Below are 56,444 nucleotides of genomic sequence, written 5' to 3' on the forward strand. Positions count from 1 at the left end.
CGGGTGTCGGCTTCTTAAGCATGACCTCTATTAAAGAACAAAGCCCTGGGCAGAGCCAGGGCTTTGTCAGCAGTCTGTGCCGCCCGCATGCCGGGCGGCATTTTTTTTGTTTGATCACTGCCTCGACTACTGCGCGCCGTTACCCGTAAGGAACAATCCGAGGATTCCGCCCGATATCCGTGAATTGACCGCTGATCGACCATTTTTGACAGTTCGCAAAAGAGCTCGCGCTTAAACTGCGCTCCGCAAGCGCATCACGCGTTCTTGTTTCAAATCAACGGCTTTTCATTCTTTTCACGAAGGCAGAATCATGCATTTGTCGAAGCGACTCGGTGCTGAAATTTTCGGTACTTTCTGGCTCGTGCTGGGCGGCTGCGGAAGCGCCGTGCTCGCCGCGGCCTTTCCTGAACTCGGCATCGGTTTCGCCGGCGTCTCGCTGGCATTCGGTCTCACCGTTCTCACGATGGCCTACGCCATCGGCCACGTATCCGGCTGCCACCTCAACCCGGCCGTGAGCATCGGCCTCGCGACCGCCGGGCGCTTCCCGGTGCGCGATCTCTTGCCGTACATCGTCGCGCAGGTCATCGGCGCGACGCTCGGCGCGTGGGTCATCTACCTGATCGCTACGGGCAACCCGAGCTTCGATTTCGCCTCCAGCGCCTTCGCTGCGAACGGCTTCGGCGAGCACTCGCCGGGTCACTTCTCGATGATCGCCGGATTCATCTGCGAAGTCGCGATGACGTTCTTCTTCCTGTTCGTGATCCTCGGCGCGACCGACGACCGCGCGCAGAAAGGCTTCGCGCCCCTCGCCATCGGCCTGTGCCTGACGCTCGTCCACCTGATCTCGATTCCGGTCACCAACACGTCCGTCAATCCGGCACGCTCGACGAGCCAGGCTTTCTTCGTCGGCGGCTGGGCGCTCGATCAGCTCTGGCTGTTCTGGATTGCACCGATCATCGGCGCGATCATCGCGGGCCTGCTTTATCCGTGCCTCACGCGCCAGAAGTAAGCCGCGCCCCGCAAACATCGCAGTGAACCAACGGGCGCGACTTGCGCCCGTTTTTGTTTTTTCCCAACGGCGCGCGATTCGAATGATTAAACCGGCGCGACAAATGTAATCCCGGTTTACGAAGCATGCTTATGAATCGCTGCGACACTACTTCCATCGCCGAACCGCATCGCGCGTGAGGCCCGTGGGACAAGGCATTCGCCGATCACGCCAGCCCGGCTATCCTTCCAGCCCTCCTTACGCCGCCCTTGCACACGGTAACAAGTCGTCGAAGCGTGTAAGACGACGGGCCCTTACATTGGACTCATGCGACACACGTCGCCTTTAAGGAGAAACACAATGAAGCGCATCGTCACCCATATGCTCGTCGCGACCGGCCTTGCAATCGGTGCGGTCGGAGCGGCTCAGGCACACAGCGATCTGCACATCGGCGTCTCGCTCGGCGCGCCCGCATATGTGGCGCCGGCGCCCGTGTACGTGCGTCCCGCGGTTCCGGCGTATCGCGAACCGTACTATCGCCACGATGCGCCGCGCTGGCACGGCGGCTACGACCGCGACTACGGACACTGGAACCGCGCGGGCTGGGACCACCGCGGCTATGGCAACAACTGGGGCCATCGCGGATGAGGGCGCGGCGCGCGGTGATCGGCGTCGATGCCGGCGCCGATCGAAGCGGGCCGCGGCGCGAATGCCCGCGGCTCGCCGCGCGCGGCGTTCAGTCCGGCGTCTGGCCCGGCGACGCCAGTTCGTCGCGAATGTCGAACAGCTTGCGCAACTGATGCGCCACACCCGCCTCGAAGTTATTCCCGACGCGCGGCACGTTCGGCAGGCGCTTGATGAGATCGGGATTGGCGTTGTTCATCATGAACGGATGCCCGGCGGTTTCGAGCAGGTCGATATCGTTCATGTTGTCGCCGAATGCAACGCACTGCGCAGGATCGACATCGAGCCGCTCCAGCACGAAGCGCAGCGCCCGGCCCTTCGACACGTCCGAGGTCATCACCTCGAGACAGTCCGGCAGCGAATACGTGACGTAAAGCGAGTCGCCGAACTCGCGCTCGAGGTTCGCCGCGGTCTCCTTCAGATCGGCCGGATCGCCGATATACAGCACCTTCGCGATGTCCTGCCCATCATGCTCCCGCAGATCCATCACCTCGTACTTGAAGCCCGAATCCTGGTGAAAGACCAGCAGTTCGGGGGCGTGACGGTCGATGAGCCAGGCGTCGTCGGCGAACAGATTGACGATGACGCGGCCGTTGCCGCCCGCGAGATCCGGTTGCACGAGGCGGCGCACGGCGGCGGGAGCCAGATCGCGCGAATAGACGCGCTCGTCGCCGGGCGCATGAACGCGCGCGCCGTTGGATGTGATCAGATAGGCGTCGACGCCGAGCACGTCGCGGATACCGGCGACATCGCGGTAATGCCGCCCCGTCGCGATGACGATGGGCACGCCGCGCGCAGCCAGCGTGCGCACGGTTTCGGCGGTGAAGGGATCGAGCTGGTGGTCGCTGTTCAGAAGCGTACCGTCGAGATCAGTGGCGATGACCGAGTACATGACTGCCTTTGTGGTGCGCTGGGTGAGCGATTCGAGTGTGCCGCAAGGCCCGCTATTTTATCGCGCCCGGCCGGCGGCGCCCGAGAGCGCGGACGCCGCGCGCCGCGCCAGTTCGAGCGCGCCCGCGGCGGAATCCGCGCGCGGCGCACGCATGCGCTCGCGCAACGCCGCGGGGACGAATGGCTCATAAGGCACGGCGAGACCGCCGCACAGCGCGATGGGAAGCGCGCCGGCGGGATCGAGCGGCGCGACGAGCTTCCCGATTTCCTGCCCCGCCTGCTCCAGCAAGCGCGCCGCATCGGGATGATCGCGGAACGCGAAGACCGCGGGCGCGAGCGTCGCGTAAGCGGTCTGGTTCGCGTTGCACAACCACACGACGAGACTGTCGCGATCGGTCGCGCCCGTTCGGGCAAGCAGCTCGCGCGACCAGCCGTCTTCCGGTGCGCGGCCGTCGAGCACGCGCTGAAGATGCACCACGGCACGCAGCCCGAGCCACGCGCCGCTCGCTTCGTCGCCGCTCGGAAAGCCGTAGCCGCCGGAAATGCGGCATACGCCCTTTTCGTCCAGCGAGGCCGCGATGCTGCCCGTGCCCAGCGCGACGACCACGCCGGGTTCGCCGCCGTGCGCGCCGAGGACGGTCGTATAGGCGTCGCTCTCGATGCTGAGCGCGCGCACATCGGGCGCCGCGGCCAGGAAAGCCGCGAGCCAGTCCGCGTTGTTCACGCCCGCAAGCCCGCAGCCGAGCGAGCACGCGCGCCATTCGAACGGCAGCGCGGCGGCGTCGAACGCGCGACGGCACGCCTCGCCGATCGATTGCCACGCCCGCTTCACGCCGAGCCCGAGTCCCGAAGGCCCGCCGCTCGCGCGCGCGAGTTCGAGGCCGTGCGCGTCGGTGAGGATCACGCGCGTGCCGCTTCCGCCGCCGTCGATGCCGAGCAGAAAGCCATCAGATGCCGAAGTCGAAGAAGTATTCATGGCCGCAAGCTTACCGGCCGCGGCGGCGCGCGCCAATTGGCCGAATGGCATGGATGGCGCGGCGCGAACGTTCCGCTATCCTGTCGCGATCCCCAAATGACGAAGGCTCGCAATGGCAGACACCCAACAAACCCGCTGCGCGTGGGCCACGACCGACGCGATGGTTCAGTACCACGATCACGAATGGGGCGTTCCCTCGCGCGACGATCAGCATCTGTTCGAGATGCTCGTTCTCGAAGGCGCGCAGGCGGGGCTTTCCTGGTCGACGATCCTGAACAAGCGCGAAGGCTATCGCGCGCTGTTCGCCGGGTTCGAGATCGACAAGGTCGCGCGCTTCACGGAGAAGGACATCGAGCGGATCGTGCAGGACGCGCGCATCGTGCGCAACCGGGCGAAGATCGAATCGGCCGTGCTCAATGCGCGCGCCGTGAAGCAGATCCAGCAGGAACACGGCTCGTTCGCGGCCTTCGTGTGGTCGTTCGTCGGTGGCACGCCCATCGACACGCCGCGCGACGCGAAAAATCCGACGCCCGCGTCGACACTGGAATCCGACGCATTGAGCAAGGCGCTCAAGCAATACGGCTGCAAGTTCGTCGGCACGACCATTTGCTACGCGTTCATGCAGGCAACAGGCATGGTTAACGATCATGCTGTTGGCTGCCTCTCACGAGTAAAACCTAAGACAAAACGGAAAACGGCGGCTAAATCCGCAACCTGAAGCCGTTTCTGTACGAAAGATTTTTGCTTTTTGACAACGTCTGTGCGCGCAAACCACGCAATTTAGGGTAAATACCTATGGAAACGGTTTTTTTTGCAGTGAAGCACGCGCAAACGCCCGATGTGCAAGGGTTTTCGGAGGGTTTTCCGCACTGCACGAACGTGCGGTCCGTGTAAAAATGGCGTCCTCGCGTGCGCTGGCGCACCTTTTTACCGGACCGAACCGTTATAACTGACGGTGTACGGATCGTTCATCGAGTGTAGAAATCCGACGCGAGCACATAGGGCGAAGCGAGACCGAGCGCCCAGGCCGGGAAACCGCCGTGTTCGATGCAGTGTCCGGGCGGCGAAGCGTTTATTCAGGTTGCGCCAGATTCGCAACGACGCCGCCGCTCCGGTGCAGCCGGTGCAGGTTCTCGAATATCTAAACGCATGGCCGCTGCGCAGGGGCGCAGGGGAGAAGATCATGAAAAGCTTGAACTTCCTGACCCATCAGGAGATTTTCAACAGCGCGGTACAGCATCTTTTCGTGCAAGGGCAAGCGGCATTGCTGCCGCACGGAGGCGGCGCCTACCGCGGATACTGCGGCGGCTGCCCTGTTGGCCGCTTCATCAAGCCGCGCGACTACGTCACCGCGATGGAAGGCGTGCCCATCCGCTACATCGCGAGGCCGCCCGAGCAGATCCCCGCATATATGGATGTCGGCGTCGCGGCGCTCAAGCGCGCGCTTCTCCGTGCGCACATCAACGTGTTCGATCCCAACACCGTCGAATTGCTTTCTTGCCTGCAGAACGTGCATGACGTCTTCGGCAAATGGGAATGGCGCGAGCGCCTCACATCGATCGCGCGTCAGTTCGGCCTTTCCGCCGAGCTCCTGAAAACGGCTGCTTGAGGTTGCGGGTGCTGTGATGTTGAGCCCTATTACGATGTTGAGCCCTAAGGACATTTACGAGCGCGTCAGCTCGCATCTGCTGCGGCAGCGCGCAGTCTCCGAAGACGACAACGGTTCGTGCCGGCTGCGCAGCCCGGAAGGCCGCAAGTGCGCGATCGGCTCGCTCGTGCGCGACGACCTGTATGAGCCCGCGCTGGAAGGCGTCGGCATTTCGTACTATCGGCATGCGCAGGACGGCAAGCTGCTGCAGGCACTCTATGCGTCGAACGTAAATGCCTACGATCCCAACATCATTGATCTGCTGATCGAGCTGGAGCAGGTTCACGACGATGCCGACATCGAAGAGTGGCCGCATCTGCTCGCGGCGCTCGGCAAGCGACACGCGTTCGTCTGATTTCGTCGGCTCGAGCAGTTCAGGTAACGAGCAAACAAAACGGCGGTGCGACCCGTAAGGGCGCACCGCCGTTTTGTTTGCGGGCGAGGATGCGATCCTCGCCGGCTGAAGAGGCTCAGTGCATCTTCTTCGGCAGCATCTGGCTGCGCAGGCGCTTGCGCAGGCGCGCGACGGCGGCTGCTTTCTTGCGCTTGCGCGCGGTAGTCGGCTTCTCGTACGACTGACGCTCGCGCAGTTCGGCGATCAGGCCATTGCGCTCGATGGTGCGGCGGAAACGCCGAATCGCGACATCGAACGGCTCATTTTCTTTGAGGACGATAGTGGTCATGAAAATCCTGTTTTGCTAAACGTATTTCTAAGCGCGCGACGATATGAATTGCCGCGCCCCGGCACTCCGATCGTCCGCCGGACACGATATAAACGACGCGGCGGACACGAGCAAAGCGGCCACGGAGGCCGGAAAAGAGAGAGCTGGATTCAGCCGCCTGAGCGGCATGCGCTTTCGATGGAACGACATGAAAGCGCATTTCGGAGCCGTTCGCTGCTGGTTTTTGACGTTGTCATTTTCAGCGGCGAAGGCGAAAAATCGGACACATTTCTCGATTCGGGCGCGATGTTACCAGAACACCGCGCCGCTGCCAACACCCTCGAACCATCCAACTCATTGATGCAACAGATTTATTTCTGCCACGCGCTGGCTTCGTCGAGAAGATCGACGTCTTCGCCGGCGAGCGTGAGGCGCGTCGAGGCGGCGAGACTCTCGAGTTGCGCTACCGACGTCGCGCTGGCGATCGGCGCCGTCACGCTCGGGCGCGCGATCAGCCACGCGAGCGCGACGGTCGCGGGCGTCGTGTCGTTGCGCTTCGCGACTTCGTCGAGCGCGTCGAGAATGCGGAGACCGCGCGCGTCGAGGTATTTTTCCACGCGCGAGCCGCGCGCCTTGTTTTGCGTATCGGCCTTCGACCGGTACTTGCCCGACAGAAAGCCGCTTGCCAGCGCGTAATACGGCACGACTGCAATGTTGCGCGGTTCCGCCACCGGCTCCAGATCCGTTTCGTAGCCTTCGCGGTCGTAAAGGTTGTACTCGGGCTGAAGGATCTGATAGGCCGGCAAGCCCGAATCCTTCGAGACTTTCAGCGCCTCGTCCAGGCGCTCGCCCGTGTAGTTCGACGCGCCGATCACCCTCACCTTCCCTGCCTTGATGAGCTTCTGATACGCATTGAGCGTCTCGTCGAGCGGCGTTTGCTCGTCGTCGTAATGAGAGAAATAGACGTCGATGTAGTCGGTCTTGAGGCGTCGCAGCGAATCGTCGACGGCGGCCGCGATGTTCGCCGCCGTCAGACCGGCGCGCGTGCTCAGTTTGCCGACCTTGGTGGCGAGCACGACCCGATGGCGCTTGCCGCTGTCCTTGAACCACTTGCCGATGATCGTCTCCGATTCGCCGCCCTGATGCCCGTCGACCCAGGCGGAATAGACATCGGCCGTATCGATGAAATTGAGGTCGTGATCGACGAACGCGTCGAGGATCGAGAACGACGTGCGCTCGTCGGCGGTCCAGCCGAACACGTTGCCGCCGAAGACGAGCGGCGCGACTTTCAGTTCCGAATTGCCGATGCTGCGTGTCTGCATGAGTGCTCCGGTGCGCGAGAGGACGGACCGAAAAGCATACGCGCGAAACGGGAGGCTTGCCAGGCGAGGCTTCGGAGGCTTACGAAGCTATTCATTACACAAATCGTTTGCGCGGGACTTAAGTTTTTCGAGGGGCCCGATAACCACAAGTAGGCGGCCGGCTATCACCGAAGGGCAGGACCGCCAAGAAACAAATTCGGTGCCTTAGCCAAAGCCAGACAAAAGTCTCCCAGGAGAAACTGAGATGCTCGGAATTAATACCAATATCAACTCGCTGGTCGCACAGCAAAACCTGAACGGCTCGCAAAGCGCGCTGTCGCAAGCGATCACGCGCCTTTCGTCGGGTAAGCGCATCAATAGCGCGGCTGACGACGCAGCGGGCCTCGCGATCTCGTCCGGCATGCAAACGCAGATCAACGGTCTGAACCAAGGCGTCTCGAACGCGAACGATGGCGTGTCGATGATTCAGACTGCCACCAGCGGCCTTGCGCAGATCACGTCGAGCCTGCAGCGCATCCGTACGCTCGCAGTGCAATCGGCTAGCGGCGGCTTGACCGCCGACAATCAGGCGGCACTGCAACAGGAAGTGAACCAGCAGATCGCCGAAGTCAACCGTATCGCATCGCAGACGACGTACAACGGCAAGAGCGTTCTGGACGGCTCGGCGGGCACGCTCAGCTTCCAGGTCGGCGCGAACGTCGGTCAGACGATCAGCCTGAACCTGTCGCAGGGCGTTTCGGCTTCGCTGCTCGGCAAGGGCGTGGTCGCATCGGGCAACACTCTCGGCACGCTGCAGAACCTGAACCTCAACTCGGACGGCACGGCGCACACCGGTTCGGACGCGGCCGCCATCACGTCGATCAACGTTCTTTCGGACGGCAACGGCGGCTTCAGCTACACCGACCAGAACAATCAGGCGCTTTCGTCGAAGGCCGTCGGCGCTCTGTTCGGCAACTCGACCGGCACGGGCGGTCCGCTGAACCTGACGCTTTCGAGCAGCAGCGCACTCTCCGTTTCCAACCAGTTGAGCACGATCTCGACCGCCAACGCGACGCCGCCTTCGGTAGCGGGCAAGACGCTCGGCACGATCACGGGCATCAGCATCGACGCGTCCTCGGGTAAGGACGTGGCGCAAGGCACGGCGAACGCAATCACGTCGATCACCGTGAAGAGCGATGGTTCGGGCGGCTACCAGTTCTTCGACCAGTCGGGCAATGCGCTGGCATCGAGCCTGGTGGGTGACAACACCGGTAACAACCCCGGCACGCTGTTCACTTCGATCAAGGGCACGACCGGCCAGGGCGACAAGCTGGAGTTCACGTCGGAAACGTCGCAACTGGACAGCATCAACGCCGCGAACAACAGCGGTGGCGGCGCGATCAGCGCCGGCACGGTGCTCGGCAAGGTCTCGGGTCTCAGCCTCGACGCGAATGGCAACACGGTGGCGGCCTCCAGCGCGACGATCACCTCGGTCGTCGTGAAGGCCGACGGCGCCGGCGGCTTCAAGTTGTACCAGCAAGACGGCACCACGGCGATCAGCGACGCGGCGGCCACGACACTGTCCGGCATCGCTGCCAACGCAACCGGTTCGGGCGATACGACGTCGCACGGCAACCTGTTCACCATCACAAAGGACGGCAATGGCACGGGTAACGCCAGCATCAGCCTGACCTCGCCGTCGACGGAACTGGCGGACATCAACGCCTCAGCCATCACGGACACGGCAACGGGCACCAAGAGCTACACGATTAACAACATCAGCATTGATCCGTCTACCGGCCAGACTGTCGCGGCCGGGACCAAAGGCGCGATTACCTCGGTCACGATCAACGAAGATGGCGCCGGCGGCTTCAGCTTCACGGACCAGAACGGCAACAAGCTCGCGAAGTCTTTGACCGGCGTGGATCCGAATGCTACGGGCAGCGGTAACACCAACACCTCCGGTTCGTTGTTCACGGTCGCGAAGGACGGTAACGCTGCGAACATCGCCAAAGTGAGCTTCACGGGCGGTAACAGCGCCGTCACGCTGACCTCGGCCACGCCCGATGCAACGCCGAAGCTCAGCGCCATCGCGTCGATCAACTCGAACAACAACCCGGGTACGGTTGCTTCGATCGACATCAGCACGACGGCGGGCGCGAATCAGGCGATGGAGTCGATCGACAATGCGCTGAAGACGGTCAACAACATTCAGGCAAGCCTGGGCGCGGCAGAAAACCGCTTCACGGCGATCGCCGCGGGTCAGCAAGCGCAGGCGACCGACCTGTCGTCCGCTCAGTCGCAGATCACCGACGCGAACTTCGCGCAGGAAACGGCGAACCTGAGCAAGGCGCAAGTGCTGCAACAGGCCGGTATCTCGGTTCTGGCGCAAGCCAACTCGCTGCCGCAGCAAGTTCTGAAGCTGTTGGGCTAAGCATCACGCTGTAACGGCATGCGCACCGCTCGCTTCATGTGGCGCGCATGCCGCAGTTGTATGGGGAGGCCTGGCCTCCCGCACTGCTTTCTAAGACACTATCGGCTTCACTGACTTACCGAGGCACGGAGCTTTCCTAATGTCCACCGTTTCGACGTCCACCACGAGCACGAGCACGACCGCAAGCGCCAATTCCGCGCTACAGGAAGCCGCACAGTCGATCATCAGCGGCTCGACCGGCAATTCGTCGCTCGACGTATCGTCTCTGGTGAGCGCCCTCGTCAACGCCAAGACGGCCAGCCAGACGGCAGCCCTGGCTGCGCAGAAGACGAGCGACACCACGAAGCTTTCCGCCATCGGCACCTTGAAGTCGGCGCTCGGCGCCCTGCAGGCCAGCCTCACGAATCTGACGAACGGCAAGACGCTGGCGTCATACACGGCTACCGCAAGCGGCTCGGGCATCACCGCAACGGCCGGAGTCGGCGCCGTTGCCGGCAGCTATTCCATTTCGGTCTCGCAAATTGCGCAGGCCCAGACGCTTTCCTCCGGCGCCTTCGATGCGACCAAGTCGCTCGGCACCGGCACGATGAAGATCTCGGTCGGCGGCCAGTCGATGAGCATCGACATCGGTTCGACCAACAACACGCTTTCAGGAATCGCCACGGCGATCAACTCGGCCAGCAACAATCCCGGCGTCACCGCAACCATCGTCACCGGCACGGACGGCGCGCACCTCGTGCTGCGCTCGTCGAGCACGGGCGCCTCGAACACGATCAGCGTCAGCACGAGCAACGTCCAGAATGACGCCGGCCTGTCGAGCCTCGGCGTGAGTTCCACGCCCACGCTGAGCTCGGGCACGTTCGACCCGGCGCAGGCGCTCGGCAGCGGCGCGATGACGCTTTCCATCGGCGGCAAGTCGATGAGCGTCAATATTGATTCGACCAACAACACGCTTTCGGGCATTGCATCGGCGATCAATTCGGCGAGCGACAATCCCGGCGTCACCGCCAAGGTCGTCACCACTTCGGGCGGCGCGCAACTCGTGCTCAGTGCATCCGATGGCAGCACCAACGCCGTCACAGTCGGCGTGAGCGGCGTGACGAACGATCAGGGGCTCTCGAGCCTCGGCAACATGACCGCCTCGCCGATCACCTCGGCGGGCAGCCCGGCGTGGACCCAGACCAAGGCGGCGCAGGACGCGCTCTTCACCGTGGATGGCACGTCGATCAAGAGTTCCAGCAACACCTCGACCACCGCGATCTCCGGCGTCACCTTGAACCTTACCGCGGCCGCGCTCGCCAGCACGTCCTCGTCCGGAACGTCGACGGGCAACGAGCAGACGCTGACCATTTCCACCGATACCACGACGCAAGCGACCGCGATCACGAACTTCGTAAGCCTGTACAACACGATGGTCACGACGATGGGAACGCTCACCTCGTTCGATTCGTCGCAGGCAGCGGGCTCGCAGGGCGGTCCGTTGCTCGGTGACTCGATGCTGAACACGGTACGCAATACGCTCGCAAGCGTCATCAGCAACGGGGTGCAGAGCGGCAACTCGAAGATCAATCTGAGTTCGATCGGCATCACCCTGAACGCGGACGGCTCGCTGGCGACGGACACCGACGCACTCAACAGTGCGCTCTCGAATTCGCCTTCGACGGTGGCGGCTCTGTTCAACTCGACGACGGGCATTGCGGCGCAGTTGAACAACAGCATCACGAATTTCACGAAGACGGGCGGGATGATCGATACCGAGACGACCGCGCTGAACAACGATCTCACCAACATCGCCACGCAGCAAACCGCGCTGTCCACCTACACGACGCAACTGACCAACCAGTATCAGGCACAGTTCACCGCGCTGAACACGCTCATGGCGACGATGAACAACAACTCGCAATATCTCACGCAGCTCTTCGGCGGCACGAATAGCGCCGGCGCTATGGCGACCAACAAGGGCTGATCCCGCGAAGGAATCCACGAATCATGAACCAGCAACGATTGATCGAAGACGCCTGGGCGCTGACCGAGGCGATCGAACTGGCGGTGGGCAAGGAAGACTGGGAGCACGCGGCCGGGCTCGCCGAGGCGCGCTCTCCGATGTTGATGTCGCTGCAGGCGGGCCAGCCGGCGGATGCGCTGATCCTCATCCGCAAGATTCAGGCAAGCATGGACGCCGTCGCCGCCCGCGCACGCGACGCGCAGACGACCCTTTCCGCGACCTATCGCCGCTCGATGGACGGCGCGAAAGCCGCCAGCCAATATCATCAGGCCGCACGGCTCTAAAGTTTTTCCTTATCAGGCCGATAACAAACTTAGAACAACAAGAACAACGCGCCGCTCGTTCGGCGCGCTGCTTCGCTCTCGATGCCCGCTTCGGCGGGCATTTTTATTTTCAGCGCCGCTTCAACGCCCCAGCGTCAGCACGAGATACGTGACATACAGCACGCCGTTGCCCAGCAGTGCCCAGAGCGCCACTCCGTTGACCTTCGCATTGAACCGCAGCCACGCGGCCGCCGCGAGCGTGATCAGCACGCCGGTCAGCACCTCGATGCGCGGCTCCCAGGGCGTCAGCATGATCCCGATCGCCGGCAGCAGCGTGCCCTGAAACACCATCGCGCCGGTGATATTGCCGAACGCGAGCGTGTCCTTTCCTCTGCGCGCCCACAGAATGCTGTTCACTTTCTCCGGCAACTCCGTCGCGATCGGAATGATGATGAGCGAGAGCAGCAACGGCGAAATACCAAGCGCCTGCGACGCGCCCTCGACGCCATGAATGAACCCTTTCGCGCCGCCCACCAGCAAAATGATGCCGATAAGGAATTGCAGCATGATGGATCCAAGCGTCGTCTTCAGACCGGCGCGCGAGATGAAAAGCGCCTCGGGCGCTTCCGTCCCGTGCCCGCTCTCGACCAGTCCCGCCGAGGCCCGGAACGTCGAGATCACATACAGCACATAAACTGCAACGAGCCCCACGGCGAAGCAAGCCCGCACCAGCCACGCATGATGCGGCACGAACATCGCCGCGCAGGCGATCAGGAACGCGCACAAGAAGAAGTTGAGATCGCGCGTGAAGCCGCTGCGCTCCGGCATGATCCTGCCGCCCAAACCGCGCGACTTGAGAATCGCGACGGTCATGAGGCAAGTGGAGAGCGTCGCGAGCATCAGCGGCGCGCCGAGAATCGCGCCGACGCCAATCTCCTCGTTGACCGCGCGGCTAGACGTGCCGCCGAGCAACGCGATGATCGGCACGGTCGTCTCGGGCAGCGCGGTGCCGACCGCCGCGAACAGCGACCCGGTCACGCCTTCGGAAATCCCGAGCCGTTCGCCGAGATGTTCGAGCGCATTCGTGAAAAGCTCCGAAGCGATCAGGATGACCGCGAGCATCAGCGCGAGTTCGAGGAAGAGCATCGTCATGCGGCACCTCGCATGGATCGATGCGAAAGAAGCGCAAGTGTGCGCGGGAGACGGGGGTGTTGTAGTTGTAGGGACACGATGTTTCCACGGCCGGACGTCGAGCGAACCACGATGCGCCACGCGCCGTCCGACCAGGAACGACGAAGCGCATCGATGGTCTCGCCAAACCGTTCCGGTCGAACGCGCCACGGCAGCAGAGCCGAGGATGTTGACGCGTTCTCCTTCGCACGCGAAGGAAGGCTACTCCCCAAAGACTGCGCAAGTTTATCCCGACGCGCCCAGTTTCGGCAAGCCGCGCGAGCACGGCACGAAAGCGCCGCGCATAAGCGTATGCCGATCGAATCGTTGTCGGCGGCGGAGGCATTCGCTAATCTAGCCGCGCCGGGCGCGCCGCTTGCGATGCATGCGCTCGCCAAACGAACAAGCCTGCAACAAGAACGAAACGTTGTGTGACCGCCAGGTCACGGGAGATCTCATGCGCCTGAAACTCTTCGCCGCAGCCGCGATGCTCGCCGCGCCGATGCTCGCGATGTCCAAGCCACTCACCGTCTGCACCGAATCGAGCCCGGACGGCTTCGATGTCGTCCAGTTCAATTCGCTCGTGACGACCAATGCGTCCGCGGACGTCATCTTCAACACGCTCGTCGCCTACGACGAAGCCGCGAAGAAGGTCGTGCCCTCGCTCGCGGAAAAGTGGGACGTGAGCGGCGACGGCCTGACTTACACCTTCCATCTGCGTTCGAACGTTCAGTTCCAGACGACCGACTACTTCAAGCCGACGCGCCCGCTCGACGCCGACGACGTCGTCTTCACCTTCGAGCGCATGCTCTCGGACAGCAATCCGTGGCACAAGATCGCGGGTGCGAGCGGCTTTCCGCACGCGCAATCGATGGGCCTCGTGAAGCTCATCAAGGCCGTGACGAAAGTCGATGACCATACCGTGAAATTCGATCTGAACGAGCCCAACGCAACCTTCGTGCCGATCCTCACGATGGGCTTCGCATCGATCTACTCCGCCGAATACGCGGACAAGCTGCTCAAGGCCAATCAGCAAGTCGACCTGAACAGCAAGCCGATCGGCACCGGCCCGTTCGTCCTGAAGAGCTACACGAAGGACTCGGTGATCCGCTACGACGTCAATCCGACGTACTGGGGCCCGAAGCCGAAGATCGACCGCCTGATCTACGCGATCACGCCGGACGCCGCCGTGCGCGCGCAGAAGATCAAGGCGGGCGAATGCCAGATCGCGCTCTCGCCGAAGCCGCAGGACGTGCTCGACGCAAAGAAGGACAAGGCGCTGAAGGTGAGCGAGGCGCCCGCGTTCATGACGGCGTTCGTCGCGCTCAACACGCAGAAGAAGCCGCTCGACAATCCGAAAGTGCGTCAGGCGCTGAACATCGCGTTCGATCGCACGACCTACATGAAGACCGTCTTCGACAATACCGGCACGCCCGCCGTGAATCCGTATCCGCCGAATACGTGGAGCTACGACAGGAACATCGCCGCGTACAAGTACTCACCGGATGACGCGAAGAAGCTGCTCGCCGACGCGGGCTTCCCGAACGGCTTCGACACGACGATCTGGGTGCGTCCGAACGGCAGCGTGCTGAATCCGAATCCGAAGGCCGGCGCGGAACTGCTGCAGGCCGATCTCGCGAGGATCGGCGTGAAGGCGCAGGTGAAGGTGATCGAATGGGGCGAGCTGATCAAGGAAGCCAAGCAAGGCCAGCACGACATGCTGTTCATGGGCTGGGCCGGCGACAACGGTGACCCGGACAACTATCTTTCGCCGCTCTTCAGCTGCAACGCGGTGAAATCGGGCATCAACTTCGCGCGCTTCTGCGACAGCCAGCTCGACACGCTCATCGCCGATGGCAAAGCGACGCCCGACGTCGCGAAACGCACGAAGGCGTATGTCGACGCGCAGAAGATCATCCACGATCAGGCGCTCTGGATTCCGCTCGTCTACCCGACCGCCGCCGCGCTCACGCGTGCGAACGTCAGCGGCTACAACGTGAGCCCGTTCGGGCGGCTGAATCTGGGCAGCGTGTCGGTGCAGTAATCGCGCGCGATATCAGGCCGGCGAGAAGCGGATCACGCCGTCATCGCCGGCCTCGCGCTTCAGGGTTCCATCGAGCCACAGAAGGTTCAGATGCGCGAGCGCTTCGCCGAGCGCGAATGTCATCTGATGAATGTCGAGCTTGCGCTTGAACATGATCGGCACGATATCAGCGGCGCTGCATGCCTTCTGCGCACATGCCTCGCGCACTTCCGCCAGCCGTGCGCGATGATGCTCTCGCAATTGCCCGATGCGCGTCTGCACGCCGCGAAACGGCTTGCCGTGCGAAGGCAGCGCAAGCGTATCGACGGGCATCGATTCATAACGGCCGAGTGATTCCAGATAAAGCGCGAGCGGATTGCCCTCCGGCTCGACCGCGAATACGGAGACGTTCGTGGAAATGCGCGGCAGCACCATGTCGCCGGAGATGAGCAACTTCTCCGCCGCGCAATAGAGCGCGGTATGTTCGGGCGAATGGCCGTAGCCCGACACCACTTCCCACTCGCGCGCGCCGATCCTGATGACATCGCCGTTGCGGATGCGCCGGTATTCGCCGGGAATCGAAGGCACGAGCGTCGGATAGTAGCTGTCGCGCTTTCTGAGCTGATCGAGCGAGGCTTCGTCGGTCAGCCCGTGCGCGGCGAAATGCGCCGCCGCGCGCTCGCCGCCCGCGTTGGAGCCGTCGCCCGCGGCCATCACGCGGCCCATGGCGTATTCGCCAAGCGAAATCCACAGGCGCACGTTCCAGCGCTTTTTATCGCCGCCCTTGCAGATCCAGTCGGCGAGACCCAGATGATCCGGATGGCAATGCGTGACGATCACGCGCAGCACCGGCAGGCCGTCGAGCACGGTGTCGAACACGCGCTCCCAGTTCGTGCGGATCGTATCGCTCGAAATCCCGCAATCGACGACGGTCCAGCCGCGCACGCCGTCGATCTCGTCGCGCAGCACCCAGAGGTTGATGTGATCGAGCGCGAACGGCAAGGGCATGCGCAGCCAGAACACACCCGGCGCAACTTCCTTGACGCCGCCCGACTCGGGCAATGCGTCGGCGAAAACATAGTCGAGCTGGTGTTCGAGTGCGTTCATTCGTTTCTTGCCTCCGGGTTTGCGCCGCGTTGCAATTTGGCGAAGTTGACGATAACGTAAACGTCCATTCTAACGTTGCGCGCGCATTTGCGCTGCCGGCCCGTGATGACTCAACCGACGCATTTCACGATCACCGAACTGGCGCGCGAGTTCGACGTCACGCCGCGCGCCATTCGCTTCTACGAGGATCAGGGCCTGCTCGCGCCAAGGCGCGAAGGCTCGAACGGCCTGCGGCGCGTGTATTCATCGCGCGATCGCACGCGTCTGAAGCTTACGCTGCGCGGCAAGCGGCTGGGCTTCACGCTGTCGGAAATCCGCACGCTGCTCGATCTCTACGATTCGCCCACCGGCACCATCACGCAGTTGCAGGCATTCGTCGATACCATCGCCGCGCATCGCGAGGTGCTCGAACGCCAGCTGGAAGACCTGAACACCACGCTCGCCGAGCTTGCGGCGTATGAGGAACAAGGACGCTCGCTGCTCACGGCGGGCATGGAGAAGCGCGCACGCAAACCCAAGGCAGCATGATCTGAGGTCAACACGAAGCGCAGGGCCGACATGAATCACTTCCCCAAGCTGCTCTCGTCGCAAATCGGCTTCGACGTCGCGCAGACGATGCTCGAGGGATTCGATCGCCATTACCGTGTGTTTCGCGAGGCCGCGATCAAGGCCAAGCATCTGTTCGAACGAGGCGACTGGCTCGCGTTGCAGCAGCTCGCGCGCGAGCGCATCACGTCGTATGACGACCGCGTCGCGGAATGCGTGGCGCTGCTCGAGGACGAATTCGACGCCGAGAACATCGACGACGACGTCTGGCAGCAGATCAAGCTGCATTACATCGGCTTGCTGACGACGCATCGGCAGCCGGAATGCGCCGAGACGTTCTTCAACTCGGTGTGCTGCAAGATCCTGCATCGCTCGTACTTCAATAACGACTTCATCTTCGTGCGGCCGGCCATTTCGACCGAGTACATCGAGAACGACGAACCCGCCGCGAAGCCCACGTATCGCGCGTATTATCCGGAGAAGGACGGGCTTGCCGCGACGCTCGAGCGCATCGTGACGAACTTTCAGCTCGAGCCGCCGTTCGAGGACCTGCCGCGCGACGTGCAATGCGTGATGCAGGCGCTCCGCGACGCCTTCGGCGATCTCACGCCCGCGCCGAACTTTCAGATTCACGTGCTTTCGTCGCTGTTCTTTCGGAACAAGGCGGCGTATATCGTCGGGCGCATCATCAACGGCGATGCGTTGCTGCCCTTTGCGATCGCCGTGCGGCATACGAAGCCCGGCTTGCTCGCACTCGATACCGTGCTGCTCTCGCGCGAGGAGGTGCTCATCATTTTCAGCTTCTCGCACTCGTATTTTCTCGTCGACATGGAAGTGCCGTCGGCGTACGTGGAATTCCTGCGCACCATCATGCCGCGCAAGCCGAAGGCGGAAATCTATACGTCGGTCGGGTTGCAGAAGCAGGGCAAGAACGATTTCTATCGCGACTTGCTGCATCATCTGTCGCATTCGAGCGATAAGTTCATCGTCGCGCCGGGCATCAAGGGGCTCGTGATGATCGTCTTCACGCTGCCTTCCTTCCCCTACGTGTTCAAGCTCATCAAGGACGCGTTTCCGCCGCCGAAGGAAACCACGCGCGAGAAGATTCAGGACAAGTATCAGCTCGTCAAGCGTCACGATCGCCTGGGACGCATGGCCGACACGCTCGAATATTCGAGTGTCGCGCTGCCGCTCGCGCGGCTCGACGACGCGCTCATCCGCGAGCTCGAGAGGGAAGCGCCCTCGATGATCGAATACGAAGACGAGAAGCTCGTCATCAGGCATGTGTATATCGAGCGCCGCATGGTGCCGCTCAATCTCTTCTTGCAGAATGGAAGCGACGAGGACATCGAGCACGGCATCAAGGAATATGGCGACGCGATCAAGCAGCTGATCCAGGCCAACATCTTTCCGGGCGACCTGCTGTACAAGAACTTCGGCGTGACGCGGCACGGCCGGGTAGTGTTCTACGATTACGACGAAATCGAGTATCTGACCGATTGCAACGTGCGCCGCGTGCCGCTGCCGCGCCACGAAGAAGACGAGTTGTCGGGCGAGCCGTGGTATACCGTCGGGCCGCACGACATCTTTCCCGAGACGTACGGGACGTTCCTGCTCGGCGATCCGCGCGTGCGCGAAGCGTTCATGCGCCATCACGCGGATTTCTTCGACCCCGCGCTCTGGCAGCGTCACAAGGAACAACTGCTGCGCGGCGAACTGGCCGATTTCTTTCCCTACGACCGGGATGTCCGATTCTGCGTCCGCTATCCGGAGCGTTTCGACAACCCCGGCCAACCGGACGCCCAGGCGTCCGCACGGGCCGCGTGATCTCGCGCGCCCCCAGGCATTGAAGACAATGATGAACCACACTGACGACACCAACGACGCATCCAATCCTCTTGCCCATTTGTTCGCGAACAATCAGGAATGGGTCAATTGCAAGCTCGCCGAAGACGCCGAGTTCTTCCAGCGGCTCGCGCATCAGCAAGCGCCGGAATATCTGTGGATCGGCTGCGCGGACTCGCGCGTGCCGGCCAACGAGATCATCGGCTTGCCGCCTGGCGAGGTGTTCGTGCACAGAAATATCGCGAACGTGGTGGTGCACTCCGATCTCAATTGTCTTTCGGTCATCCAGTTCGCCGTCGATCTTCTGAAGGTGAAGCACATCATGGTGGTCGGCCATTACGGCTGCTCGGGCGTGGGCGCGGCGCTCGTCGGGCAGCGCGTCGGTCTCGCCGACAACTGGCTGCGGCACGTCGAGGACGTGCGCGAGAAGCACGCCGCGCTGCTCGACGAATGGCCGATGGGCGAAGCGCGGCACCGGCGTCTGGTGGAGCTGAACACCATCGAGCAGACCATCAACGTGTGCCGCACGACCATCGTCAACGATGCATGGGCGCGCGGCCAGGAGCTCACCGTGCATGGCTGGACCTACGGCGTGCACGATGGCCGCCTGCGCAACATGGGCATGATGATCAGCGCACCGGCCGAGATCGACCCGGTGTACCGGTCGTGCATTGCCGCGATGACTCGCAGCGGCGCGCATTCGGCGGAGAACGATGTCCTCGCGTCCGATGCGGCGCGCCTCGGAGAGATTCCCGCCATCATTCAGGGCGTCATCAAGGAGTTGAAACATGAGTGAGACACAGCAAGACCCGGTAGTCATCGTCTCGGCGGCGCGCACACCGATGGCCGCATTTCAGGGCGAGTTCGCCTCGCTGACCGCGGCGCAGCTCGGCGCCGCCGCGATCGCCGCGGCGCGCGAGCGCGCGGGCCTCGCGCCCGAGCAGATCGACGAGGCGATCATGGGCTGCGTGCTGCCCGCGGGACAAGGGCAGGCGCCCGCGCGTCAGGCCGCCCTCGGCGCAGGCTTGCCGCTCTCGACCGGCAGCACGACCGTCAACAAGATGTGCGGCTCCGGCATGCGCGCCGCGATGTTCGCGCATGACATGCTGCTCGCGGGCTCGGTCGACGTGATCGTGGCGGGCGGCATGGAGAGCATGACGAACGCGCCGTATCTCCTGCCGAAGGCGCGCGCCGGCATGCGCATGGGCCACGGGCAGGTGCTCGATCATATGTTCCTCGACGGCCTCGAGGATGCCTACGAGAAAGGCCGTCTGATGGGCACGTTCGCGGAGCAATGCGCGTCGTCGTATGCGTTCTCGCGCGAAGCACAGGACGCGTTCGCGATCGAATCGCTGCGGCGTGCGCAGCGCGCCAACGAGGACGGTTCGTTCAAGTGGGAAATCGCGCCTGTGACGGTGCCGGGCAGGAAGGGTGATGTCGTCGTCGGGCGCGATGAGCAGCCGTTCAAGGCGAACATCGAGAAAATTCCTTCGCTCAAGCCGGCGTTCGCGAAAGACGGAACGGTGACGGCGGCAAATTCCTCGTCGATCTCGGATGGCGCGGCGGCGCTCGTGATGATGCGCGAATCGACCGCGAAGCGTCTGGGCGCGGCGCCGGTCGCGCGTGTCGTCGGGCACAGCACGTTCGCGCAGGAGCCTGCGTTGTTCACCACGGCGCCCGTCGGCGCGATCCGCAAGCTCTTCGAGAAGAACGGCTGGCGCGCGAGCGATGTCGATCTGTATGAGATCAACGAGGCGTTCGCCGTCGTGACCATGGCCGCGATGCGCGAGCACGATCTGCCGCACGACAGGGTCAATGTGAACGGCGGCGCTTGTGCGCTCGGACATCCGATCGGGGCGTCGGGGGCGCGGATTCTCGTGACGTTGCTCGGAGCGTTGAAAGCGCGTGGGTTGAAGCGTGGGGTGGCGAGCTTGTGTATCGGCGGCGGGGAGGCGACGGCGATGGGTGTGGAACTGGTTTGAGGGTTCTTGTGAGCCGGCCGGCGTTCGGCACGCGCCGGGCCGGCTTTGGAGCTACTCGAAGGGATTCAAAACCTCAACGCCCGTAGCTGCAAAGTCCCTTACGTTGCGCGTAACCACCGTCAGGCGGTGGCTCAAAGCAGTCGCGGCAATGAGCTTGTCGAGAGCCGGCTCTGCCTGCGGCACGCGAAGACTGCCCCACAATTTGCCGATCTCTTCGTCCACGGGCAGTATCTTTCCCTCATATTGACGAAGAACGTTCTCCAGCCACGTTTCGAGCCCCGCAGCCTGTTTATCGTCACCCTTATGACGAAGCCGATCGATGCCACGCCGGAGTTCGCCGACCGTGACCACGGAAAGATGAACGTCACACTCGTCGCGCCTTGCTCGACGGAAAAACGCGCGAACGCCCTCGTTGGCATGCTCCTCCCTTCTGGCCTCACTGATGACGTTCGTATCAGCCAGATACATTTGGCGCCCTGCTTTCAGCATTTCGATCAAAGAATGAATCGTCGACGTCGATGTTGGGAAAGCTCATGAGAAGATCAATGAAGCTCGCGTTCGAGCGATTCGAATCATCCGACGTCTCCCCCATCTGCCTGGCAACCTCGACGTAGATCTTGCGTCGGCGGGCGGCCCGCTCTTGAAGTTCACGGAGTTCGTTCTCGTCGATGTTCCACGGCAAAGGTTGTTTAATTATCTTGGACATTGTCCAACTCCTCGCATCCAGATTACGAATGCCGTAACTGTATCTGATTTCCTTAGCATGACTACTCATCCGAATGGCATAGTATCCGCCCGCTCGCCCGCCATCAAATGCTTGCCCATGCGCAACCTCTCCCCGCGCGTTATATTTCAGAAGTCGCCAATCCAAGGACCCCATCCCCCATGAAAACGGTACTGATCGTCGGCGCGTCCCGCGGCCTCGGCCATGAATTCGCGCGCGAATATTGCCGCGACGGCTGGCGCGTGCTCGCCACCGCCCGCGACAACGCCTCGCTCTCCACGCTCGACGCGATGGGCGCGCAAACCTTCCCGCTCGACGTCACGCAGCCCGAGCAGATCGCCGCGCTCGCCTGGCAACTGGACGAAGAGCGGCTGGACGTGGCGATCATCGTATCGGGCGTGTACGGCCCGCGCACCGAAGGCGTCGAAACGATCAGCGCCGGAGACTTCGACCAGGTGATGCACACCAACGTGCGCGGCCCGATGCAGTTGATCCCCGTACTCCTGCCGCTCACCGATGCCGCGCGCGGCGTGCTCGCGGTCGTGTCGAGCAAGATGGGCAGCATCGGCGAGGCGAGCGGCACGACCGGCTGGCTCTATCGCGCGAGCAAGGCGGCGCTCAATTCGGCGCTGAAGGTGGCGTCGCTGGAATCGCGGCATTCGGTGTGCATCGCGCTGCATCCGGGCTGGGTGCGCACGGAGATGGGCGGTCCGTCGGCGGCGATCGATGTGGCGCACAGCGTCTCGGGCATGCGCGCGGTCATCGCCGAAGCGGGCGCGATGCGCGAGGAATTCAATGGCAGCTTCGTCCAGTACGACGGCACGAAGCTCGAATGGTGATCACGCAAAAACCAGAGGAAACGATCTCGTGACCTATCACGTACATGGCGTCTCGGCGTCGGGCAACTGCTACAAGGTGCGCCTCGCGCTCGAACAACTGAACCTGCCGCATGTCTGGCACGAAGTGGACATGATGAACGGCGCGACCCGCACCGACGAGTTCAGGAAGCTCAATCCGAATGGCAAGGTGCCGGTGCTCGTGATCGACGAGAAAACGACGCTCGCCGAATCCGACGCCATCCTCTGCTATCTCGCCGAAGGCACTCCGCTTCTGCCCGACGACCGCCTCGAACGCGCGCAAGCGCTGCAATGGATGTTCTTCGAGCAGTACAGCCACGAGCCGAACGTCGCGGTGGCGCGTTTCATCCTGCAATTCCTGAAGCAGCCCGGCGACCCCCGTCTGCCCGACAGGATCGCCGGCTCCTATCGCGCGCTCGACGTGATGGAGCAGCATCTCGCGACACGCACGTATTTCGTCGGCGAGCGCTACACCGTCGCCGATATCGCGCTGTACGCCTATACGCACGTCGCCCATGAAGCCAACGTCGACCTGTCGCGCTATCCGGCGATCCGCGCGTGGATCGAGCGCGTGCGCAGCCAGCCGCGCCACGTCGAGATGCCGGGCGTCGACCAATGAAGCCGGTGGACTGTCCTTGCGGCGGCGCATCGCCGGACCGGCGCCCGAACGCGCCCGCGCCGCGCTACGAAGCGTGCTGCGGGCGCTTCATCGAGGGCGGCGAAGCGCCCGCGAACGCGATGGAACTGATGCGCTCGCGCTACACCGCCTACGTGCTCGGCGACACCGCGTATCTGCGCGCGACGTGGGCCGAATCGACCTGTCCGCCGGATCTCGACGCCTCCGACACCACGGGCACGCGCTGGCTCGGCTTGCAAATCAGACGCCATACGCCGATCGACGCGGATCACGAGGAAGTCGAGTTCGTCGCGCGCTACAAGGTGGGCGGGCGCGCGCATCGCCTGCACGAAGCCAGCCGCTTCACGCGCAACGGCGCCGGGAAATGGGTGTACGTCGATGGTTACATCGCGGAAAAGTAAATATATTTTTAATAAACATTGAAACGCGGGCGGTATTAATTTCCTAAGAATTTCCTTTCAGATTAAACAGTTACGGGGTACCACTTATTGTGCAGTGCAATTTTGAACGGTTACTCTGTGTTCACGTCAGGGCGCAGTCATTTTCGTGCCCGGCACTCGCAGCGAAGCCCCGTTTTGAAGTCAAATGTCATGCCTTTTCGGGGCATGACTCCCGGAACCGTCATCCGATACTGCTCATCATGAGCAGCGCGATAGGTTTGTGACTTCAATCAGACGTTTGGGGTCACGCCGTATCAACGCCTTAATTGGAAGCGCGGTCGGAGTTCACGGATGGCGATCAGAACCTGGTTGGTCGGATGCAGCATGGTGTGCTCGCTCGCGATGTCGTTCGTCACGTCCGCCGTGCGCGCCGAACCGATCGGCGGCGTGCGCCAGTCCGAAGGTCTCCAGGCTCCCGCGTTCGGCCAGCCCCTTTCCCGGATTCCCGATTCGTTCGACGCCGGCCTGCCCGCCGTCGCGAATGGTCTGAACGAAACCGTCATCCAGATTCCCGAAGCCGACATCTCGCTCGAAACGACCGTGTTCAAGCCGGACGGCGCCGGCCCGTTTCCGATGATCGTCTTCAATCACGGCAAGCTCCCCGGCGACTCGCATGCGCAGCCGCGCAATCGCCCGGTCGCGCTCGCGCGTGAATTCGTGCGCCACGGCTATGTCGTGGTCGTGCCGAACCGCCGCGGTTTCGCGGGCTCGGGCGGCGAGTATGCCGGCCACGGCTGCAACGTCGAGGCGAACGGCTTCGCGCAGGCGCAGGACGTCGCCGCGACGGTTGCGTACATGAGCGAGCAGCCGTTTGTGGACAAGACGCATATCGTCGTCGCCGGCACGTCGCACGGCGGCATGACGACCATCGCCTACGGCGCGCGCGATGCCGTGGCGGCGCCGGGCGTGCGCGGCCTCATCAACTTCTCGGGCGGCCTGCGTCAGGACGAATGCGCGGGCTGGCAAAAGAATCTCGTCGATGCGTTCGACTCATACGGCGAGCACGTGCGCCTGCCGTCGCTGTGGCTCTACGGCGACAATGACTCGGTCTGGCAAGGCGATCTCTCCTCGCAGATGTACGCCGCCTACACGTCGCACGGTGCGCGCGCGAGCATGGTCGACTTCGGAAATTACAAGAACGACGCACATCGTCTCGTCGGCGACCGCGACGGCGTGCAGATCTGGTGGCCGCGCGTGAAGACCTTCCTCGCGCAGATCGGCATGCCGACCGCCGTGCAGTATCAGGTCTCCGAGCCGCGCATGCCGCAGGCGACCGACTTCGCGAGCCTCGACTCGGTCCAGGCCGTTCCGTACGTCGACGAAAACGGCCGCGCCGGGTATCGCAACTTCCTCTCGCAGTACTCGAGCCGCGCGTTCGCCGTGTCCGATTCGGGCGCGTGGTCGTGGGCCGAAGGCGGCGACGATCCAATGTCCGTCGCGATCGCGAGCTGCCAGAGGCAGAGCACCGATCCGTGCAGGCTCTACGCGGTAAACAATCGCGTCGTCTGGAACGATCGGGCGGCCGAGACGCAGACCGCATCGCGCTGAACACGCTCTCTTCGTCTTTCGAACGCCGGCCCTCGCGCCGGCGTTCGCTTTTGCCGAACCCGCATCTTCCGCCGCCGATCGCACGACAACGCGTCGAAATGAACGAAGTTACGCGGGATAGCGCGTTTTCGCATTTCCGTTGGGCGCGCGCGCACGGAGCAAAAGCCTTCTGAAAAGCGAAGCTCCCGCACGTTTTAGGGATAATTGACTGGCGCAGTTTCTCCAGCAACGCAAGCGTCCGACGCTTGCCCGAAGTATCCGGCCCGCGCCGCGCGCGAGCCTGGGAGCCGTTTTTGAACACAGAAGCCAATCAAGACTGGGTTGCCCGCTCGCTCGCCGCGGTGTGGCATCCGTGCACCCAGATGAAACATCACGAGCGCGTGCCGCTCGTGCCGATCGCGCGCGGCAAGGGCGCGTGGCTCTACGACCCGCAAGGCAATCGCTATCTCGATGCGATCAGCTCGTGGTGGGTCAACCTGTTCGGCCACGCGAACGACGACATCAACCAGGCGCTCAAGGATCAGCTCGACACGCTCGAACACGCGATGCTCGCGGGCTGCACGCACGCGCCCGCGGTCGAGCTGGCCGAGCGTCTTTCCGCCCTCACGCAACACACGCTCGGTCATGCGTTCTTCGCGTCCGACGGCGCATCGGCGGTCGAAATCGCGCTGAAGATGAGCTTTCACTTCTGGCGCAATCGCGGACACGGCGAGAAGCGCGAGTTCGCGTGTCTCGCGAACAGCTACCACGGCGAAACGATCGGCGCGCTCGGCGTGACCGATGTCGCCATCTTCAAGGACGCTTACGATCCGCTGATTCGTCACGCGCACGTGGTCGCGTCGCCGGGCGTGGTCGGCGTCGATGAAGCCATCGCCGCGATGCGCGCGCTCTTCGAGCAACGGGCGAAGCATCTCGCGGCGGTGATCGTCGAGCCGCTCGTGCAGTGCGCGGCGGGCATGGTGATGTACGACGCGTCGTATCTCACGCGCCTGCGCGCGCTGTGCGACGAGTTCGGCGTGCACCTGATCGCGGATGAAATCGCGGTCGGCTGCGGGCGCACCGGTACTTTTTTCGCCTGCGAGCAGGCCGGAATCTGGCCGGATTTCATTTGCTTGTCGAAAGGCATCAGCGGCGGTTACTTGCCGCTTTCGATCGTGCTCACGCGCGACGACATCTACGCCGCCTTCTACGACGACGACGTCACGCGCGGCTTCCTCCATTCGCATTCGTACACGGGCAATCCGCTCGCGTGCCGCGCGGCGCTGGCGACGCTCGACCTGTTCGAAAGCGCGAACGTGCTGGCGGAAAATCGACGCAAGTCGGCGCTGCTGCGCGAGGCGCTGCAGCCGCTCGCGTCGCATGATCGCGTGCGTCATCTGCGCGAGCGCGGCACGATCTTCGCGTTCGACGTCGAGATCGAAGACCGGACTTTCTCGCGCCGCTTCTTCACCAATGCACTGAAGCGCGAATTGCTGATGCGCCCGATCGGCACGACGGTGTACATGATGCCGCCGTACATCCTTTCCGACGACGAACTCCTGCTCCTCGCGCAACGCACGCGCGACACGCTCGATGCCACGCTTGCGGAGGCGGCTTGAAAAACACCGGCATGAAGAACACGTCGCAAGCGCTCTACGCAACCCTGAAGCAAGGCCTGGCCGATATCGACGCGCGCGGCCTGCGACGCCGCCGCAAGACGATCGACAGCGCGTGCTCCGCCCACATGACGGTCGATGGCCGCGAGATCATCGGCTTCGCGAGCAACGATTATCTCGGCCTCGCCGCGCACGAAGCGATCCGCGCGGCGCTCGCGGAAGGCGCGTCGCTATATGGCGCGGGCAGCGGCGGCTCGCATCTGCTCGGCGGCCACTCGCGCGCGCACGCGCAACTCGAAGACGATCTCGCCGCGTTCTCGGGCGGTTTCGTCGACAATCCGCGCGCGCTCTACTTCAGCACCGGCTACATGGCGAACCTCGCGGTGGTGACCGCGCTCGCCGGCCGCGGCACGCTCGTGTTCTCCGATGCGCTCAACCATGCGTCACTGATCGACGGCGTGCGGCTTTCGCGCGCGGAAACGCAGATCTATCCGCACGCGGACACGGAAGCGCTCGACGCGATGCTCGACGCCTCAGGCGACTGCGCCGCGACGAAGCTCATCGTGACCGACACCGTATTCAGCATGGACGGCGACATCGCGCCGCTCGCGCGTCTCGTCGAGCTCGCGGAGAAATACGGCGCGTGGCTCATCGTCGACGATGCACATGGCTTCGGCGTGCTCGGCCCGCAAGGACGCGGCGCACTCGCGCACTATGCGCTGCGCTCGCCGCATCTCGTCTATGTCGGCACGCTCGGCAAGGCGGCGGGCGTGTCGGGCGCGTTCGTCGCGGGCGATGAAACCGTCATCGAATGGCTGATTCAGCGCGCGCGTCCGTATATCTTCACGACGGCGTCCGCGCCCGCGGTCGCGCATGCGGTGTCGAAAAGCATCGAAATCATTGCGGGCGATGAAGGCGATCAAAGACGCGCGCATCTCGCGTCACTCATCGAAACCACGCGCGCGATGCTCAAGCGCACGCGCTGGATGCCCGTCGATTCGCATACCGCCGTGCAGCCGCTCATCATCGGCGGCAACGACGAAACACTGGAAATCGCCGCCGCGCTCGACCAGCACGGCCTCTGGGTTCCGGCGATCCGTCCGCCGACGGTTCCGGCCGGAACCTCGCGCCTGCGCATCTCGCTTTCCGCCGCGCACAGCGAGGACGATCTCGCGCGCCTCGATCACGCCTTGGGCAGCCTATGACCGCTTTATCCCTGTTCGTCGCCGGAACCGATACGGAAATCGGCAAGACGCTCGTCTCTTCCGCGCTGCTGCACGGCTTCGTGCGCGCCGGCATGCGCACCGCCGCGATGAAGCCGATCGCCTCGGGCGCGATCGAGCGCGACGGCGTGCTGCACAACGAAGACGCCGATCAGCTCGACGCCGCCGCTAACGTCGCCCTGCCGCCGGAAATCCGCACGCCGTTCATGATGCGCGAGCCGATCGCGCCGCATATCGCGGCGGCGCGCGAGGGCATCACGCTGGACATCGCGACGATCGTCGAGGCGCATCGCATCGCGCTGACGAAAGCGGATATCGTCGTCGTGGAAGGCGTCGGCGGCTTTCGCGTGCCGCTCGACGACACGCGCGACACCGCCGATCTCGCAGTCGCGCTGAATCTGCCCGTGGTGCTCGTCGTCGGCATGCGGCTCGGCTGCATCAGCCATGCGCTGCTCACCGCCGAAGCCATCGCCGCGCGCGGTTTGAAGCTCGCGGGCTGGGTCGCCAATCGCGTCGATCCGGACATGCTTTATCCCGACGAAAATCTCGCAACGCTCGAGCAACGCCTCGACGCGCCGCTCATCGGCGTGATTCCGCATCTCGCGCCGCCGGATGCCGCGCGCGCCGCCGATCATCTCGACCTCGGCATTCTGACTGACCAGCTTCATCAAAAGGATTGAACCCATGACGCAGCAAACCGCCACCCACACCGCCGCTCAAACCGCGCCGCAAGCCGACGCGCCCGCACGCTGGCGCGTCGCCGATGTCGTCGCGCTGTACGAGTTGCCGTTCAACGATCTGCTGTATCGCGCGCAGACCGTGCATCGCGAGCATTTCGATCCGAACGCCGTGCAGTTGTCCACGCTGCTGTCGATCAAGACGGGCGGCTGCGAGGAAGACTGCGCGTACTGTCCGCAGTCGGTGCATCACGACACCGGCCTGAAAGCGGAAAAGCTGATGGACGTCGACGAAGTGCTGAAGGCCGCCGAAGTCGCGAAGACCAACGGCGCGACGCGCTTCTGCATGGGCGCGGCGTGGCGCAATCCGAAGGATCGCCACCTCGAGCCGATCAAGGACATGATCCGCGGCGTGAAGGCGATGGGGCTGGAGACCTGCGTGACGCTCGGCATGCTGGAAGCGCACCAGGCGCAGGGCCTGCGCGAAGCGGGCCTGGATTACTACAACCACAACCTCGATACGTCGCCGGAGTTCTACGGCCAGATCATCTCGACGCGCACGTATCAGGATCGTCTCGACACGCTCGAGCACGTGCGCGATGCGGGCATCAACGTGTGCTGCGGCGGGATCGTGGGCATGGGCGAGTCGCGGCGCGAACGCGCGGGGCTGATCTCGCAGCTCGCGAACATGGAGCCGTACCCGGAGTCGGTGCCGATCAACAATCTCGTGCAGGTGGAAGGCACGCCGCTCACCGGCACCGAGGCGCTCGATCCGTTCGAGTTCGTGCGCACGATCGCGGTCGCGCGCATCACGATGCCGAAAGCGATGGTGCGTCTGTCCGCCGGCCGCGAGCAGATGGACGAAGCATTGCAGGCGCTGTGCTTCGCCGCGGGCGCGAATTCGATCTTCTACGGCGACCAACTGCTCACGACGAGCAATCCGCAGGCGGCAGCGGACCGCAAGCTGATCGAGCGGCTGGGCATGCGCGCGGAGACGGCCCAGAATGTCAGCGTGGAGAATACCGAGCGCTCGTGCGGACACGCGCACGCGAACTGAACTGAACTGACGCGGTCATGAAAATCATCTTCTACGAAAAGAACGCCGATATCGACGCGTGGCTCGGGGGCTTCAGAAGCGAGCTGCCGGAAGCGGATCTGCGCGTATGGGAGCCGGGCGACACAGCACCCGCCGACTATGCGATCGTCTGGCGCGCGCCGCGCGAGCTCTTCGCCGATCGGTCCGACCTGAAGGCGGTATTCAATCTCGGCGCGGGCGTCGACGCGATTCTCGATGTCGAGCGCAAGGAGCCGGGCACGCTGCCGCCGAACGCGAAGCTCGTGCGTCTCGAAGACACCGGCATGGCGCAGCAGATGGTCGAATACGCGACGTACTGCGTGCTGCGCTATCTGCGGCGCTTCGACGAATACGAAGCCCTGCAGCGCGAAAGCCGCTGGGAAAAGCTGCCGCAGCATGCGCGCGAGTCGTTCACCGTCGGCGTGCTCGGGCTCGGCGTGCTGGGCGGTGAAGTCGCAAAGGGGTTGCTCAGGCTCGGCGTGCCCGTGCGCGGCTACAGCCGCTCGCCGAAGACGATCGAAGGCGTGCAGGTTCACGCAGGCCCCGAACGGTTCGATGCATTTCTCGACGGCGTGAAGGTGCTCGTCAACCTGCTGCCGCACACGCCCGACACCGAGGGCATCCTCGACGCGCGCACGTTCGGCAGGCTTGCGCGCGGCGCGTATCTGGTGAACGTGGCGCGCGGCCCGCATCTCGTCGATGCGGATCTGCTCGCGGCGCTCGACAGCGGCCAGATCGCCGCCGCGACGCTCGATGTCTTCCACACCGAGCCGCTGCCGAAGGATCATCCGTTCTGGATGCATCCGCGCGTGTCGGTCACGCCGCATATCTCGGCGGAAACGCTGCGCGAGGAAAGCATCGTGCAGATCGCCGGCAAGATCAAGGCGCTCGCGCGCGGCGAGCCGATCAGCGGCATCGTCGATTTCAGGCGCGGATACTGAGCGCAACGCAGATAAAAGGAGACAGCCATGATTCCCGCCAAAGTGAAAATCGTCGAAGTCGGGCCGCGCGACGGCCTGCAGAACGAGAAGGAGTTCGTGCCCACCGAAACCAAGATCGAGCTCGTCAACCGGCTCGCGCGGGCGGGCATCGTGAATGTCGAGGCGACGTCGTTCGTCTCGCCCAAATGGGTGCCGCAGATGGCCGACGCCGCCGCCGTGATGGCCGGCATCGAGCGCCGCCCGGGCACGATCTACTCGGTGCTCACGCCGAACATGCGCGGCTTCGAAGCCGCGCTCGAAGCAAAAGCCGACGAAATCGTGATCTTCGGCGCGGCGAGCGAGGCGTTCTCGCAGAAGAACATCAATTGCAGCATCGCGGAGAGCATCGCGCGCTTCGAGCCGGTCGCGCAGGCGGCGAAAGATGCGGGCATGCGGCTGCGCGGCAGTATCTCCTGCGCGCTCGGCTGCCCGTATCAGGGCGAAGTGAGCGTGGAATCGGTCGTGGACGTCGTCGAGCGGATGAAGGCGCTCGGCTGCGACGAAATCGATATCGCGGACACGATCGGCGTCGGCACGCCTGCGCGCACGCGCGAAGTGCTCGCGGCGGCCTCGAAGGTCTTTCCGCGCGAGCGGCTGTCCGGGCACTTCCACGACACGTACGGGCAAGCCGTCGGCAACATCTATGCGGCGCTGCTCGAAGGCATCGAGATCTTCCACGCGTCGGTCGCCGGGCTCGGCGGCTGTCCGTATGCGAAGGGCGCGACCGGCAACGTCGCGACGGAAGACGTCGTCTACCTGATGAACGGGCTCGGCATCGAGACCGGCATCGATCTCGATCAGCTCGTCGATATCGGCGATTTCATCTCGCGCGCTATCGGCAAGCCCAGTTCATCGCGCGCCGGAAAAGCGATCTTCACCAAGAAGCGCGACGGCGTCGCGGCCTGCGCCTGAAGGACAAAGGAAACCGATGATCGATCAATTACCCGATTCCGCGCGCCGCGTCGCGCTTTTGTTGAAAGAACGCGGCCATCCGCACGCCGTCGTGATGCTGCCGGAAACCGGCAAGACCTCGGCGGAAGCAGCGGCCGGGCTCGGCTGCTCGATTGCGCAGATCGCCAAGTCGATCCTCTTTCGCCGCAAGGAAGACGACGCCCCCGTGCTCGTCATCGCGAGCGGCGCGAATCGCGTCGATGAAGCAAAGGTCACCGCGCGCGTCGGCGCATTGGCGCGCGCCGACGCCAGGTTCGTGCGCGAGAAAACCGGCTACGCGATCGGCGGCGTGTGCCCGATCGGCCACGCGGTCACGCCCGTCACGCTGATCGACGAGGACCTGCTCGCGCTCGAGAGCCTGTGGGCGGCGGCCGGGCATCCGCATGCGGTGTTCAATCTGAGCCCGCAGGAGCTGATCGAGCTGACGGGCGCGCCGGTGGTCGACGTCGCGCTGCGCGAGAGCGTGACGTGATGCGGGCCGAGTCATGAGCGGCGTGGCGTCGCCTTGCGTCGACGTCTGCCGCATGAATCCGCAAACCGGCTTCTGCGATGGCTGCTTTCGAACCATCGACGAGATCGCCGCGTGGGCCTCCTGCGACGACGACGAGAAGCGCGCCGTGCTCGCGCGCGTCGAAAGCCGTCGCCAGGGCGCGCGCATCGTGACGATCGGCGAGTCGTTCGAGGCGACGCTCGCGCTGCCGCCCGATTCGATCAGGCACTTCGCGACGCTCGTCAACGACCTCAACCCGCTGCATCACGACGACGCCTACGCGCGCGCGAGCCGCTTCGGTTCGCTGATCGCGTCGGGCACGCAGCCGACCGCGCATTTGATGGCGATGCTCGCTACGCATTTCTCGCGAGACGCGCAGCCGCTCGGCCTCGAATTCGGCATCAAGCTGACCCGCGCGGTGAAGGCCGACGACGTGCTCACGATGCGCTGGCAAGTCACCGAAGCGAAGTGGAAAGCGAGCCTGAACGGCGATCTCGTGAAGCTCGATGGCGGCGCGAGCAATCAGCTCGGCGAGCCGGTGATGAAGGCGACGGCGACCATCGTCGTGATGCCGAAGGAGAGCGCGACGTGAACGTCCTGCCGCAAGCGCTGCGAGAATCGACGACGGTGTTCGAGCGCGGCTGGCTCTCCTCGAACAACGTGCTCCTTGCCGGCGGGGAAGGGACGGCGATCGTCGATACGGGCTATGCGTCGCACGCGCCGCAAACGCTCGCGCTCGTGAAGCAGAAGCTGGGTGCGCGCAGGCTCGATCTGATCGTCAACACGCATCTTCATTCGGATCATTGCGGCGGCAACGCATTGCTTCAGCAAACCTACGCGTGCGACACGCTGATTCCCGCGAGCGAAGCGCGCTCCGTGCGCGACTGGGACGAGGAAGCGCTCACCTTCCGCGCGACCGGCCAGCGCTGCGAGCGCTTCGGCTTCACGGGCACGCTCGAAAATGGTGCCACGCTCGCGCTCGGCGGCTTCGACTGGAGCGTGCTCGGCGCGCCGGGCCACGATCCGCATTCACTCATGCTCCATTGCCCGGAAATGCGCGTGCTCATCAGCGCGGATGCGTTGTGGGAAAACGGCTTCGGCGTGATCTTTCCGGAACTTGAAGGCGAAAGCGGCTTCGCGGAGGAGCGCGCGGTGCTCGATCTGATTTCGCGTCTCGACGTGGATGTCGTGATTCCAGGCCACGGCGCGCCATTCACGGACGTCGCGCGGGCGCTCGACGCCGCGTACTCGCGGCTCGACTACCTGCGAGCCGATCCCGCGCGCAATGCGAAGAACGCGCTCAAGGTGCTGATCGTCTTCAAGCTGATGGAAGTGCGCGCCATGACGTTCGACGCGCTGCTCTCGATGACTGAACAGGCCCGCTCGATGCGCGCCGCCGCCGACGCGCTCGCGCCGCCGGGCGAACGGCGCGCGCTGCTGGAAAAGATGATCGGAGAACTGGCGCGCGGCGGCTCGGTGACGGTGGACGGAGAAACCGTGTCGGTGGTTTGAATCGAGCCGGGGGCGGAGTGAACGCCAAAAAGAAAGCCGCTTGTCAGCTACGGCAAGCGGCGGAATCATATGGACGTGATCAACGTCCAGCGTATCGTAACGCGACACTTTTTCACGTGCATCGGTGCTTTCCCTACAAAACTTTAACGGCCACCTATACCCGCGTAAGATCGAGAGCCGGCGCGGGTTTCAGGGCGCATCGGCCTCGAAGAACGCCAGCATTTCGGCGAGCAGCGCATCGGGTTGCTCCTCGGGAATATAGTGCCCGCACGGCAGCGCGCGGCCGCTCACGTCGCGTGCGACGCGCCGCCATTCCGCGAGCGCATCGAAGCATCGCTCGATCACGCCTTCCTTGGCCCACAGCACGCGCATCGGACACGCGATCTTCAGCCCGCGCTCGAGATCGGCGCGATCGTGCTCGAGGTCGATGCCCGCCGACGCGCGATAGTCCTCGCACATCGCGAAGATGGCGCCGGGCGACGCCAGCGCGTCGCGATACGCCTGCAGCGCATGCGGCGCGAAGGGCGCGAGGCCCGCATGACGGTTGCCCATCACCCGATCGATATACGCATTCGGATTGCCGCCGATCAGCAGTTCGGGCAGCGGCGACGGTTGAATCAGAAAGAACCAGTGGAAGTACGCGGTCGCGAACTCGCGGTCCGTGGCTTCGTACATGGCGAGCGTCGGCGCGATATCGAGCAGCATCAGACGATCGACCGCGTCGGGGAAATCCATCGCCATGCGATGCGCGACGCGCGCGCCGCGATCATGCGCGCAGACGAGAAAACGCTCGAAGCCGAAATGGCGCATCACGGCGACCTGGTCCGCCGCCATCGCGCGCTTCGAATACGGCGTGTGGCGCCCATCGCTCTTCGGCTTGCCCGATGCGCCATAGCCGCGCAAATCCGTGGCGATCACCGTGAAATGCTTCGCGAGTTCGTTGGCGCATTTGTGCCAGATCTCGTGGGTTTGCGGGTGTCCGTGCAGGAGCAGCAGCGGCGGTCCGTCTCCGCCTTTCATTCCGACGATTTCGATGCCCTCCGCATCGACGCGAAACGGCTCGTAGCCTTCGAAAGACATGATGTTTTCTTGTTCGTGGCGTTGCGGATTATTGTAGGCGCGGGCGCACGATTGCTCATGCGTCCGCAGCCGCGCAAATGTGGAGACCGAGGACTACTTCGGGAACGCCCCAAGTGCCATGAAGTGTGCTTTGCTTATAATCGAACGATCGTTCGTTGCTGTGATCGTGCGTGCCGATTCCCGCGCGACGCTCGTAGAATTGCGTCAACGCTGCACAGCACACCCTCAGGAGATTCGTGCCATGGCATTACCCGCCATCCTGCAGCACCTCGCGTTGCCGGTCGTCGGCTCGCCGATGTTCATCGTCAGTTATCCGGAGCTCGTGCTCGCGCAATGCAAGGCGGGCATCGTCGGCTCGTTTCCCGCGCTGAACGCGCGCCCCGCCGGACTGCTCGACGAATGGCTCACGCAAATCCAGGCGTCGCTCGCCGAGCACAAGGCGGCGAATCCCGATGCGGTCATCGGACCGATCGCGGTCAACCAGATCGTTCACCAGTCCAACGCGCGGCTCGAGCAGGACGTGCGCGTGTGCGTCGAGCACAAGGTCCCGATCTTCATCACGAGCCTGCGCGCGCCGGTCAAGGAGATGATCGACGCGGTGCATTCGTATGGCGGTATCGTGCTGCATGACGTCATCAATCTGCGGCACGCGCAGAAGGCGCTCGAGGCGGGCGTGGATGGCCTGATACTCGTCGCGGCGGGCGCGGGCGGCCACGCGGGCACGACGTCGCCGTTCGCGCTCGTCGGCGAAGTGCGGCGCATTTTCGACGGTCCCATCGTGCTGTCGGGCGCGATCGCCAACGGCGGCTCGATTCTCGCCGCGCAGGCGATGGGCGCGGACCTCGCCTACATGGGCACGCGCTTCATCGCGACGAAGGAGGCGCACGCGCAGGAAAACTACAAGCGCGCGATCATCGATGCGAGCGCGGCCGACATCATCTACACGAATCTGTTCACCGGCGTGCACGGCAACTACATTCGCGAGAGCATCGTCAGCGCGGGGCTCGATCCTGACGCGCTGCCCCTCTCCGACAAGACCGCGATGAACTTCGGAGACGGCACGAGCAAGGCGAAGGCGTGGAAGGACATCTGGGGCGCGGGGCAAGGCGTCGGGCTGATGAACGACGTGCCCAGCGTCGCCGAACTGGTCGCGCGGCTGAAGCGCGAGTACGACGACGCGAAGACGCGGCTCGCGATCGGCTGATTTTTCCCTGATGCAGAAGCGAAAACACCGCGCCCGGGCGCGGTGTTTTCGTCTGGTGCTCGCCTTGTTCGATCAGAACTTCGCGCGGATGCCGACGCCGAACGTATCGCCCGACGACATGCTCGTGTACTTGTCGTTCAGGTATGCCGCGTAGACGTCGGTGCGCTTCGACAGCGGATAGTCGTAGCCGAGCGCCCAGCTCTTGTGCGTCTGGTCGAGGCCGCCGTTGCTGCGCGAGTACGCGTACGACGCCATCACCGTGCCCGGGCCGAGCGGCACGGTCACGCCGCCCTGCCCGGTGTTGACGTGGAACGTGCCCACATCGATGTCGTTCTTCGTGTACATGTACTGTGCGAAGAACTTGACGAACTTCAGGTCGTACGACGCGCCCAGCTGCGCGACGCTCTGGCTCTTGAAGCCCGGAATCGTGAAGGCATTCGACGTGGGCAGATCCCCCGGCGTGTTGTTGAAATTCACGTACTGATAGACGCCGGTCGCCGCGAACGGGCCGTGGAAGTACAGGAACTGCGCGCTGTACTTCTTCGAGCGGCCGTCGCCGGCGTTGTTGCCGAACGCGTACATCACGCTGCCCGACAGGCCGTTGAAATCAGGCGAGGTGTACTGAACCGCGTTGTTCCAGCCCGAGTCGCCCGTCACGCCCTGGTCCGTCGTGTAGGTCGGGAACGTGCCCTGACCCAGGAACACGTGGTAGACCATCGGCGAGAAGACGTACGAGTCGACGAACGGGTTGAAGAGAATCGTCGAGACGAAGAGCTGCGTGGTCAGACGGCCAGCCGTGAACGTGCCGATCGGACCTTGAATGCCGACATACGAGTTGCGCGCGAAAAAGGTATCGCCCTGGAAGCGGCCGTACTGGCCGTTCTGCGCGCGAAAGAAGCTTTCCAACGTGAAGATGGCCTTGTAGCCGCCACCCAGATCCTCTGCTCCCTTCATGCCCCAGTACGACGTCGACATGCCGCCGCCGCTCACATTCCATGCGCGATCGCCGCCCGGAAACTTGGTGGCGCCGACCCATTCGTCGACCTGCCCGTAAAGCGATACGCTCGATTGCGCTTGCGCGGACCCCGCCGCGAATAGGCCGAGCATCGCTGCGGCAACTGCGGTGGCCCTGACCGTTGCTTTCACCGTAGTCTTCGGCGCACGGTTGACGGTTGGCTTCATGAACTCTCCTGTCTTTTGTCGAAAATTGAAGGCTTGGCGGGCGAGGAGCGTTGCACTCGCCTCGTCTGACCGGCCTGACGGTTTTTTGGGCGAGAAAGGCATCGCGTGTGGAGCGGCACCATCTTTACGGACCATTTCTCCGGTCAAAAATGTTTTTGGTTATTGCGGGTATAGCGGTTCGGATACTTCCGGCCCTGCACACATGGGACAAGGCGCGCTTGATCGCACGCGCGCGCCGGTCGCCTTGCGATTTGCGCCGGCGCGCAGCCAGTGCCGACGCTCCCCGTTCGAGCGTCGAAAGCCAACCGGAAGAATCGGAAAAACGACATTTCTCCGTGCAGGGCGCATTGTCCGTGCACGGAAAAAAGAGCGGAATGTTTAAGAGGACATCGATGCGTAACTGTGGCGTGATTACGTCATCGCGACAGCGGAACTGGACGTGAAAATATTTTTACGTTCCGCGGATGAACGTGTCGCCATGCGCTCCCTGCTGTTTTTACTCAGGAAGGCGCGGGAGGATCAGTTGCGGTAATCAGTTGCGATAGTTCGCATTGGCCGGCGCGTGGCTATCGTCCGCCGGACGGCCGGGCGGGCGCGACAGACCGCGCTCTTCGTTGTAGCGCGTGATGTCGGCGCGGATGGAACCCGCACCGCGCATGGGAGCGGCCTGGTCGGCACGCGGACCCGGACGCACTTCCGCGCTCACGGGCGTCAGACCGTCTTTTGCAGCGACGGGCGTGTAGTGCAACGATTGCCGGCTGCTGGCGGAATCGTCGAACACCGCCGACGACAGCCACTCGGCGCGCGGCCCCGCAAGGGCGAGCGAACCCGCCACCGCCAGCGCGCCGAGCGCAGCGGATACGAAAAGCCGGGTAGTCTTGCGAAAGCCAGTGAGCACCATGTCGAAACTGCCTGTGTCCGACCCTTATCCTCGTCCGTGGCATTCGCAGCGGAGGCTGCAATTCAGTCGGACAACCGGCCGTAGTCGGAGCATTCGGGCTATGGCATCTCATGCGACGCGCAAAACCCGCCAACCGGTGTATCCAACAATTTATTTCGCGCCGCGGCGGCAGTCGAGCCAAAAAGTGTTAGGCCTGCTCGATGGTTGTAACGCCATGTTACGTCAGAGTTTTTCGCCTTGGCTGCGTGATTTGGACGGCGAAATCATGTGACGAAAGTTCTGTTGGGCAGACGAATTTCGGAGACCACAAAATGACCTGCGAACGGCCCGAATGTTGCTGTTTCTGCACCTTTGATCTGGCTCAACTCTTCCGGAGCTTTCATGCGATTTGGTAATCAATCGATCCAGTAAATGAATTTGCCAATTTAATCGGCTACGGGCGAAAATCATGGTTTTCCTGACTTGACGCCGGGAACGCCGAACAGCTCAGTCCGGCATGTCCAAGTGCGAGACTCTGAATGGCAAGGCCAAAACTTCTTCCCGACAATTTCACGCTGGCGCTCGTCGGCACCGTCATCCTCGCCAGTTTCCTGCCCTGTCGCGGCAGTGCGGCGGTCGCGTTCAACTGGATCACGAATATCGCCATCGGCTTGCTGTTCTTCCTGCACGGAGCAAAACTTTCGCGCGAGGCGATCGTCGCCGGTGCGACCCATTGGCGGCTGCACCTCGTCGTCCTGCTGAGCACCTTCGCGCTGTTCCCGCTGCTCGGGCTCGCGCTCAAGCCGGTGTTGACGCCGCTCGTCACGCCCGCGCTGTATACCGGCATCCTCTTCCTGTGCACGCTGCCGTCGACCGTGCAATCGTCGATCGCGTTCACGTCCATGGCCAAGGGCAACGTGCCGGCGGCAGTGTGCAGCGCGTCCGCCTCGAGCCTGCTCGGCATTTTCATCACGCCGGCGCTCGTGGGGCTCGTCGTGAGCAATCACGGCGCGACCACCGGCTCGCCGTGGCATACGGTCGGCAACATCACCCTGCAACTGCTCGTGCCCTTCATCGCCGGTCAACTGCTGCGGCCGGCGATCGGCGCGTGGATCGACCGGTACCGCGCGATCCTCAAGTTCGTCGATCAGGGCTCGATCCTGCTCGTCGTGTATGTCGCCTTCAGCGAGGCCGTGAACGAAGGCATCTGGCATTCGATCTCGCTTTCGACGCTCGCGGGCCTGGTGGCGGTAAACATCCTCCTGCTGGCGGCGGCGCTTTTCATCACGGCGTTCACGGCCAAGCGACTGGGCTTCAGCCGCGCGGACCAGATCACCATCATTTTCTGCGGCTCGAAGAAGAGCCTTGCTTCCGGCATTCCGATGGCGAAAGTGATCTTCGCGTCGCACGCGGTGGGCACCGTGGTTCTTCCGCTGATGCTTTTCCATCAGATCCAGCTCATGGTGTGCGCGGTGCTCGCGCAGCGCTGGGGCTCGCGCAAGACCGCCGCCGAAACGGCGCGCGAAAGCAAGAGCGTCGCTGCGCCTGCACGCCGCTGATCCTAGCTTCACCTTCCCTTCCTCTGACCAAGGCCGCCGCGTGCGGCCTTTGCATCATTTGACGCCGACGGCGCGCCGGCGTCGATTCGTCCGAATGGCATAGGCACAAAAAACCTGCGCTTTCGCATCGATGCGCGAATGTCGCCTGCCTCGCGTCCGGCGCTTTGGCCTATGTCTTCTTGCCTAATGGCGGCCGGGCATGTCGCTTGCCACACTCGTGTTCAGAACCAGGCAGAAAAGGACAGAGGACCAGCCATGCGGACACAACTCGCCCCACGTCGGCCAGGGCAGGAACGATGAACCACGTCATGTCGATCCCAGCCTCGACCATCAGCGCCCATCGCCCGACGGCAGCCGCCTTGCGCGACTTCCTCGGCGCGATGCCATTTCAGCGAGGCAGCGCGGCAGCCGCGGGCCGTGCGCTGCGCGCCCTGATCGACGAGCGGCTCGATCGGCTGCCCTTGCCCGGTCGCGGCGAGACCGTCGAGCGGTGGCGCGCGCTCGGCGCGGTGGCCGAGTTCGACCTGTCGCTCGTTAAGCTGTACGAAGGCCATACGGATGCCCTCGCGATCCTCGCCGAACTCGGCGCCGAGGAGCTGGGAGAAGGCAGCGCATGGGCCGTGTGGGCGGCCGAGCCGCCGAGCGCACGGCTGTCGGCATTGGGCGACCGTGGCGCGGAAACGCTGCTGCTGCAAGGCACGAAGGCGTGGTGCTCCGGCGCGGCATCGGTCACGCGCGCGCTCGTGACGGCCTGGAACGAGTGGAACGAACCCGTGCTCGCCGCGGTCGACCTGGGTCATCCCGGCGTGCGCGTCACCGATTCAGGCTGGCATGCGGTCGGCATGCAGGCGAGCGCGAGCGTGGACGTGCGTTTCGAGCAGGTGCTGGCGCGGCCCATCGGCCCGCCGCGCGCCTATCTCGAGCGCCCCGGATTCTGGCAAGGCGGTGCGGGAATCGCCGCGTGCTGGTTCGGCGCGGCCGCCGGAATCGCGGAATTCGTCGCGCGCGACGCACGGCGCCGCAGCGGTCCGCACAAGCTCGCGCATCTCGGCGCGATTGACACGACGCTGCGCGCCACGGCCGCGCTGCTGCGCGAGACCGCGGCTTTCATCGACCGCGCGCCGCAAGCCGACGCCATGACACATGCGATTCGCGCGCGCCTCGCGGCGGAGCATGCGGCGACGTGCGTCATCGAGCGCGCCGGCCGGTCGCTCGGCGCGGGACCGCTGTGCCGTGACGCGCATTTCGCGCAGTTGATGGCTGATTTGCCGGTATTCATTCGGCAAAGCCACGCCGAGCGGGATGAAGCATCGCTCGCCGAGCGCATGCTCGCGGAGGAAGGGATCTCATGGCAAGTGTGAGCACGCGAGCGCTGACAGGCCGAAGCGTCCGCAGCCGCAAGATATCCGGCGAGGGAACGCTCGAAGCCGCCTGGCAGGGGTCGACGCGCCTCAATGCGCTGCCCGAGGTCGCCCCGGGGGAACTGGTGCCGCTCGGCGCGCGAGCTGTCGTCGTTGCGCCGCACCCTGACGACGAAGTGCTTGGCATCGGTGGACTGCTCGCGCGGCTCTCGGAAATCAACCGGAACATTCTCATCATCGCGGTAACGGACGGCACTGCGAGCCACCCCGATTCCCGCGAGTGGCCACCGGAACGGCTTGCAAGCGTGCGCCCCCAGGAAACGAGAGAGGCGTTGCAGCGCCTGCATCTGCGTCAGGTCCAGGTGGTCCGGCTCGGCCTCAAGGACGGCGATGGAAGACATTTCGAGCCGGCTTTATCAGAACGTCTATCCAGGCATCTTCAACCAAGCGATATCGTTTTCGTCACCTGGCGCTACGATGGACATCCCGACCACGAGGCATCCGGGCGCGCCGCTCATTCCGCGGTCAGCGCGCTCGAACTGCCGTGCGTGGAAGTGCCGCTCTGGACATGGCACTGGGCGTCGCCGGACGACACGCGCGTGCCATGGAGCCGTGCTCGCCGCATCGTTCTCGACGAAGACACGCACGCCCGAAAGCTTCGAGCCGTGCAGGCTTTCAGGAGCCAACTCGAACCCGACGCAACAACAGGTCAGGCGGCGGTCCTGCCCGCGCATGTGCTGGCCCGGCTGACCCGGCCTTTCGAAGTCGTCCTGATGTGAAAACCGACAACAACAATACTAAGCAGTACTTCGATAGTCTGTATCGAGACAGCGACGATCCCTGGAAGATCAGGGGGCGCTGGTATGAACGGCGCAAGCGGGCGCTCACGCTCGCCTCGCTTCCCCACGAACGCTATGCGCGCGCTTTCGAGCCCGGCTGCGGCAACGGCGAGTTGACTGCGCTGCTCGCCGCGCGTTGCGAGGAACTCATCGCGACAGACATTTCCGAAGACGCGGTCGCGCTCACGCGCCGGCGCGTCGCCGAATTTCCGCATGTGAAGGCGGAGCCGATGTTGGTCCCCGACGTCTGGCCAGCGGGCAAGTTCGATCTCGTCGTGGTCAGCGAGATCGGCTATTACCTTGACGAGCCACAGCTATGGCATATCGTCGAGCACATACGCCGGACCTTGTCGACTGACGGCGCTGTCGTCGCGTGTCATTGGCGTCGGCCCATCGAAGGATGGAGCCAGGCCGGCGACGAAGTGCATGCGAAGTTGCGCGGCCGCATGAGTCTTCCGCTGCTCTGTCATTACTGGGACGACGATCTGGTGCTCGACGTGTGGGCCACGGACCCAAGATCCGTCTATCTGCGTGAAACGCCTGCATAGTGTTTCCTTAATTTTACTAAACAAACAAATCGCAAGAAATCTCATATACGACAAGGCTCTACGGGTTTTCTCCAAGCCTGAGCAGGGCAATCGCGGCATGGTTTTACTATACAATCGCCCCGAACGAGCTGATTCGTCGGTCGCGATAAACATCGCGCCGCCGGAACGACAGCCGGACAACAGGCGGAGACAGAAAACACCACGATGGCCACCACCATTCGCGATGTCGCGCGCGCGGCAAGCGTCTCGATCGGGACGGTTTCGCGCGCGCTCAAGAATCAACCGGGCTTGTCCGAAGCGACGCGCGTACGCGTCGTCGAGGTCGCCCAGAAACTTGGCTACGACTCCGGACAGTTGCGCACGCGCATCCGTCGCGTGACGTTTCTGCTGCATCGGCAGCACAACAATTTCGCCGTCAGCCCGTTTTTCTCGCATGTGCTCCACGGCTTCGAGGAAGCGTGCCGCGAGCGGCGGCTCGTGCCGTCCGTGCTTACCGCCGGCCCGACCCAGGATCTCGCGCAGCAGATGCGCCTGCACGCGCCCGACGCCATCGCAGTCGCGGGCTTCGTCGAGCCGGAACTGCTCGCCCATCTTCATTCGCTCGCGCGCCCGACCGTGCTGATCGACCTGCGCGCGCCGGGCTTCCGCTCGGTCAACATCGACAACGTGAAAGGCGCCTCGCTCGCGATGCAGCATCTGTTCGCGCTCGGACGGCGGCGCGTCGCGTTCATCGGCGGGTCGCTCGCGCATCACAGCATCGCGCAGCGCGCGCTCGGCTATCGCAAGGCGTATTTCGATGCGGGCCTGCTCTTCGATCCCACGCTCGAAATCGTGACGCTGCCGGGCCTGCCCGCCGATCTCGCCGCCGCCGACGCCATGGAGCGCCTGATCGCGGACGCCCGCGCGCAATCCAGTCCGCTGCCCGACGCAGTTTTCGCCTATAACGATGCAGCGGCCCTCGCCGCGATGCGTGTCTGTCTCGCGCACGGGCTGCGCGTGCCGGAGGACGTCGCGTTCGTCGGCTTCGACGATATTCCGGCCGCCGCGCAGAGCACGCCGCCGCTCTCGACCGTGACCGTCGACAAGGAAGCGCTCGGGCGGCGCGGCGTCGAATTGCTGCTGGAGGACCAATCGGGGCCGCCGAGTCAGGCCGACACGCTCGTTGCAGTCAACTTCGTCGCCCGCGCGAGCTCGGGCGCGAAACAGGACATCAGCACGCCATGAACATGACCGCCTCACCTGCCATCGCGGAAGAAGCGCCAGCAGAACGCGCGATCGACTTCCGCAGCCGCGACTTCCTGCTCTCGCACGTGCGCGACACGCTCGCGTTCTATGCGCCCAATGCGCGCGACCCGTCCGGCGGCTTCTTTCATTTCTTCAAGGACGACGGCAGCGTCTACGACCGCACGACGCGCCATCTCGTCAGCAGCACGCGCTTCGTCTTCAATTACGCGATGGCGTACCGTCACTTCGGCGATGCGCGCTATCAGGACGACGCGCGCCACGCGTTCGAATTCCTGCGCGACGCGCACTGGGACGCCCAGCACGAAGGCTACGACTGGGAAATCGACTGGCGCGACGGCCGCAAGCGCACGCTCGACGGCACGCGCCACTGCTACGGCATGGCCTTCGTGCTGCTCGCGTGCGCGCACGCGGCGATGGCCGGCATCGACGAAGCGAAGCCGATGATCGACGAAACCTTCGCGCTGATGGAGCGCCGCTTCTGGGACGCCGACGCCGGCCTCTACGCCGACGAAGCCACGCCCGACTGGCAGCTTTCGGACTATCGCGGGCAGAACGCGAACATGCACGCGACCGAGGCGCTGCTCGCGGCCTATGAGGCGACCGGCCACGTCATCTATCTGGATCGCGCGGAAAAGATCGCCGGCAACATCACGCTGCGTCAGGCGAAGCTCTCGCATGGGCTCGTCTGGGAGCACTTTCGCCGCGACTGGTCGGTCGACTGGCACTACAACGAATCGGACAGCTCGAACATCTTCCGTCCGTGGGGCTTTCAGCCGGGTCATCAGACCGAATGGGCGAAGCTTCTGCTGATTCTCGAGCGGCATCGCGCGCTGCCGTGGCTCGCGCCGCGCGCCGTCGAACTGTTCGACGCGGGCTTCAGCCGCGCTTGGGACAGCCGCCACGGCGGTCTGTATTACGGCTTCGGCCCCGACGACACGATCTGCGACCACGACAAATACTTCTGGGTGCAGGCGGAAAGCTTCGCGGCGGCGGCGCTGCTCGGCGCGCGCACAGGCCGCGAGCGCTTCTGGGATTGCTACGACGAACTCTGGCGCTACAGCTGGGCGCATTTCGTCGATCACCGGTACGGCGCGTGGTATCGCATCCTCACGTGCGACAACCGCAAGTACGGCGATGAGAAGAGTCCCGCCGGCAAGACCGACTATCACACGATGGGCGCGTGCTACGAAGTGCTGAACGCGCTGGCTTTATCACGCAACACACGGTGAAAAAATGGCAATCGAACAAGCAAGCTTCCCGCAATTCGTCTCCGCCGGCGACATCCTCACCGACATGATTCGCACGGACGTGTCGAGCTGGCTCTCGCGCCCGGGGGGCGCGGGCTGGAACGTGGCGCGCGCGGTCGCGCGGCTCGGCCTGCCTACCGCCTGCGCCGGCTCGCTCGGCGTGGACAACTTCTCGGACGACCTGTGGGAAGCGAGCGTCGCATCGGGGCTCGACATGCGCTTCATGCAGCGCGTCGAGCGCCCGCCGCTGCTCGCGATCGTCCACAAGACGCAGCCGCCGACGTACTACTTCATGGGCGAGAACGGCGCGGATCTCGCGTTCGATCCGTCGAAGCTGCCGCAAGGCTGGATGGAGCGCGTGAAGTGGGCGCATTTCGGCTGCATCAGCCTCGTGCGCCAGCCGCTCGGCGCCACGCTCGCCGGGCTCGCCGGGCGACTGCGCGATCACGGCGTGAAGATCAGCTTCGATCCGAACTATCGCAACCTGATGGAGCACGGCTACGAGCCGATCCTGCGCAACATGGCGGGGCTTGCCGATCTCATCAAGGTGTCGGACGAAGACCTGCACATGCTCTTCAAGGGCATGCCGGAGGCGGACGCGCTCGCGAAGGTCCGTTCGATGAATCCGCAGGCCACCGTGCTCGTCACGCGCGGCTCAGCGCAAGCGACGCTCTACGCCGGGGATAATCAGTACAGCGCGCGTCCGCCGAGCGTCGAAGTGGCGGATACGGTCGGCGCGGGCGATGCGTCCATCGGCGGCCTGCTCTACAGCCTCATGGCGCGCCACGGCGAGTGGCCCGATCATCTGAAGTTCGCGCTCGCGGCGGGCGCGGCGGCGTGTCGTCATTCGGGCGCGCATTCGCCCTCGCTGGAAGAGGTCGAGGAGTTACTGAAATAACCGTCGCACGCGTTACATATCAGCGTGCTAGCATGGATTCGTCCTTGCCGGAGGCGAATCCAACATGGAAGACACCACCTATACGAAAGGCATCTATACCGCGACGATCGGCGTGCGCGCCCTCGATGACGGGCAGTTCCAGGGGCTCGTCTCGTTGACGCGCGACGACGGCGAGGCGGCCGATGCGACACTCTACGAAGTGGAAGCCACATCGGAGAACGAAGAAGAAGCGCTCAACGAAGCGCGCGCGCTCGCGCACCGCATCCTCGGGGAAATCGAACTGTAGGCGGCCGCATCGGCGCGCGGCGCGGTTCGCTTCGCGTCGCGGCGCCTCCCGGCTGCATCGGAGGGCATCATGCCTGAGCAGGTCTTCCTTTACGGCGTCTACTCGATCCACGTGAGGCCGGTCGAGCTCCAAGGCTCGCGCTGGGACGCGGAGTACGAGATCCGGCATCACGACAAGGCAGTCCAGGCGTGGACGACGGTCGGCGGCGACGACGGTCTCACGGACCAGGCCGAGGCGATCGAGCTCGCTCACCAGCGCGCCGTGTCGGATATCGAAGCCGGCGCGGGCATTCCGAAGCCGCGCGCGTTTCCCTGATCTTCGCCCCGCTAGCCGGCTTACGGCCGCGACTCTTCCGCGCCGTGCGCCACGCCCACGTGAGGCTTGAGCGCCAGCCGCTCCGCCTCGCGATGATCGATCGCCGACGCGCGCTCGTGGCCTTCCCGCGCAAGCGAGCGCTCGACGTAATCGAAGAGCACGCCCTGCGGCTCGATCAGCTTCGCGATGAACGCGATCTGCAGCGTGCTCGCCGCGAGAATATCGGCGGCGGTGAATTGATCGCCGAGCAGCCACGGCCCTTCTTCCAGCGCGCTCTCGATCGCGTGCTCGACGCGCCCCAGATCGCCCCAGCCGAAGCTCACGGTATTGCCTGGCGCGCCGGTCACGCGCTCGGCCATCGCCGGCTCCAGGCATGAGCCGGTGAAAAACATCCACTGAAGAAAGCGGCCGCGCGCCGGATCGTGAAGCGGCACGCCAAGGCCGCATTCCGGATACCGGTCCGCGAGATAGAGCAGCACCGCGCCCGATTCGGCCACGCGCACGCTGCCGTCTTCCAGCGCCGGCAGTTTCGACATCGGATTGACGCGGCAGAAATTCGGATCGTTCTGCGCGCCCGCGCGGATGTTCACGAACTCGAGCTGATACGGGACGCGCATTTCTTCGAGCATCCACAGCGCGCGGAAGGCGCGCGTCTTCGGCCAGTAGTAGAGCTTCATCGGCGTCGTTTTCCTCGGCTTTCGAGTCGTTCAGGTTAGTCCCAAATCGCGCTGGAACGCGCGGCACTTCGCCTCGGGTTTACGCGTAGCCGCGTGAGATCGAGAAAATTCCTCTCGATCATCTCAAAAACGAAGGCGTTGTTTCTCGATGCGCGCCGAATCCGGGCGAGTGCGCAAAAACATTCCGCGGTTGTCGGCAAAGAATGGCGCATTGCCTCGCATACCAAAATTACACGGAGATTCCATGAACGCGCGCGTCCCCGCCGAAGCTTTTTCCCCATGCACGAACGAGCCCGCGTTGTCGGACTATCAATTGAGCGACAACCTGAGCGCCACGACCGGACGCATTTTCCTCACCGGCACGCAGGCGCTGGTGCGTCTCGTCCTGATGCAGCGCGCGCTCGACCGGGCGGCCGGGCTCAACACGGCGGGCTTCGTCAGCGGCTATCGCGGTTCGCCGCTCGGGATGGTCGATCAGCAACTGTGGAAGGCGAAGAAACTGCTCGCGTCGCACGACGTGCGCTTTCTGCCTGCGATCAACGAAGAACTCGGCGGCACCGCCGTGCTCGGCACGCAGCGCGTCGAATCGGATGCGGAGCGCACGGTCGACGGCGTGTTCGCGATGTGGTACGGCAAGGGCCCGGGCGTCGATCGCGCGGGCGATGCGCTCAAGCATGGCAACGCCTACGGCTCGTCGCCGCACGGCGGCGTGCTCGTCGTCGCGGGCGATGACCACGGCTGTGTTTCGTCCTCCATGCCGCATCAGAGCGATCAGACGATGATCTCGTGGCACATGCCGGTGGTGAATCCGTCGAACGTCGCGGACATGCTGGAGTTCGGCATCTACGGCTGGGCGCTGTCGCGCTTCTCGGGCGCGTGGATCGGCTTCAAGGCGATTTCGGAGACGGTCGAATCCGGCTCGACGGTCGATCTCGGCGCGCTTCGCACCGACTGGAAAGCGCCCGACGATTTCACGCCGCCGCAGGGCGGCCTGCACAACCGCTGGCCCGATCTGCCGAGCCTCACGATCGAAGCGCGCCTCGCCGCGAAAATCGAGGCCGTGCGCCATTTCGCGCGCGCAAACAGCATCGACAAGTGGATCGCGCCGAGCCCGCGCGCGGACGTCGGCATCGTGACGTGCGGCAAGGCGCATCTCGATCTGATGGAAGCGCTGCGCCGCCTCGAACTCACCGTCGATGATCTCGATGCCGCCGGTGTGCGCATCTACAAGGTCGGGCTGTCGTATCCGCTGGAGACGACGCGTCTCGAAACCTTCGTCGAGGGTCTGTCGGAAGTGCTCGTGATCGAGGAGAAAGGGCCGATCGTCGAGCAGCAGATCAAGGAGCATCTCTACAACCGCGTCGACGGCGCGCGGCCGGTCGTGGTCGGCAAGAACGCGCGGGACGGTTCGGCGCTTCTCAGCGCACTCGGCGAACTCAGGCCTTCGCGCGTGCTGCCGGTGTTCGCGGACTGGCTCGCACGCCACAAGCCGGCGCTCGATCGCCGCGACAAGGTGGTCGATCTCGTCGCGCCGCAGATCCTCTCGAATGTCGCCGATGCCGTGAAGCGCACGCCCTACTTCTGCTCGGGCTGCCCGCACAACACGTCGACGAAGGTGCCGGAGGGTTCGGTCGCGCAGGCGGGCATCGGCTGTCACTTCATGGCGTCGTGGATGGAGCGCGACACCACCGGCCTGATTCAAATGGGCGGCGAAGGCGTCGACTGGGCGTCGCATTCGATGTTCACGAAGACGCCGCACGTCTTCCAGAATCTCGGCGACGGCACGTACTTCCATTCGGGCATTCTCGCGATTCGCCAGGCAGTCGCCGCGAAGGCGAACATCACGTACAAGATTCTCTACAACGATGCCGTCGCGATGACGGGCGGCCAGCCTGTCGACGGCAGCATCTCCGTGCCGCAGATCGCGCGGCAGGTGGAAGCGGAAGGCATCGCGCTGCTGGTGGTGGTCAGTGACGAGCCCGAAAAATACGATGGCCACGAAGATCAGTTCCCGCGCGGCACGACGTTCCATCACCGCAGCGAACTGGACGACGTGCAGCGCCGTCTGCGCGACACGCCGGGCGTCACCGTGCTCATCTACGATCAGACGTGCGCCGCCGAAAAGCGCCGCCGCCGCAAGAAGGGCGAGTTTCCCGATCCGGACAAGCGCCTCTTCATCAACGAAGCCGTGTGCGAAGGCTGCGGCGATTGCGGCGTGCAGTCGAATTGCCTGTCGGTCGAGCCGGTCGAAACCGAACTCGGCCGCAAGCGGCGCATCGATCAGTCGTCGTGCAACAAGGACTATTCGTGCGTGAACGGATTCTGCCCGAGCTTCGTCACGCTCGAAGGCGCGAAGCTGAAGAAGGCCGAAGGCCACGCGTTCGATCCCGCCGAGCTTGCGCGCCGCGTCGATGCGCTGCCGCTGCCGCAAGGCCATCTCGACCGCGCGCCGTACGACATTCTCGTGACTGGCGTCGGCGGCACGGGCGTCGTGACGGTGGGCGCGCTCATCAGCATGGCGGCGCATCTGGAAGGCAAGAGCGCGTCGGTGCTCGATTTCATGGGCTTCGCGCAGAAGGGCGGCTCGGTGCTGTCGTTCGTGCGCTTTGCCGCGACGGACGCGCTGCTCAACCAGGTGCGCATCGACACGCAGCAGGCCGATCTGCTGCTCGCGTGCGACATGGTCGTCGGCGCGAGCCCGGAAGCGTTGCAGACGGTGCGGCACGATCGCACGAAGATCGTCGTGAACACGCACGCGATTCCGAACGCGAGCTTCGTGCAGAACCCGGAGGCGAATCTTCATGCGGATGCGCTGCTCGACAAGATGCGTCACGCGGCGGGCGCCGGTGCGCACGACGCATTGCGCAGCTGCGACGCGCAATCGCTCGCGACGCGCTTTCTCGGCGACACCATCGGCGCGAACATACTGATGCTCGGCTTCGCGTGGCAGCTCGGGCTCGTGCCGCTGTCGCTCGCGGCGCTGATGCGCGCGATCGAGCTGAACAATGTGGCGGTCACATCGAACAAGTTCGCGTTCTCCATCGGCCGGCTCGCGGCGGCGGACATGGCTTCGCTGGATGCGTTGACGGCGCAGGTGCTGGCCAAGCGCGTCGTGATGGATCAGATGTCGCTGCCCGAACTGATCCGCGATCGCGAGGAGCGGCTGCTGGCATACGGCGGCGCAAAATATGTCGAGCGCTATCGCAAGCTGGTGAACGCGGCGGCCGGACATGAACCGATCGCGCGCGCGATCGCGATCTCGTTCTACAAGCTGCTCGCCGTGAAGGATGAATATGAAGTCGCGCGCCTGCACGCGGACCCGGCATTTCGCGCCGCGCTCGCCGCGCAGTTCGAAGGCACGGCGGGCGAGAGCTATGCCGTGAAGTTCAACCTCGCGCCGCCGGTGCTATCGCATGACGTACCGAAGAAGAAGGTCTTCGGCCAATGGCTGTGGCCGGTGCTCGGCGGCCTCGCGAAGTTCCGCGCCTTGCGCGGCGGTGCATTCGATGTCTTCGGCAAGACGCTCGAACGCCGCATGGAACGCCGGCTCGCCGACGACTTCGAGATCACGATGACGCGCGCCCTCGCGAAACTCGATGCGGACAACGCCGGGGACGTGAAGGCGCTCGCCGCGCTCTTCGAGCGCGTGCGCGGCTACGGCCACGTGAAGCTCGCGAACGTCGCGATGGTCAAGCGCAGCGAGCGCGAGATCGCCGCGCGCCTCGGCATCGACGCGGCGACGGGCGACGCGGTGCGCGCCGCCATCGACACGATGAAGGGCGCAGCGTCGCTGAAAGGCATTCCGGTGGTCGTCGCGAAGTGATCAATCCGCGTCGTCCTCGGCGATCCAGTCGATGTCGCCGCACAGCACGCAGCGCTTGCCTTCCGAGCGCGTCTCCACCGACAGCGTGACGCAGGGCATCGCCTCGTTGATCGAGAGATACGGCTTCGTGACGTGCACGCGCTCCGGATCGCCGAGCGCCGCGCGGAAGTACGGGCGGCGCAGCCAATTCGCGCCTTGCGCGTCGATCAGCGGCAGAAAGCGCGCCTCGTGCGCGGCGCGGTCCGCGCGCAGCACCACGTTGCGGCCCGCCTGCCTGCCGTTCTGATCGAGCAGGAAGCAGCGCGCGGCGTTATCGAGCGCAAGGAAGTTCCAGCACACCTCTTCGAGCGGCTCGCCCGACGCGAGCCGCTCGGCGGCGCGCTCGAACGCGCGCATGTACGGTTGCAGGCGCGTGGCGACGCGGCGCTCGCGCGCCTCGGTCTGCAGGCGGTAGCGCTCCGTCAGCTCGCCGATCACCGTCTGCGCGTGCACGCTGTCGGCGGGTCCCGGATGCGGCCGCGCGAAGAAGAAGCCCTGCACGAAGTCCGCGCCGCTCGCGAGCGCCAGTTGCGCCTCGTGCTCGGTCTCGACGCCTTCTATCAGCACGAGCTTGCCCGCTTCATGCAGCAGCGACACGATGCCCGACAGCACCGCCTCCATGTTCTGGCGTTGCTTGAGCGTGCGCGGCGACAGCGCCGCATGCACGTTCTGGCCGGCATGCGAAAGCATCACGCGATCGAGCTTGACGATATCCGGATCGAGCTGCCAGATGCGCTCGATGTTCGTGTGCCCCGCGCCGAAATCGTCGAGCGCGATGAGAAAGCCCTGCTCGCGGAACTGCTGCACGGCGAGCGCGAGCCGCTCGATGTCCTCCGCGCTCTGCTCCAGCACTTCGAGCACGACGCGGCGCGGCTCGAGATGCAGGCGCTTGAGATTGGCCATCAGCGCCGCCGCGTGATACGGCTCGGTCAGCGCGCCCGGATGCACGTTGAGAAAGAGCCATTCGGTCTGCGCGCCGAGCATCTTGAAGTTCTCGAGATGCAGGGCCTGCGCGAGCCGGTCGATCTGCAGCGCTTCGCCGACGCGCGATGCCTGCCCGAACACGTCGAGCGGCGAGACCGGCCGGTCGAGCGCATCGTGCGCGCGCAGCAGGCCTTCGTAGCCGACCGCACGCATGTGCGACAGGCTGAACACCGGCTGAAACACGCTCGACAGCGTCCAGTCGCCGTGTTCGACCGAATAGCGGTCGAGGCCGGACATCACGCCCAGCTCGAAGCTGCGCGCGGAAACCGTCGTTTTCTCCGGATTTGCGATCACCATGCCGATCCCCTCGCCTCCATGTTGCGGCGAAGCGCGCTCGACCTGCGCGTGCCTTGCGTCGTCAATGCCCCCGGACCCGCGCTCGATCCGTTCCATACCGTTTTCATAGAACAGCCCTCGATGATCTCGTCGGGAGTCTCAGCGTCCCGTGATTTTCGATAAAGCAAGCTCCATGCGCACGAAGACGAGCGAAGCGGCACGATTCGTCGTCCGTTTGCCCGCGTCATGCACCGCCGGCAGGCGAGCTCAAGTGCACGCGCACCGTTACGGTGCGAAACCGGGCGGCCCGTTCTCTGCCTGCTTCGCGAGCACCGGCTAAACTTTCGGCTCATCGAAACAAATGCCAGACGCCGCGTGCGCCGGCCGCTCGCGCGTCTTGCTGTAGCGCACACATGGAAATCGTTTTTACCGTCCTCATTCTTCTGCTGGCCGTGGCGCTCTCGGGGCTGGGCCTGAGCCTGCTCCCGATCAAGCTGCCGCTGCCGCTCATCCAGATCGCGCTCGGCGCGCTGCTCGCCTGGCCGGGCTTCGGGCTGCACGTCACCTTCGATCCCGAGCTCTTCATGCTTCTGTTCATCCCGCCGCTGCTGTTCGCGGACGGCTGGCGCATTCCGAAGCGCGAGCTCTTCATGCAGCGCCGCGCGATCCTGATGCTCGCGCTCGGGCTCGTGTTCATCACGGTCGGCGTGCTCGGCTACTTTCTGCACGCGATGATTCCGTCGATGCCGCTGCCCGTCGCCTTCGCGCTCGCGGCCGTGCTCTCGCCGACCGATGCCGTCGCCCTGACGGGCATTGCCGGGCGCAACCGCATTCCCGCGAATCTGATGCACATTCTCGAGGGCGAGGCGCTGATGAACGACGCGTCGGGCCTCGTCGCGCTGAAGTTCGCCATTGCCGCCGCGCTGACGGGCGTGTTTTCGCTGCGAGACGCGACCATCAGCTTTTTCATCATCGCGGCGGGCGGACTCGCGATCGGCGCGGCGATCAGCTGGGCCGTCACGGAGATTCCGTCGCGTCTTCTGAAGTTCTCGGAGGACGACGACCCGGCGGCGGGCGTGATCCTCACGATCCTGATTCCGTTCGCGGCGTACGTCGTGGCCGAGCATACGGGCTGCTCGGGCATTCTGGCCGCGGTGTCGGCGGGCATGATGATGAACATCCAGAGCTTGCGCGACAGCATTCCGAGCGCGGTGCGCGTGCGCATGACGAGCACGTGGACGATGATCGAGTTCGTCTTCAACGGCATGGTGTTCATCCTGCTCGGGCTGCAGTTTCCGCACATCATCGGACAGGCGCTGGTGGAGGCACACCACGATGGGAACGCACGCGTCGGCATGCTGCTCGGCTACGTGTTCGCGACCTTGGTCGCGCTCTATGCGTTGCGTTTCGTGTGGGTGTATTCGCTGCGCTGGGTCGCGGCCCGCAGAACGGCGAAGCAGGGTCTGGAAAGCGCCGCGCCCGGTTTTCGCACGCTTGCGCTGACGACGATCGGCGGCGTGCGCGGCGCGGTCACGCTCGCGGGCGTGCTGTCGCTGCCCGAGACGCTGGCGAACGGCGTGCCGCTTGGCGGGCGCGATGTGGCGATCTTCATTGCGTCGGCGGTGATTCTCGTGTCGCTTCTGATTGCGGTCGTGGGCTTGCCGCTGATGCTGCGCGGCATCGAGCGCGAGCGCAATCCGCATGCGGCGGAGGAGCGCATGGCGCGACGCCGCGCGGCGCAGGCGGCGATCCGCGCGATCGACGACACGCACGACGAGATGATCGAGCAGATGGACGAAGCCGCGTCGGCGAGATGCGCTGATTCGACTGCGCGCGTGATGAGCCTGTATCGGCGGCGGCTCGAGCAGCTTGGTGACGACGAAGCGCCGCGGGCGGCTGCCAGGAAGAGCGAGATGATGGAAACGCGACTGAAGGTGGCCGCGCTGCGCGCGGAACGCGCCGAGTTGCTGAAGTTGCGCTACGCGCAGGCGATCAATGATGAGACGTTGAACAAGCTGATGCGGGAGATTGATCTTTCGGAGACTGCAATTGTGAATCGGAAGCGTGGGACGGCTGTGTAGGTTGATTGGGGACGGTGGGTTTGGTTTGCTTCGGCTGTCGCCGGATCCCGTTTTCGTGTCGGTCTATTGGCACTGCCCCTGTGCGGGGCAACACAAATAGACCGCTAAGAATTCAGGATTCCACGAAAGCCCAAGCGAACCAAAAACCCCCAGCGTCACGCAAAAAAACCTCAAACAACCCCAGCCCCCCGCCTCCGCAGCAACGCATAAAAAACAATCGCTCCAAACGTAGCCGTCCCGATGCCGCCAAGCGCAAACCCGCCGAGCTTGAGCGTGAAATCACCAGTGCCAAGCACAAGCGTAACCGCCGCGACGATCAAATTACGGTTATCCGAGAAATCCACCTTGTTGACGACCCAGATCCGCGCACCCGTCACCGCGATCAGCCCGAACACGACGATCGACACACCACCCAGCACCGGCCCCGGAATAGTCTGAATGAGCGCGCCGAACTTCGGCGAAAACCCGAGCACGATCGCAAACAGCGCCGCGATCACGAACACGAGCGTCGAGTAGATCTTGGTGACGGCCATCACGCCAATATTCTCGGCGTAGGTCGTCACGCCCGTGCCGCCCGCGAAGCCCGATGCGATCGTCGCCAGCCCGTCGCCGATGAACGCGCGGCCGATGTACTTGTCGAGGCTCCTGCCCGTCATCGCGCCAACAGCCTTGATGTGCCCGAGATTCTCCGCGACCAGAATGATCGCGATCGGCGCGAGCAGCGTCATCGCCGGCGCTTCGAACACGGGCGCCGTGAAGTGCGGCATGCCGAACCACGCCGCATTCGCCACGATCGAAAAGTCGATCGGCTTGCCCATGCTCATGCCGTTGGTCAGCACCGCATAGATGCAGTACGCAATCGCCAGGCCGATCAGGATCAGCAGGCGCTGCGCCATGCCGCGCGCGAACACCGCCACCGCGCCGACACAGAGCACGGTGACGAGCGCCATCCACGAATCGAAGCTGCTGCCCATCACACCCTTCACCGCGATGGGCGCGAGATTCAGCCCGATCACGCAGACGATCGCGCCCGTAACCACCGGCGGCATCAGCGCTTCGATCCATTTCGTGCCGACCGCCGCGACGATCAGCCCGATGATCGCGTAAGCCACGCCGCACGCAATGATCCCGCCCAGCGCCACCGGAATGTTCATGTTCGGGCCATGGCCGCCGTAGCCCGTCACCGCGATCACGAGCCCGATGAACGCGAAGCTCGAACCGAGATAGCTCGGCACGCGGCCGCCGACCAGCACGAAGAACAGCAGCGTGCCGACGCCCGACATGAAGATGCACAGATTGGGATCGAAGCCCATCAGCAGCGGCGCGAGCACCGTCGAGCCGAACATCGCGACGACGTGCTGAATGCCCATCGCGATCATCTGCGGCCAGGGCAGTCGCTCGTCGGGCGCGACGACGCGCCCCTCCGCGGCATCCGGCTGAACCGGCCAGCGCGGGAAATAGGAATCGGACATTGGGCGGGCCTCCTTCTCGGCGGTGAAGCGCCGTCCGTACGGCGCGCTTGATGAAAAACAGGCGCGAGTGTACGGAGCGCGCCCTCGGGTGGCAAGCGAGCCGATATTACGGCCCTTTCACCTTCCTCCGCCCGCGCGGTGTCACGCCCTTCTCAAGCACCGCGCTCCAGCTCGAAGACCGCGACCGCCCCCTTCAGCTGCTCGGCCTGATCGGCCATCGCGCCCGCGGCAGCCGCCGCCTGCTCGACGAGCGCCGCGTTCTGCTGCGTCACCTGATCCATCTGCGCAACGGCGCGGTTCACCTGCTCGATGCCCGCGCTCTGCTCGTGCGAAGCCGACGAGATCTGCGCCATGATGTCGGTCACGCGCTGCACGGCCTGCGTCACTTCGGCCATCGTCGCGCCGGCGCGCTCGGCGAGCGCCGCGCCGCTGTCGACGCGCGCCGTCGATGCCTCGATCAGCTCCTTGATCTCCTTCGCGGACGTCGCGCTGCGCTGTGCGAGCGAGCGCACTTCGGCCGCGACCACCGCGAAGCCGCGGCCTTCCTCGCCCGCGCGCGCCGCTTCGACGGCGGCGTTCAGCGCGAGAATGTTGGTCTGGAACGCGATGCCCTCGATCACGGCGATGATGTCCGTCATGCGTTTGGAGCCCGCCGCCAGTTCGCGCATGTTGTCCACCACTTCGCCGACCAGTTCGCTGCCGCGCGCCGACACGTCCGACGCGCCGCGCGCGAGGCCGCTTGCTTCGTCCGCGTTGCTGGCGTTCTGGCGCACGGTGTGCGTGAGCTGCTCCATGCTCGACGCCGTTTCCTCCAGCGACGCGGCCTGTTCCTCCGTGCGCTGCGACAGATCCGTATTGCCCTGCGCGATCTCACGCGATGCGAACAGGATCGAATCGCTCGATTGGCGAATCCCGCCGACGATGTCCGCGAGCTTCGTGCTCATGTTGCCGAGGCTCGCCAGCATGCTGCTGTCGTCGCCGGGACGCGTGGCGACGCGCGTCGTCAGGTCGCCGCGCGCGATGCGGTCGGCGATATCCGCCGCGTACGCCGGCTCGCCGCCGAGCTGCGCGGCAAGGCGCCGTCCGATCAGCGCCGCGAGCAGCGCGCCCGCCACCATCGCGCCGAAGACCAACGCGAGCATCACGACGCGCATCGTTGCGTATTCCGAGGCGGCCTCCCCGCGTGCATCGGTTGCGCGCTTGCGCTTGAAGTC

At 64.3% G+C, this 56,444-nt stretch carries 52 protein-coding genes, 3 pseudogenes and 1 riboswitch (1 of these 56 running past the window's edge); of the genes and pseudogenes, 40 read left to right on the forward strand and 15 right to left on the reverse strand.

The genetic code is table 11. The annotated features are described in order from the left end of the window. Nucleotides 1-310: 310 nt before the first annotated feature. Nucleotides 311-1,009, forward strand: a complete 699-nt coding sequence (gene aqpZ / locus AWB83_RS23220; RefSeq protein ID WP_087047976.1) for an aquaporin Z — start codon at nucleotides 311-313, stop codon at nucleotides 1,007-1,009. A gap of 339 nt (nucleotides 1,010-1,348) precedes the next feature. Beyond that, nucleotides 1,349-1,636 (forward strand): hypothetical protein, encoded by a 288-nt coding sequence (locus AWB83_RS23225; RefSeq protein ID WP_087047977.1) that lies wholly within the window; start codon nucleotides 1,349-1,351, stop codon nucleotides 1,634-1,636. Between the two features lie 88 nt (nucleotides 1,637-1,724). On the opposite strand, the gene AWB83_RS23230 is transcribed toward AWB83_RS23225, so the two are convergent. Both AWB83_RS23230 and AWB83_RS23235 read right to left on the reverse strand, forming a co-directional pair. Beyond that, nucleotides 1,725-2,564, reverse strand: a complete 840-nt coding sequence (locus tag AWB83_RS23230; RefSeq protein WP_087047978.1) for a Cof-type HAD-IIB family hydrolase — start codon at nucleotides 2,562-2,564, stop codon at nucleotides 1,725-1,727. Nucleotides 2,565-2,621: 57 nt separating this feature from the next. Further along, a complete protein-coding gene (locus AWB83_RS23235) occupies nucleotides 2,622-3,539 on the reverse strand; it encodes a glucosamine kinase nucleotide-binding domain-containing protein (RefSeq protein ID WP_087048085.1) in 918 nt (305 codons plus the stop codon). A 112-nt stretch (nucleotides 3,540-3,651) separates the two neighbouring features. On the opposite strand from AWB83_RS23235, the gene AWB83_RS23240 reads away from it, so the two are divergent. The 3 genes from AWB83_RS23240 to AWB83_RS23250 all read left to right on the forward strand — a co-directional run bounded on the left by AWB83_RS23240 (nucleotide 3,652) and on the right by AWB83_RS23250 (nucleotide 5,542). After that, the gene (locus AWB83_RS23240; protein WP_087047979.1) at nucleotides 3,652-4,257 is read left to right on the forward strand and encodes a DNA-3-methyladenine glycosylase I; all 606 of its coding nucleotides are present in this window, start codon (nucleotides 3,652-3,654) and stop codon (nucleotides 4,255-4,257) included. Nucleotides 4,258-4,722: 465 nt separating this feature from the next. Further along, nucleotides 4,723-5,148, forward strand: a complete 426-nt coding sequence (locus tag AWB83_RS23245) for a hypothetical protein (RefSeq protein WP_087048086.1) — start codon at nucleotides 4,723-4,725, stop codon at nucleotides 5,146-5,148. A gap of 34 nt (nucleotides 5,149-5,182) precedes the next feature. Continuing rightward, a complete protein-coding gene (locus AWB83_RS23250) occupies nucleotides 5,183-5,542 on the forward strand; it encodes a hypothetical protein (RefSeq protein WP_087047980.1) in 360 nt (119 codons plus the stop codon). 115 nt (nucleotides 5,543-5,657) lie between these two features. On the opposite strand, the gene rpsU is transcribed toward AWB83_RS23250, so the two are convergent. Beyond that, nucleotides 5,658-5,870: a 30S ribosomal protein S21 gene (rpsU, locus tag AWB83_RS23255; RefSeq protein ID WP_087047981.1), complete on the reverse strand. Its 213-nt coding sequence runs from the start codon at nucleotides 5,868-5,870 to the stop codon at nucleotides 5,658-5,660. A 350-nt stretch (nucleotides 5,871-6,220) separates the two neighbouring features. Further along, on the reverse strand, nucleotides 6,221-7,171 hold the full coding sequence (locus AWB83_RS23260) for an aldo/keto reductase (RefSeq protein WP_087047982.1): 951 nt from the start codon (nucleotides 7,169-7,171) through the stop codon (nucleotides 6,221-6,223). A 244-nt stretch (nucleotides 7,172-7,415) separates the two neighbouring features. On the opposite strand from AWB83_RS23260, the pseudogene AWB83_RS37325 reads away from it, so the two are divergent. From AWB83_RS37325 to AWB83_RS23275, 5 genes and pseudogenes are all read left to right on the forward strand, one after another. Continuing rightward, nucleotides 7,416-8,510: pseudogene (locus AWB83_RS37325) on the forward strand (flagellin N-terminal helical domain-containing protein); the annotation flags it as partial. Between the two features lie 45 nt (nucleotides 8,511-8,555). Next, nucleotides 8,556-8,864, forward strand: a pseudogene (locus AWB83_RS37885) (flagellin); the annotation flags it as partial. A gap of 42 nt (nucleotides 8,865-8,906) precedes the next feature. After that, a pseudogene (locus AWB83_RS37840) lies at nucleotides 8,907-9,584 on the forward strand (flagellin); the annotation flags it as partial. Nucleotides 9,585-9,723: 139 nt separating this feature from the next. After that, the gene (gene fliD / locus AWB83_RS23270) at nucleotides 9,724-11,550 is read left to right on the forward strand and encodes a flagellar filament capping protein FliD (protein ID WP_087047984.1); all 1,827 of its coding nucleotides are present in this window, start codon (nucleotides 9,724-9,726) and stop codon (nucleotides 11,548-11,550) included. Between the two features lie 23 nt (nucleotides 11,551-11,573). Then, on the forward strand, nucleotides 11,574-11,873 hold the full coding sequence (locus AWB83_RS23275) for a flagellar protein FliT (protein WP_087047985.1): 300 nt from the start codon (nucleotides 11,574-11,576) through the stop codon (nucleotides 11,871-11,873). A 120-nt stretch (nucleotides 11,874-11,993) separates the two neighbouring features. On the opposite strand, the gene AWB83_RS23280 is transcribed toward AWB83_RS23275, so the two are convergent. Continuing rightward, complete coding sequence (locus tag AWB83_RS23280) at nucleotides 11,994-13,004, reverse strand: sodium:calcium antiporter (RefSeq protein WP_087047986.1); 1,011 nt, start codon at nucleotides 13,002-13,004, stop codon at nucleotides 11,994-11,996. Between the two features lie 88 nt (nucleotides 13,005-13,092). Further along, nucleotides 13,093-13,268: riboswitch (yybP-ykoY riboswitch) on the reverse strand. A gap of 211 nt (nucleotides 13,269-13,479) precedes the next feature. On the opposite strand from AWB83_RS23280, the gene AWB83_RS23285 reads away from it, so the two are divergent. After that, complete coding sequence (locus AWB83_RS23285) at nucleotides 13,480-15,066, forward strand: ABC transporter substrate-binding protein (RefSeq protein WP_087048087.1); 1,587 nt, start codon at nucleotides 13,480-13,482, stop codon at nucleotides 15,064-15,066. A gap of 12 nt (nucleotides 15,067-15,078) precedes the next feature. Here AWB83_RS23285 and AWB83_RS23290 read toward each other — a convergent pair whose 3' ends face one another. Then, complete coding sequence (locus tag AWB83_RS23290) at nucleotides 15,079-16,152, reverse strand: MBL fold metallo-hydrolase (RefSeq protein WP_087047987.1); 1,074 nt, start codon at nucleotides 16,150-16,152, stop codon at nucleotides 15,079-15,081. A 105-nt stretch (nucleotides 16,153-16,257) separates the two neighbouring features. Here AWB83_RS23290 and AWB83_RS23295 point away from each other — a divergent pair, with 105 nt between their 5' ends. From AWB83_RS23295 to AWB83_RS23310, 4 genes are read left to right on the forward strand one after another with little or no spacing between them, the layout of a single operon-like run. Further along, a complete protein-coding gene (locus AWB83_RS23295) occupies nucleotides 16,258-16,680 on the forward strand; it encodes a MerR family transcriptional regulator (RefSeq protein ID WP_087047988.1) in 423 nt (140 codons plus the stop codon). A 30-nt stretch (nucleotides 16,681-16,710) separates the two neighbouring features. Next, nucleotides 16,711-18,525, forward strand: a complete 1,815-nt coding sequence (aceK, locus tag AWB83_RS23300) for a bifunctional isocitrate dehydrogenase kinase/phosphatase (protein WP_087047989.1) — start codon at nucleotides 16,711-16,713, stop codon at nucleotides 18,523-18,525. Between the two features lie 31 nt (nucleotides 18,526-18,556). Then, nucleotides 18,557-19,339, forward strand: a complete 783-nt coding sequence (can, locus tag AWB83_RS23305; RefSeq protein ID WP_087048088.1) for a carbonate dehydratase — start codon at nucleotides 18,557-18,559, stop codon at nucleotides 19,337-19,339. Beyond that, nucleotides 19,332-20,525: an acetyl-CoA C-acetyltransferase gene (locus AWB83_RS23310; protein WP_087047990.1), complete on the forward strand. Its 1,194-nt coding sequence runs from the start codon at nucleotides 19,332-19,334 to the stop codon at nucleotides 20,523-20,525. Before can ends, AWB83_RS23310 begins: the two co-directional genes overlap by 8 nt. 51 nt (nucleotides 20,526-20,576) lie before the next feature. Here AWB83_RS23310 and AWB83_RS23315 read toward each other — a convergent pair whose 3' ends face one another. Together AWB83_RS23315 and AWB83_RS23320 are read right to left on the reverse strand one after the other, a co-directional pair. Beyond that, a complete protein-coding gene (locus AWB83_RS23315) occupies nucleotides 20,577-20,993 on the reverse strand; it encodes a type II toxin-antitoxin system VapC family toxin (RefSeq protein ID WP_087047991.1) in 417 nt (138 codons plus the stop codon). Beyond that, nucleotides 20,980-21,231 carry a hypothetical protein gene (locus AWB83_RS23320; RefSeq protein WP_087047992.1) on the reverse strand — a complete coding sequence of 84 codons (252 nt, stop codon included), beginning with the start codon at nucleotides 21,229-21,231 and terminating at the stop codon, nucleotides 20,980-20,982. Before AWB83_RS23320 ends, AWB83_RS23315 begins: the two co-directional genes overlap by 14 nt. Nucleotides 21,232-21,410: 179 nt before the next feature. Between AWB83_RS23320 and AWB83_RS23325 the strand changes: the two genes are divergently transcribed. From AWB83_RS23325 to AWB83_RS23385, 13 genes are all read left to right on the forward strand, one after another. After that, complete coding sequence (locus AWB83_RS23325; RefSeq protein WP_087047993.1) at nucleotides 21,411-22,088, forward strand: SDR family oxidoreductase; 678 nt, start codon at nucleotides 21,411-21,413, stop codon at nucleotides 22,086-22,088. Between the two features lie 28 nt (nucleotides 22,089-22,116). Further along, nucleotides 22,117-22,725 (forward strand): glutathione S-transferase family protein, encoded by a 609-nt coding sequence (locus AWB83_RS23330; RefSeq protein ID WP_087047994.1) that lies wholly within the window; start codon nucleotides 22,117-22,119, stop codon nucleotides 22,723-22,725. Continuing rightward, a complete protein-coding gene (locus AWB83_RS23335) occupies nucleotides 22,722-23,144 on the forward strand; it encodes a YchJ family protein (protein ID WP_087047995.1) in 423 nt (140 codons plus the stop codon). The genes AWB83_RS23330 and AWB83_RS23335 overlap by 4 nt, the downstream gene beginning before the upstream one ends. A gap of 330 nt (nucleotides 23,145-23,474) precedes the next feature. Further along, nucleotides 23,475-24,731: a dienelactone hydrolase family protein gene (locus AWB83_RS23340; protein ID WP_087047996.1), complete on the forward strand. Its 1,257-nt coding sequence runs from the start codon at nucleotides 23,475-23,477 to the stop codon at nucleotides 24,729-24,731. Between the two features lie 293 nt (nucleotides 24,732-25,024). Further along, nucleotides 25,025-26,329, forward strand: coding sequence for an adenosylmethionine--8-amino-7-oxononanoate transaminase (locus AWB83_RS23345; RefSeq protein WP_087048089.1), 1,305 nt, complete (start codon nucleotides 25,025-25,027; stop codon nucleotides 26,327-26,329). Nucleotides 26,330-26,340: 11 nt separating this feature from the next. Continuing rightward, entirely contained in the window at nucleotides 26,341-27,531 is a 1,191-nt protein-coding gene (gene bioF / locus AWB83_RS23350; protein WP_087048090.1) for an 8-amino-7-oxononanoate synthase, read from the forward strand. Beyond that, nucleotides 27,528-28,229: a dethiobiotin synthase gene (gene bioD / locus AWB83_RS23355; protein WP_087047997.1), complete on the forward strand. Its 702-nt coding sequence runs from the start codon at nucleotides 27,528-27,530 to the stop codon at nucleotides 28,227-28,229. The genes bioF and bioD overlap by 4 nt, the downstream gene beginning before the upstream one ends. A 4-nt stretch (nucleotides 28,230-28,233) precedes the next feature. After that, nucleotides 28,234-29,283: a biotin synthase BioB gene (gene bioB, locus AWB83_RS23360; protein ID WP_087047998.1), complete on the forward strand. Its 1,050-nt coding sequence runs from the start codon at nucleotides 28,234-28,236 to the stop codon at nucleotides 29,281-29,283. Nucleotides 29,284-29,300: 17 nt separating this feature from the next. Further along, a complete protein-coding gene (locus AWB83_RS23365) occupies nucleotides 29,301-30,242 on the forward strand; it encodes a 2-hydroxyacid dehydrogenase (protein WP_087047999.1) in 942 nt (313 codons plus the stop codon). A gap of 27 nt (nucleotides 30,243-30,269) precedes the next feature. After that, nucleotides 30,270-31,193, forward strand: coding sequence for a hydroxymethylglutaryl-CoA lyase (locus AWB83_RS23370; protein WP_087048000.1), 924 nt, complete (start codon nucleotides 30,270-30,272; stop codon nucleotides 31,191-31,193). A 16-nt stretch (nucleotides 31,194-31,209) separates the two neighbouring features. After that, entirely contained in the window at nucleotides 31,210-31,704 is a 495-nt protein-coding gene (locus AWB83_RS23375; protein ID WP_087048001.1) for a YbaK/EbsC family protein, read from the forward strand. A 52-nt stretch (nucleotides 31,705-31,756) separates the two neighbouring features. Then, a complete protein-coding gene (locus tag AWB83_RS23380; protein WP_244197856.1) occupies nucleotides 31,757-32,314 on the forward strand; it encodes a DUF1289 domain-containing protein in 558 nt (185 codons plus the stop codon). Further along, nucleotides 32,311-33,234, forward strand: a complete 924-nt coding sequence (locus tag AWB83_RS23385) for an MBL fold metallo-hydrolase (protein ID WP_087048003.1) — start codon at nucleotides 32,311-32,313, stop codon at nucleotides 33,232-33,234. Before AWB83_RS23380 ends, AWB83_RS23385 begins: the two co-directional genes overlap by 4 nt. 189 nt (nucleotides 33,235-33,423) lie before the next feature. Here the strand turns inward: AWB83_RS23385 and AWB83_RS23390 are convergent, their stop codons facing one another. Beyond that, on the reverse strand, nucleotides 33,424-34,314 hold the full coding sequence (locus AWB83_RS23390) for an alpha/beta fold hydrolase (RefSeq protein ID WP_087048004.1): 891 nt from the start codon (nucleotides 34,312-34,314) through the stop codon (nucleotides 33,424-33,426). A gap of 241 nt (nucleotides 34,315-34,555) precedes the next feature. Between AWB83_RS23390 and AWB83_RS23395 the strand changes: the two genes are divergently transcribed. Then, nucleotides 34,556-35,518 (forward strand): NAD(P)H-dependent flavin oxidoreductase, encoded by a 963-nt coding sequence (locus AWB83_RS23395; protein ID WP_087048005.1) that lies wholly within the window; start codon nucleotides 34,556-34,558, stop codon nucleotides 35,516-35,518. A gap of 72 nt (nucleotides 35,519-35,590) precedes the next feature. On the opposite strand, the gene AWB83_RS23400 is transcribed toward AWB83_RS23395, so the two are convergent. Then, on the reverse strand, nucleotides 35,591-36,700 hold the full coding sequence (locus AWB83_RS23400; RefSeq protein ID WP_087048006.1) for a porin: 1,110 nt from the start codon (nucleotides 36,698-36,700) through the stop codon (nucleotides 35,591-35,593). 532 nt (nucleotides 36,701-37,232) lie between these two features. After that, on the reverse strand, nucleotides 37,233-37,601 hold the full coding sequence (locus tag AWB83_RS23405; protein ID WP_087048007.1) for a hypothetical protein: 369 nt from the start codon (nucleotides 37,599-37,601) through the stop codon (nucleotides 37,233-37,235). A gap of 518 nt (nucleotides 37,602-38,119) precedes the next feature. Here AWB83_RS23405 and AWB83_RS23410 point away from each other — a divergent pair. The 9 genes from AWB83_RS23410 to AWB83_RS23450 all read left to right on the forward strand — a co-directional run bounded on the left by AWB83_RS23410 (nucleotide 38,120) and on the right by AWB83_RS23450 (nucleotide 45,878). Continuing rightward, nucleotides 38,120-39,139: a bile acid:sodium symporter family protein gene (locus tag AWB83_RS23410; protein ID WP_087048008.1), complete on the forward strand. Its 1,020-nt coding sequence runs from the start codon at nucleotides 38,120-38,122 to the stop codon at nucleotides 39,137-39,139. Nucleotides 39,140-39,447: 308 nt separating this feature from the next. Then, complete coding sequence (locus AWB83_RS23415; protein ID WP_087048009.1) at nucleotides 39,448-40,500, forward strand: acyl-CoA dehydrogenase family protein; 1,053 nt, start codon at nucleotides 39,448-39,450, stop codon at nucleotides 40,498-40,500. Beyond that, on the forward strand, nucleotides 40,488-41,279 hold the full coding sequence (locus tag AWB83_RS23420; RefSeq protein ID WP_087048010.1) for a PIG-L deacetylase family protein: 792 nt from the start codon (nucleotides 40,488-40,490) through the stop codon (nucleotides 41,277-41,279). The genes AWB83_RS23415 and AWB83_RS23420 overlap by 13 nt, the downstream gene beginning before the upstream one ends. Next, complete coding sequence (locus AWB83_RS23425) at nucleotides 41,276-41,887, forward strand: class I SAM-dependent methyltransferase (protein ID WP_087048011.1); 612 nt, start codon at nucleotides 41,276-41,278, stop codon at nucleotides 41,885-41,887. Before AWB83_RS23420 ends, AWB83_RS23425 begins: the two co-directional genes overlap by 4 nt. A 204-nt stretch (nucleotides 41,888-42,091) precedes the next feature. Continuing rightward, complete coding sequence (locus AWB83_RS23430) at nucleotides 42,092-43,111, forward strand: LacI family DNA-binding transcriptional regulator (protein WP_087048012.1); 1,020 nt, start codon at nucleotides 42,092-42,094, stop codon at nucleotides 43,109-43,111. Continuing rightward, on the forward strand, nucleotides 43,108-44,361 hold the full coding sequence (locus AWB83_RS23435) for an AGE family epimerase/isomerase (protein WP_087048013.1): 1,254 nt from the start codon (nucleotides 43,108-43,110) through the stop codon (nucleotides 44,359-44,361). The genes AWB83_RS23430 and AWB83_RS23435 overlap by 4 nt, the downstream gene beginning before the upstream one ends. A 4-nt stretch (nucleotides 44,362-44,365) precedes the next feature. Further along, nucleotides 44,366-45,277, forward strand: a complete 912-nt coding sequence (locus AWB83_RS23440) for a carbohydrate kinase family protein (protein WP_087048014.1) — start codon at nucleotides 44,366-44,368, stop codon at nucleotides 45,275-45,277. A gap of 64 nt (nucleotides 45,278-45,341) precedes the next feature. Next, the gene (locus tag AWB83_RS23445; RefSeq protein WP_087048015.1) at nucleotides 45,342-45,563 is read left to right on the forward strand and encodes a hypothetical protein; all 222 of its coding nucleotides are present in this window, start codon (nucleotides 45,342-45,344) and stop codon (nucleotides 45,561-45,563) included. A gap of 69 nt (nucleotides 45,564-45,632) precedes the next feature. Beyond that, the gene (locus AWB83_RS23450; protein ID WP_087048016.1) at nucleotides 45,633-45,878 is read left to right on the forward strand and encodes a hypothetical protein; all 246 of its coding nucleotides are present in this window, start codon (nucleotides 45,633-45,635) and stop codon (nucleotides 45,876-45,878) included. Nucleotides 45,879-45,898: 20 nt separating this feature from the next. Here the strand turns inward: AWB83_RS23450 and AWB83_RS23455 are convergent, their stop codons facing one another. Next, the gene (locus tag AWB83_RS23455) at nucleotides 45,899-46,555 is read right to left on the reverse strand and encodes a glutathione S-transferase family protein (protein WP_087048017.1); all 657 of its coding nucleotides are present in this window, start codon (nucleotides 46,553-46,555) and stop codon (nucleotides 45,899-45,901) included. Between the two features lie 244 nt (nucleotides 46,556-46,799). On the opposite strand from AWB83_RS23455, the gene AWB83_RS23460 reads away from it, so the two are divergent. After that, on the forward strand, nucleotides 46,800-50,378 hold the full coding sequence (locus AWB83_RS23460; RefSeq protein WP_087048018.1) for an indolepyruvate ferredoxin oxidoreductase family protein: 3,579 nt from the start codon (nucleotides 46,800-46,802) through the stop codon (nucleotides 50,376-50,378). On the opposite strand, the gene AWB83_RS23465 is transcribed toward AWB83_RS23460, so the two are convergent. Beyond that, a complete protein-coding gene (locus AWB83_RS23465) occupies nucleotides 50,379-51,698 on the reverse strand; it encodes an EAL domain-containing protein (RefSeq protein WP_087048091.1) in 1,320 nt (439 codons plus the stop codon). Between the two features lie 392 nt (nucleotides 51,699-52,090). Here AWB83_RS23465 and AWB83_RS23470 point away from each other — a divergent pair, with 392 nt between their 5' ends. Then, nucleotides 52,091-53,758: a Na+/H+ antiporter gene (locus AWB83_RS23470; protein WP_087048019.1), complete on the forward strand. Its 1,668-nt coding sequence runs from the start codon at nucleotides 52,091-52,093 to the stop codon at nucleotides 53,756-53,758. Between the two features lie 170 nt (nucleotides 53,759-53,928). On the opposite strand, the gene AWB83_RS23475 is transcribed toward AWB83_RS23470, so the two are convergent. Together AWB83_RS23475 and AWB83_RS23480 are read right to left on the reverse strand one after the other, a co-directional pair. Continuing rightward, nucleotides 53,929-55,230: a solute carrier family 23 protein gene (locus AWB83_RS23475; protein ID WP_087048020.1), complete on the reverse strand. Its 1,302-nt coding sequence runs from the start codon at nucleotides 55,228-55,230 to the stop codon at nucleotides 53,929-53,931. A 152-nt stretch (nucleotides 55,231-55,382) separates the two neighbouring features. Next, on the reverse strand, nucleotides 55,383-56,444 hold the 3' portion of the coding sequence (locus AWB83_RS23480) for a methyl-accepting chemotaxis protein (protein WP_087048092.1). Its footprint extends 498 nt past the window's final position; only the last 1,062 of its 1,560 coding nucleotides appear in the window; its start codon lies off the right edge, out of view — the gene reads right to left on this strand; its stop codon occupies nucleotides 55,383-55,385.

The sequence above is a fragment of the Caballeronia ptereochthonis genome (assembly GCF_001545075.1).
Classification (GTDB): Bacteria; Pseudomonadota; Gammaproteobacteria; order Burkholderiales; family Burkholderiaceae; genus Caballeronia; species Caballeronia ptereochthonis.

Bases quoted from the DNA above. Each gene is read 5' to 3' on its own strand.
- AWB83_RS23260 (WP_087047982.1), bottom strand. From the start codon at position 7,171: ATGCAGACACGCAGCATCGGCAATTCGGAACTGAAAGTCGCGCCGCTC.
- AWB83_RS23325 (WP_087047993.1), top strand. From the start codon at position 21,411: ATGAAAACGGTACTGATCGTCGGCGCGTCCCGCGGCCTCGGCCATGAA.
- AWB83_RS23415 (WP_087048009.1), top strand. From the start codon at position 39,448: ATGTCGATCCCAGCCTCGACCATCAGCGCCCATCGCCCGACGGCAGCC.
- bioF (WP_087048090.1), top strand. From the start codon at position 26,341: ATGAAGAACACGTCGCAAGCGCTCTACGCAACCCTGAAGCAAGGCCTG.
- AWB83_RS23225 (WP_087047977.1), top strand. From the start codon at position 1,349: ATGAAGCGCATCGTCACCCATATGCTCGTCGCGACCGGCCTTGCAATC.
- AWB83_RS23475 (WP_087048020.1), bottom strand. From the start codon at position 55,230: ATGTCCGATTCCTATTTCCCGCGCTGGCCGGTTCAGCCGGATGCCGCG.
- AWB83_RS23370 (WP_087048000.1), top strand. From the start codon at position 30,270: ATGATTCCCGCCAAAGTGAAAATCGTCGAAGTCGGGCCGCGCGACGGC.
- AWB83_RS23280 (WP_087047986.1), bottom strand. From the start codon at position 13,004: ATGACGATGCTCTTCCTCGAACTCGCGCTGATGCTCGCGGTCATCCTG.
- AWB83_RS23410 (WP_087048008.1), top strand. From the start codon at position 38,120: ATGGCAAGGCCAAAACTTCTTCCCGACAATTTCACGCTGGCGCTCGTC.
- AWB83_RS23460 (WP_087048018.1), top strand. From the start codon at position 46,800: ATGAACGCGCGCGTCCCCGCCGAAGCTTTTTCCCCATGCACGAACGAG.
- AWB83_RS23400 (WP_087048006.1), bottom strand. From the start codon at position 36,700: ATGAAGCCAACCGTCAACCGTGCGCCGAAGACTACGGTGAAAGCAACG.
- aqpZ (WP_087047976.1), top strand. From the start codon at position 311: ATGCATTTGTCGAAGCGACTCGGTGCTGAAATTTTCGGTACTTTCTGG.
- AWB83_RS23295 (WP_087047988.1), top strand. From the start codon at position 16,258: ATGACTCAACCGACGCATTTCACGATCACCGAACTGGCGCGCGAGTTC.
- AWB83_RS23455 (WP_087048017.1), bottom strand. From the start codon at position 46,555: ATGAAGCTCTACTACTGGCCGAAGACGCGCGCCTTCCGCGCGCTGTGG.
- AWB83_RS23375 (WP_087048001.1), top strand. From the start codon at position 31,210: ATGATCGATCAATTACCCGATTCCGCGCGCCGCGTCGCGCTTTTGTTG.
- AWB83_RS23235 (WP_087048085.1), bottom strand. From the start codon at position 3,539: ATGAATACTTCTTCGACTTCGGCATCTGATGGCTTTCTGCTCGGCATC.
- AWB83_RS23445 (WP_087048015.1), top strand. From the start codon at position 45,342: ATGGAAGACACCACCTATACGAAAGGCATCTATACCGCGACGATCGGC.
- AWB83_RS23315 (WP_087047991.1), bottom strand. From the start codon at position 20,993: ATGTATCTGGCTGATACGAACGTCATCAGTGAGGCCAGAAGGGAGGAG.
- bioD (WP_087047997.1), top strand. From the start codon at position 27,528: ATGACCGCTTTATCCCTGTTCGTCGCCGGAACCGATACGGAAATCGGC.
- AWB83_RS23470 (WP_087048019.1), top strand. From the start codon at position 52,091: ATGGAAATCGTTTTTACCGTCCTCATTCTTCTGCTGGCCGTGGCGCTC.
- AWB83_RS23430 (WP_087048012.1), top strand. From the start codon at position 42,092: ATGGCCACCACCATTCGCGATGTCGCGCGCGCGGCAAGCGTCTCGATC.
- AWB83_RS23230 (WP_087047978.1), bottom strand. From the start codon at position 2,564: ATGTACTCGGTCATCGCCACTGATCTCGACGGTACGCTTCTGAACAGC.
- rpsU (WP_087047981.1), bottom strand. From the start codon at position 5,870: ATGACCACTATCGTCCTCAAAGAAAATGAGCCGTTCGATGTCGCGATT.
- AWB83_RS23440 (WP_087048014.1), top strand. From the start codon at position 44,366: ATGGCAATCGAACAAGCAAGCTTCCCGCAATTCGTCTCCGCCGGCGAC.
- fliD (WP_087047984.1), top strand. From the start codon at position 9,724: ATGTCCACCGTTTCGACGTCCACCACGAGCACGAGCACGACCGCAAGC.
- AWB83_RS23380 (WP_244197856.1), top strand. From the start codon at position 31,757: ATGAATCCGCAAACCGGCTTCTGCGATGGCTGCTTTCGAACCATCGAC.
- AWB83_RS23335 (WP_087047995.1), top strand. From the start codon at position 22,722: ATGAAGCCGGTGGACTGTCCTTGCGGCGGCGCATCGCCGGACCGGCGC.
- AWB83_RS23245 (WP_087048086.1), top strand. From the start codon at position 4,723: ATGAAAAGCTTGAACTTCCTGACCCATCAGGAGATTTTCAACAGCGCG.
- AWB83_RS23310 (WP_087047990.1), top strand. From the start codon at position 19,332: ATGAGTGAGACACAGCAAGACCCGGTAGTCATCGTCTCGGCGGCGCGC.
- AWB83_RS23390 (WP_087048004.1), bottom strand. From the start codon at position 34,314: ATGTCTTTCGAAGGCTACGAGCCGTTTCGCGTCGATGCGGAGGGCATC.
- AWB83_RS23435 (WP_087048013.1), top strand. From the start codon at position 43,108: ATGAACATGACCGCCTCACCTGCCATCGCGGAAGAAGCGCCAGCAGAA.
- AWB83_RS23290 (WP_087047987.1), bottom strand. From the start codon at position 16,152: ATGAACGCACTCGAACACCAGCTCGACTATGTTTTCGCCGACGCATTG.
- AWB83_RS23405 (WP_087048007.1), bottom strand. From the start codon at position 37,601: ATGGTGCTCACTGGCTTTCGCAAGACTACCCGGCTTTTCGTATCCGCT.
- AWB83_RS23450 (WP_087048016.1), top strand. From the start codon at position 45,633: ATGCCTGAGCAGGTCTTCCTTTACGGCGTCTACTCGATCCACGTGAGG.
- can (WP_087048088.1), top strand. From the start codon at position 18,557: ATGAACCACACTGACGACACCAACGACGCATCCAATCCTCTTGCCCAT.
- aceK (WP_087047989.1), top strand. From the start codon at position 16,711: ATGAATCACTTCCCCAAGCTGCTCTCGTCGCAAATCGGCTTCGACGTC.
- AWB83_RS23465 (WP_087048091.1), bottom strand. From the start codon at position 51,698: ATGGTGATCGCAAATCCGGAGAAAACGACGGTTTCCGCGCGCAGCTTC.
- AWB83_RS23420 (WP_087048010.1), top strand. From the start codon at position 40,488: ATGGCAAGTGTGAGCACGCGAGCGCTGACAGGCCGAAGCGTCCGCAGC.
- AWB83_RS23275 (WP_087047985.1), top strand. From the start codon at position 11,574: ATGAACCAGCAACGATTGATCGAAGACGCCTGGGCGCTGACCGAGGCG.
- AWB83_RS23340 (WP_087047996.1), top strand. From the start codon at position 23,475: ATGGCGATCAGAACCTGGTTGGTCGGATGCAGCATGGTGTGCTCGCTC.
- AWB83_RS23365 (WP_087047999.1), top strand. From the start codon at position 29,301: ATGAAAATCATCTTCTACGAAAAGAACGCCGATATCGACGCGTGGCTC.
- AWB83_RS23250 (WP_087047980.1), top strand. From the start codon at position 5,183: ATGTTGAGCCCTAAGGACATTTACGAGCGCGTCAGCTCGCATCTGCTG.
- AWB83_RS23395 (WP_087048005.1), top strand. From the start codon at position 34,556: ATGGCATTACCCGCCATCCTGCAGCACCTCGCGTTGCCGGTCGTCGGC.
- AWB83_RS23240 (WP_087047979.1), top strand. From the start codon at position 3,652: ATGGCAGACACCCAACAAACCCGCTGCGCGTGGGCCACGACCGACGCG.
- bioB (WP_087047998.1), top strand. From the start codon at position 28,234: ATGACGCAGCAAACCGCCACCCACACCGCCGCTCAAACCGCGCCGCAA.
- AWB83_RS23320 (WP_087047992.1), bottom strand. From the start codon at position 21,231: ATGTCCAAGATAATTAAACAACCTTTGCCGTGGAACATCGACGAGAAC.
- AWB83_RS23285 (WP_087048087.1), top strand. From the start codon at position 13,480: ATGCGCCTGAAACTCTTCGCCGCAGCCGCGATGCTCGCCGCGCCGATG.